Here is a 42,116-nt window from a genome sequence, read left to right as displayed (position 1 = left end):
AGGATATCGCGTAGGATTATTACTAAAACAACGGGGTACTAACAAATAAAACAAAACTTCTTTCAAACTAGTATTCAAAATGGGTTATTGCTAACCCATTTTAACGAAAGCAATTAGATGCTAACGATGTTTTCAGCTTGTGGACCTTTTTGACCTTGAGTAACAGTAAACTGTACACGTTGGCCTTCAGCTAGAGTTTTGAAACCGTCGCCAGAGATTGCGCTGAAATGTGCGAAAACGTCAGGACCAGATTCTTGCTCGATGAAACCAAAACCTTTTGCTTCGTTGAAAAATTTAACTGTACCAGTTGTAGTATTAGACATAATAGTATCCTAAGAATTAATAAAAGTGCGCCTTAAATTAGGCAATTTAACAGGAAGAAAACATACATTTAACTGAGGATAACGCGAAGGATTATTACTAAAACAACGTGGTACTTACAAATAAATAGGGTTTTCTGTCAACCCGATGCCAAGCAGGATAACAGTAAATTGAGCTATATACCAAGCCCTATTGTAAATTTATTTTAGAGTAAGTGCTTTATTAGTTTGTTTGTTTTTTAACTAACCAGTCATGATTAAGGTGATCTTTTTTGCGTCTGAATTTAAGTTAATTTTAATTTAATCAATGCTTTATGTTTGTATTAGCACGCGGTTCTAGAGTAGGTGAAATGCAAGTTTTAAGTGGTTAAAACATGACCTAATTACCTACTGATTTTTTTGATATATACCTTAAATAACTTGATTCATTAGCTCCAAATTACAAATCCAAGTATTAATAATGCAATCCAAAGTGTTTCAGCCACAATTAAAATAATGGGTTTCATACCTACTTCGGTTAGTTTTTCTGCCGTTTGCACACAATATTCTTGCGCTAATTTTAATAAATAGAAGCCTACTGGAAGAATGGTACTTAATTATTTCAATAGTAATTTATCTCGGAGATGCGTTATGTAATATGTAAGTCATTATGATGAATCATGCTGCGTTTACAGCAAAGCGGCTGATTAGTGGATAGAAAGCCATCAAGGTAAGGCTTGCTATCTTTAAAAAATATTTAAAGGTTGTGCGCTAAGATTGCTAATTAGTAGTTTAAGTACGTTTAACTAGTCGAGCTCAATTTGGTAATGATAGTGATCGCTACGGCATTTACTTAGGCGGTATTCAATACGCTTACCTTCTATTGATTCTGTAACGCGTGATACCAACAGTAGTGGGTCGCCGACTTTAATGGCAAGCATTTTTGCATCATCTATTGTAGCAAGTACGGCTTTAATACTGTCCTGGGTTTTGTGTACAGTCTGGTTAAATTTATTCTGATAGTAATGATAGAGAGTGTGCGGTATATCACTACTTTGATGTATATCAGGAAAGTAGCTTTGCGGTAGGTATATAGTTTCGCTCATGCAAAATTTGTTATCAAGAATACGTCTACGAACAAGCTTGGTAACTTTGTCTTTTTTATTGAGTTGCAAAGCCTTTATAGCTTCAGCAGGCGCTGAACAAAGCTCAACTGATAGCAGCTCCGCTTTTGGTGAGTCGTCACCTTTACCGTCGGCTTGTAACGGAAAAAACCTGAATAAGGCGTCTTGCGAGGTATGCTCTGATACAAACGTACCAACGCCTTGGCGACGAGTGACTATTTTATTGTCGGTTAACAAATTTAATGCTTTACGAACCGTACCTTGGCTCACGTTAAATTCTTCAGAAAGGCGAAATTCGCTTGGTAAAGCTTCGCCGGGCAACCAATGCCTTTTAACAATGAGTTGTTTAATACTATCAGCTACTTGTAAATAAAGTGGTTGAAAATCCAAGCTTGCGCCACTTAATTTGTGATCAAACATAGAGTTACTCATTGCTATTTACCATTAAATTTAATCCACCTGTAGTTATATCATAGGTGAAGCCTTTTACGCATATTTGCGTTACTCGATTAAACATGAGCTTCTGTGATTTCATACAGGAGCGTTACTTTGGAGTATCGTTTAAAGCACGTTTTTAATATTTAAATAATTCCCTCAATAATTCCCCTTAAAGCGCAGCGTTTAACACGTTGCGCTTTTTTTGTGACTTATTTTTGTAATAGTTTAGTCATTTTACTTTCATCAAAATTACCTTTATTAGTCACATCTGTTTTCTATAGTGCAGCGGTTGATCTTTTTTGTGTTTACACATTTCAAAAAATAACCACTAAACAATGGGAATTACGGATGAAAATTAAAAAAGTCGCTGCGGCAATCGCGCTAACATTTGCGTTTAGCGCAGTTAGCCATGCTGATGTACTACCGCAAAGCCAAAAAGACAGCAGCTGGTATAGCGCTGCGCAAACTAAACTAACAACAAAAACAGCACAAGCGCAGGCTACACAAGCCACTAAAGCTAAAAACGTCATTTTATTTGTGGGCGATGGTATGGGTATTTCTACTCTTACCGCCGCGCGTATTTTGCAAGGGCAGCGTAATAACCAATCTGGCGAAGAAGGTTATTTAAGCTTTGAAGAGTTCCCATACTCTGCACAAGTTAAAACGTATAACGTAGATGCCCAAACTCCCGACTCAGCAGGCACGATGACGGCTATTATTTCGGGTGTAAAAACCGATGTGGGCGTTATTGGTGTAGACGAAGATATTGAACGCGGCGTGTGTTCAACAGTGGCGGGTAACGAGCTAATTACCGCAACTGAATTGGCTGAAATTAAAGGGTTATCTACCGGTATTATTTCTACAGCACGTATTACTCATGCAACTCCTGCTGCCACATATGCTAAATCGGCTGACCGTAACTGGGAAGACGTATCAGATATGCCAGAAGATGCCGTAACGGGTGGCTGTGAAGACATTGCATCGCAACTGGTTAACTTTGAAAAAAACCTAGAAGCACGATTTGTAGGGACCGACGTAGACGGTCTTGATTTTGTAATGGGTGGCGGTCGTCGTCACTTTTTACCAAAAGACGAAACAGCTAACTCAACAGATGCAGTAAGCGCTATTGAAGGCGACCGTACTGACGAGCGCAACTTAGTAACTGAGTGGCAAACACAATACCCAGATGCTACGTACGTAATGGATCAAACAGGCTTTGATGCAATAGCAGACGACGCCACTAAAGTATTTGGTTTATTTAACGAATCCCACATGCAGTACGAAGCTGACCGCGCAAACGATGTAGCGGGCGAGCCTTCACTTACCGATATGACCACTAAAGCAATTGAAGTGCTTGGTAAAAACGATAATGGATTTTTCTTAACGGTTGAGTCGGGTCGAATTGACCACGCGCACCATGCGGGTAATGCATACAACGCGCTTAACGACACCATTGAGTTTGCTAAAGCCGTGCAAGCAGCTGTAGATAACACCAACCCAGAAGAAACCCTTATTTTAGTAACCGCCGATCACAGTCATGTATTTACTATTGCTGGCTACCCTAAGCGTGGTAATCCAATTTTAGGTCAAGTAGTTGCAGTAGCCGAAACAACACCAAGCTTAGCCGCCGACGATATGCCGTACACCACGGTCGGTTACGCAAATGGCTTAGGTTTTAGAAATCTAGGCGACGAGACTGATGCTGACGCAAGTTACACAAGTGCTGCTGTAGCAGGGCGTGTTGAGCTAAATGGCGTTGATACAACAACCCCAGGTTTTCACCAAGAAGCAACTGTACCAATGGGGTCAGAAACACACGCAGGTGAAGACATATCTTTACATGCAAAAGGTCCTGGTGCTCAGCTAGCACAGGGCGTAATTGAACAAAACGTTGTATTTCATTTAATTAATCAAGCTCTTGAACTAACTCAGCAATAATGGCGGCTAACATGAACAAATTAACAGTACTTTCTTTGGCAGTAATGGTCGCGCTAGCAGGTTGCTCGAGTGACGATAACAAAAATGAAAACAATATTATCGCAGTAGATAACGCTATTGCAGTGGGCTCTGAGCAGTGTATTAATGGCGGTGTAGAGACGCAAGTAGGCGCAGATACCAATAATAACGACGTGCTAGATAGCGATGAAGTTAACTCAACTAATTTAGTGTGTAATGCACCTGCAACGTCGTTAACAAGCGAGCAGTTAGCCTCACTCACTAGTAATACTTGGTTTAGTGAAGCACAAACAAAATTGGGTGCAGCACAAACAGCCAGTAGCAACATTGTTACAGAATCAGGCAAAGCGAAAAACGTTATTTTATTTGTTGGTGATGGTATGGGTATTTCTACCATAACCGCAGCACGTATTTTAGCGGGTCAGTTAGAAGGTGAAATGGGTGAAGAACACCAGTTAAGCTTTGAAACTATGCCTTTTTCGGGCTTTGTAAAAACATACAACGTAGATGCGCAAACGCCAGATTCGGCAGGAACTATGACTGCAATGGCATCGGGTGTTAAAACCGACGCAGGCGTTATTGGTATTGATGAAGCGGTTGAACGTGGTAATTGTGCATCAGGCAAAGGGCACGAACTTGTTACCTCGTTAGAGCTTGCTGAAATTGCAGGTAAAGCAACAGGGATTATTTCTACAGCGCGTATTACTCACGCAACACCAGCTGCAACGTATGCTAAATCGGCAGAGCGTAACTGGGAAGATATCTCTGATATGCCAGAAAGTGCTGCAACGTGTGAAGATATTGCATCGCAACTAGTTAACTTTGAAGCCAACCTAGAAGCACGCTTTAGTGGTGTTGATGTAGACGGTATTGACGTAGTAATGGGCGGCGGTCGTCGTCACTTTTTACCAAAAGATGCCGCGTTTAATTCAGCTGATGCAGTGAGTGCTGTTGAAGGTGATCGAACAGATAACCGCGACTTAACCGCAGAGTGGAAAACGCAATATCCAAATGGCACGTACGTAATGGATCAAACCGGTTTTGATGCAATAAGTGACGACGCCACTAAAGTGTTTGGCTTATTTAACGAATCCCACATGCAGTACGAAGCTGACCGCGCAAACGATGTAGCAGGCGAGCCTTCGCTTTCACAAATGACCGAAAAAGCAATAAACGTACTTGATAACAACGAGCAAGGTTTTTTCTTAACGGTTGAGTCGGGTCGAATTGACCACGCGCATCATGCGGGTAACGCTTATAACGCGTTAAACGACACTATTGAGCTTGCTAAAGCCGTTAAAGTGGCAATGGAAAACACCAACCCAGAAGAAACATTAATAGTTGTAACTGCCGATCACAGCCATGTATTTACCATTGCCGGTTATCCTAAACGCGGTAACCCAATTTTAGGTAAAGTAGTTGCAGTAGGCGCAACTGAGCCAAGCTTAGCTGCCGACGATATGCCTTATACAACGGTTGGTTACACCAATGGTGGTGGCTTTAGAAACCTAGGTAGCGAGACTGATGCCGATGCAGGTTATGCGTTTGCACCGGTTACAGGGCGTGTTGATTTAACAGATGTTGATACAACAACACCTGGTTTTCATCAAGAAGCACTGGTACCAATGGGCTCTGAAACACATGCCGGTGAAGACGTAGGCGTTTATGCAATGGGACCAGGTGCACACTTGGTAACAGGCACAAACGAGCAAAGCTTTTTATTCCATGTAATGGACTTTGCAGCTGACTTTGTAAAAACCGCAGACGAAAAACTAGCGCAATAAATATCGTCTAGTTATAAATTTAGTTAAATATATCTAAATAAAAAACCCCGCCTACTTTGCGGGGTTTTTGTCATTAAACTGACATTTATAATCGTTATGTTATTGCCATAAACTTGAAATATAAATAAGAGATAGCTAAATGAAAAAAGCGTTATTAATAATTGCCACGCTTGTGAGTACAAGTAGCTTTGCCTCGCAATGTGATATTGATGCTAAGCATTTAAAAGCGGATTATAAAATTACCAACAGCCATAAAGCGCAGCAAAATAGCGAGTCACTTACCCTTTGGCGAAACGATCAGCAAGTAGCGCATCAACGCCAAGTAATTACCGAGCTTTGGCAGCACTTAGCTAATAAGCAAATTCGCCCTATTCGTTACTTTAATGCACAGCAACGCGGTATTGAATATCAGCCATCTGAGGTGCGCGGCGTACAAAATTGGAGTGCTAAAAACCAGCTGGTGGATGCGCACTTAATAGAAAAAATGACGCTTTTAAACACCCAAGGCACAGGCTGCGATGAAGTAAAAAACTATACACTGAGCGAAAATGGCAACGACTTTAACCTTGCCTTTATTACGCAATCAAATTTAGTTAAAACTTTTAGCGTAACTAATAAAAAAGCCCAAACAAACACCGTGCTTAGCCTTAATAATGTAAACAGCAATAAAGCAGAAATAACCGCACAGTTTGCCAAATGGGATCGCTTTCAAACCACCGACTACGCCGACATTGGCGATAACGAAAACGACCCGTTTTTAGCAAAAATGATAAACCTTGGTTTTATAGAGCACAGCGCAACGGGGTTTTATAACCAGCAAGGTAAAGCTATTCAAGGCGGGCACCACCACTAGGTTTTTAAATGTTGTAGCTCATAGCTAAAAGAATGACAGGCAGTTATGAGCTACAAGCAAATATTCAGACGAGAGTTAAAGTCGCAATTACCAAAGTAATATTATTAAGTTATTTTCCTCCTACTTCCAAAATAGCCACCTGCCACATAATATTTATAATTGGCAATAAATTACACTATTTGATATTAATAGAAGTTCACACAATAGGGACATTTTGTGGAAGTAAGGAAATGTCCTCAGATAGAGCTGTTATGTAATCTACTAAATTAAACTTCAGCCTCCTAGGGACAAAATAAAATGTTACTCAAAGAAGTCATTACTATTAATTACAAAAGTGCCCAAAAAACGGCTCTTAAAGTTAAGTCTAATTCTCCAACCATGCTAATTGGAGAGAATGATTGTGGTAAAACCACATCACTGAATTCGATAAGGTTGTTACTAGAGCAGTCTTTTTCTGCATGTATTCCAAACGATAAAACTGAGAAAAACGATCTATCTCATACAGCCTTAACTAAAGACGAAATTAATGCCCACTTTCGCGAACTAGGTCTGCCGGAGCTATTTATACAAGGTGAAGACGACCAACAACAGTTCATCGTATGTCTTGGTAAGTTCCAAGTTGAAGACTTTGACAAAGATTCTGTCGATATATCTAATCACCTAAAGTGGATACTCGAATCAGCGAGGCTAAATGATGATCAGAGTAAATATTTTTATAAAGCAAGGGTAATAAACACCACAACGGGCACCTCTGATATATATTATTCTCATGAACACCCTACTCTGGAGAGTTTAGCTGGTATTTACAGCTCCACCCAAGCCCAAATTAATTCAGCGATGACAACTCATAACCCTGAGAGTGAGAACCTTATTAATGATAACGGTGAAGGGCGCCACACAATTTATGAGAAAATGCGCTCAATACTAAATACAGTTCCTAGTACGTATGAGTTTGTTAAGTTTAGCGATGACGCTAAGCAAAAAAAATGGAAGCAAGACTTACAGTCTGCCTTCCCTGAGTATGCTTATTTAAGTTGGGACGAATCACTCGAAGGTATAACTAAAGCTGCAAATGCCATCTTATCGAACTCTATCGAAGTTGAAGTTACCCGAGCCAAGAAGATTTCAGGCATACTCCGAACTCGAGCGCAAACAAAAATTAATCAAAAGCTTGAAGAGTTAGGTATTCATAATGAAGTCCCAAGCATTGAGAGTATCAGCGCCAGTGTGAACTTCGAATTAAAGAATCAGCTTACAGACCTGTTTGTAGGTAAAGACAGTTCAGAAGAAAGTGTTCATATTGACAATCAAGGCGAAGGTATAAAGCGACAAATTTGGTTCGCATTGCTTAGATTACAAGCGGTACAGGAAACCGCAACTAATAAAAGGTATGTTTGGTGTTTTGATGAACCTGAAACGCATTTACACCCAAGAGCTCAAAGAGAGTTTATCGACACTCTTCGTTTGTTAACTGAACAGCATTTTCAAATATTAGTCAGTACCCACAGTACGATTTTTGTTAATGCCTCAAAACTAGGGGACATAAATACTTTCAAAATTGAAAATAATTATACTCAAATAGGAGCAATATCAGAGATAAGAGACATCTTTGATACATTAGGTGTAATGAATAGTGATTTTCTATTCTTCAATAAGTTCCTTATTGTGGAAGGTAATACTGAACAAGCCTTAATTCCGTTGCTTTATTATAAATATACAGGTTGTACACTCCGCGAAAATAATATTCAGTTGATAAACTTAAAAGGGTGTACAAACGAAGCTATAGCCAATGAATTGTTAGATAGTTTAATTGATGGTTTTGCTAAACGAGATGATCTCTCGGTATATATCTTTGATGCTGATACCAACAAGCAGCAAGATGCACAAACATTTGTAGTAGGTAAGCAAGATCTAGAAGATTCTCTTCCTAGTATTCTATGGCCACTAATTGTGCGAGAGGTTTATGGTGAAGATATTGAAGTAACAGAGGAAGATGTAACAAGTATCATTGATGCTATTCCTATGGCACAACAAGGGCAAACCTTACAAGCCAATCAAAAGTTCGCACCGAAATTGCGGGATCTTATTCGTCAAAGGCTAAACGCAATAGGCTGCGCAGATAGAATTGACGAGTGGCCAAATAAAAGTTTTGATTGGGGTAAAATCATTGGTAATCATCTTGATGCACCTGAAATTCCAGAGCCAATTAAAAGTGCATTTGATGCTCTTGGTTAGACTGTTCATAAATCATTAATGGATGATTCCCAATTCATCGTATTTATTTAATATGAAGCTGATGAAAGATAGTTAATAAGTCCACTAAACTACTGGAAAAGTCTATTAAGTTTGGTAACTACCTAATTTTACTCAATATGAGCATCATCAGGCTTTTTAGGCCTATCAGCTAGCTCTGTTAGGCCGTCTTCGCAATCGCCGCTGTCGCAGGTATTTAAATCGCTTTGTGCTTGTTTATCTTGTTGTAGTACGTGTTTTAAATCTTCCATGCGTTGGCGCACTGCTACGCCGTAACTGGCGTCGTCGCCCCATAATGCAGCAAGTTGTACTACTGCAGCGCGGTCGTGGTCTCTAAACAGTTTACCTGCACGCTCGGCATCTTGTTTAGTGTTACCTAGTAACTCGAGTGCTTCTACGGCAAGGTTAATAGCTGAGTCGACTGTTTCGCGGTTAAACGCATCTACTTTTAAATTAAGTAACTGATACGCATGGCGACGGTCGATTGCGCGGGCAACAATTTTAAGTTGCGGGTAGTTTTTATGGGCGAGCTTAATTATCTCTATGGTTTTATCGGGGTCGTCTATTGCTACTACCAACATTTGTGCGGTGTGCGCGCCTGCGGCTTCAAGGAGTTCTTGGCGTGCGGCATCGCCATAAAATACGGTGTTACCAAAACGGCGCAGTAATTCTATTTGGCTAGGGCTGTGATCAAGTACGGTAATTTCGTAGCCTTGAGCGTGCAGTAAGCGCCCCATAATTTGGCCAAAACGTCCGTAGCCGGCAATAATTACGTGTTTAGCGGTACTTATTTGTTCTGGCTTATCAAACTCAGGCATAGCACTGCTGCTGCGTTTTTGTATTTGCTCATAAACCATAAGTAGTAACGGCGCTATTAGCATTGATACTGCAACAACTAAGGTAACAAGACTGGTTTGCTCGGGCGTTAAAATGCTTAAGGTGGTGGTTACGCTTAAAAGTACAAAGGCAAACTCACCCCCTTGGGCAAGCGCTAAGGCAAATAATAACTGCTGTTTACTGTTAATTTTAAAGGTAACGGCAAGGGCAAATAAAATGCAGGCTTTAACTACAATGAGTAAAACCACTAAGCCTATAACGGTACTAAACTCGTTAAATAGCAGTTCAAAGTTAATTGATGCGCCAACAGTTATAAAAAACAATCCTAAAAGTAAGCCTTTAAAGGGTTCTATATCGGCTTCTAATTCGTGTCTAAATTCGCTCTCGGCAAGTACAACGCCGGCTAAAAAAGTCCCCAGCGCAGGCGATAAACCAATACTTTGCATAACCAGTGCAATAGCGACTACTAAAAAGAGTGCAAAAATAGTAAATATTTCACGCATGTGGGTTTGGGCAATGTATCTAAATAACGGCGCCGATACATATTTACCGCCGGCAATAATAGCGGCAATAACCGCAACCGAAACACATACTTGTTGCCATACAGGCCAGCCTGCAATAATCGAATCGCTGATTTCTTTTGTGCTAGTTTGCGGGGCAAATGCAAGCAGTGGCAATAGGGCTAAAATAGGGATAATTGCGATGTCTTGAAACAGCAATACCGAAAATGCGTTTTGTCCGGCTTCTTGTTTTAGCCAGCCTTTTTCTTCAAGGCTTTGCAGCACAATAGCAGTAGAGGAGAGCGCGAGCATTAAACCAATGGCGAGTGCGGTTTGCCAATGCATGGCAAAAAACCAATAACAAAATGCAAATATAGCCGCTGCCGATAACACAACCTGTAAGCCGCCAAGTCCTAAAATAGAGTGGCGTAATGTCCATAAACGCGAAGGTTGTAGCTCAAGGCCCACTAAAAACAGCATCATTACTACGCCAAATTCAGCGAAGTGCATTACATCGGTTTGATCGCCCACAACACCCAGCGCATAAGGGCCAATGAGAATGCCGGCAATTAAATAACCTAACACAGAGCCAAGTCCGACTCGTTTTGCAATAGGGACAGCTACTATGGCTGCTGCTAAGTAAATTAAAGCTATTTCTAACACGCGTTTATCCTAAGTCATTCTATTTATGCTCAAGGTATTTGAGCATAAATAGAATGACTTAGGTTCTTATAAAATACAATAATTCATGTGGCTGAAAATACGTTATTTTTAGCTCATACTGTTAGTCAGCTACTTTTACTGAGCCGCTAATATTATCGATACTTACATCGCCCGAGCCTGACTCAGTAATAGTCAGCCCCTTTGCATGGTTAACGCGAATATCACCCGAACCGTCTTCAATTGTTACGTTTGAAGCAATATGCTCAATAAGCATGTCGCCAGAGTTATCATCAACATTAACTGCACCGCTTATATGGCTTATTACTATATCACCCGATCCATCTTCAACGTTTAGCGAACCGTTTATGTTGCTCACGTGCATTTCGCCAGACCCATCTTCAATAGTTGCATTGCCGCTTACGTTGTTTATATGAATACTGCCAGAGCCGTCGGTTAATTCTAAATTACCTGCGATGTTTTCAAAGTTTACTTCACCTGAGCCATCGTCAACAGTTAGGTTTTTAGCACCGCTTATAGTTAAATCTCCTGAGCCGTCTTTTACATCAATATTGCTTTGCATAGCATTTATAAAAATGTCGCCAGAGCCATTATCAATATCTAAATTTAGATTACTTGGCACAGTAACCACTAAATTAATACTTGGAGATTGGCCACTGTAAAAGCTAATACCATTACGGCTTTTATTTTGGGCAACAAGCTTTGCCTGTTTACCGTCTTGCTCGAGCGTTAGCTCGTATTCGTCTTCAATGTCGGCTGTGTAAATAGTGGCATCAACACTAATGCTGGTGGCCGTTTTTGAGCCTTTTATTTCAAGGCTACCTGCGCCGCTTAACACATTTAAATATTCAAGATTATTGCTTGGCAGTGATAGCTGTTGAGTTTGCTTTACTGAGGCAACGCTTGGCGATATGTGAAATACACAGCCACTTAATAATAAAATTCCGCCAATAAGTGAAAGTGGTTTTGCAATGTTTAATTGTGTTGATGAGCTCATGTTTAGTCCTTTGTATTTTTGTTTGTACTTTTTATATAAGAATAATAGAGCAAAAATGAGGCCGAAATGTAAGCTGTTGTTTTATATAGGGTGGTGGTTTTTTATGAAAGTTGAAATACTAATAAGTGGTTAAAATAACTAATTATTAATATAAAAGGATGCGCGATGCATCCTTTTATAATTGCTCTGCTTTTATTAGGGAACTAATTAAAAGCTGTAAGTAATATTACCGTATAAAAAACGCCCGTCTAATCCGTAAGGCGCATACGGTGTGTACGGGAATATTTGGCCAAAGTCAGAGTAACCAATGTTATCCACGGTGGCTTGTGGGTACTGATCGAACAAGTTGTTTGCACCAACGGCAAATTTCCAATATTCGTCTGGACGGTATGCCACTTCTAAGTCGGTGATCCATTTAGGGTCTAGGTATTCATCGCGATCAGCTGTAGTTGATATATCAGCGACTTCACCATAACGTGTGGCACGAAGCGTTGTTTGCCATTCGTTAAAGTTCCACACTGCTGATAGGTTCCATTTGCTATCTGGCGTGCCTTCCTCAAAGCGACCTACTTCACGACGCGCAAACACTACGTAGTCGTCACCTAGTGAGTTAAGCTGTGCTGGGTTGTCGTTTACGTGTGTTACTTCGGTATCGTTAAAGTTAGCTGCTACGTTTAAACGTAAATCACCTAAGTTGTCTAAATCTAGGTTATAAGTGGCAACTATATCTACACCTTGCGTGCGTGAGTCGATAGCGTTGGTAAAGTAACGTACGCTTTCGGTGTTTAGCTCACCGGCATTTTGTAGTATTTCAACTACTGCATCGCCTTCTAAATTTTCAGACAATACAATACGGTCATCAATATCAATACGGTACGCATCAATGGTTAAGCTAAAGCTGCCTTGAGTGTAAATAAAGCCTGCTGTAACGTTTACTGACTCTTCAGCATCTAATGGCTGAGCACCTAGTGCTTGTGCTGCTGCAGAATCGGTTGGGAATAGACCAACTTCAAATGGTTGGTTGTTTTCAAGTACGGTTGATATTTGGCGGTACGAGCTTTGCGCTAAAGATGGCGCACGGAAACCTGTGCTAATTGCACCACGCAGCGATAGGTTTTCAGTAATGCTGTAACGCGAAGCAAGCTTAGAAGTAAATGTGTCACCAAAGTCGCTGTAATCTTCATAACGACCCGCTAAAACGACGTTCCATTTTTCTGTTAAGTAGGTATCAAACTCAACAAATAAAGCGATGTTATGACGGCTTTCGTCAGTCGCACTTTCTGGTCCAAAACCAGCAAGTACTTGCGCGCCACCGGCTGCAATTGGGTTACCATCGCTATCAAGTGCGGTGATGTAAGATGCTTCTTCGCCTTCTTCTATTTTGTAGCTTTCGTGGCGATATTCAGTACCTACGGTAAAAAATACGTCATCAGGTAAGCCTAAATCGAGAGTGGTATTGGCTGTTGCGTTTACTAAAAACTGATCGTAAACCAATGCACCGTTGTCAAATTCGGTTGGGCTGTCGGCACCTAGTGATGTGTTAATACTATTTACAACACCGAAAAAAAAGTCGTTGCGGCCGTAGTTGGTACTTACATCCCATGTCCAGTCGTTAGTTTCGCCTTGTAAGCCCAGTGCAAATGAGTAGTCTTGTACGTCGGTTTCAATCTGCGGCAAAAAGCCATCTGGGTACACTTCTAAAACGTTACGGCTGTCTTTTGCTCGGCGGTAAAAACCACCTGAATTACCTTCACGCTTTGAGTAGCTACCAAATGAATAAAGGTTTAAGCCGTTATCTAAATCGTAACCCATGTTGTAAAACAACGCGTAATCTTCAAGGTCTGCTTTACCAAAGCGGTGGTTGTAACGATCGACAGTAAATTCACGTGGGTCTAGGCTGCCATCATCAAGGCGGCTGTATTGTTCGCGTGGGTCAAAGCCTGAGCGTTGAGTTGAGTCGTTATCACGGTACTCAATAGATACGTTTACAAAGCCGTTATCAGATAACGCAAAACCAGAGTTTGCGCTAACAGTGCGTGTTGCACCGTCGTTTACTTCTCTGTCGCCACCGGTATTAAAGGCTAAGTCGCCGTTTGCATCTGCATAGGTGCTTTCTAGTTGAGATACACCAGCCATTTGAGTATCGTATTTACCGTACGTTACGCTTACGCTACCGCCTTCTGAGGCATCTTTAAGTACAATGTTAATTACCCCAGCAATTGCATCAGAACCGTACTGTGCGGCTGCGCCATCACGTAGTACTTCAACACGCTTAATTGCAGAGGTTGGAATCATGTTCAAATCAACAGCTGTAGAGCCTCGGCCAACAACACCTGCTAAGTTTAATAGCGCACCAGCGTGGCGGCGCTTACCATTAATAAGTACTAATGTGTGATCGGGTGCTAATCCACGTAAAACAGCTGGTTTTGCATGGTCAGTACCATCACCCATAGTGGCACTTGGGTAGTTAAAGCTAGGTACTTGGTTTGCTAGTATTTGGCTTATTTCTAGCTGACCCGTACTTTGCATATCACCGCTGGTAATAATGTCTACGGGTACCGTACTTTCGGCAATACTGCGTAAGCTTCTGCGAGTACCGGTAACCGAAATTACTTCGATATTCTTTTCTGCTTGATTATCTTGCTCTGCGGCAACGGCCATAGAGTAAGGTGTGCTAAGTGCAGTAGTAACGGCCAAGCTAAGTGCTAGTTTATTTGCAGATAAACGCTTAAAAGTCATTAATTGTTCCCCAAGAGCTGCTAGTCGAAAAGGAGCGCATCATATAGAAGCGACTACCCTAGTGCAAAGATAAAAACTATCTAAGATATTCTAAGTTGTTAACACGTGAAGCTGGGGCGTGTTGCCTTGGTGATTGAATTTGCAGCAGTATGTTTGGCTTTTAGGCAAGGCAGAGCCTATGTAGTGTGGTTACTCCCCATAAATAGGCGATAACGCAGCATAAATGCCAAACATGCGCTGCCCTTTGGATTCTTTCTAGGAACGATTAACTCTTTGTTACTCAGTTTTTACTTAGCCCACTAGGTTACAAACCTCGCGCCGCGATTAAATCGCTCCTAAATTGAACAAATTTCAATCCACAAAGGCCAACACGCCCCAGTGTCTACGCGCGATATAGGCGTTTGGATCGTTGTAGTTGCAATCTTGTGTCGAATGGTTGCGAATTCAAGGGAATTTTAGATAAAAGTTAGTAAGACGTAAAAAGGCCAAGCAAATGCTTGGCCTTTCAATTTTTTAAATTTAGTGATTTAAATTATTCAGGGGCAACTTCAAGCGTTGTAAATAATGCATAACGTCCTGCATCTACGCCTTCTTCATTTACGGTAACCTTGTTAGAGGTTTCGATTAGGTATAGGCCTGGTTCTTTCCACGTAATTGTAAACATACCTTCTTTATCGGTCGTTACTTTTACTTCGCCACGGTCGTTACGGTAGCGTGTGTCGCCTTTTAAAATACTTACTTCAATGCCTTCACCAGCAGATTTACCATCTTGTAAAAGCTGAAACTTAGCGCTTTCACCTACAAATAAATCGTTTGGATGCGTTGGGCCACTAAGCTCTAAGCCTAAGCCTAACTGTGCAGGCTTTGAGGTGCCATTTCGGCTTACAAATGTATCTACCGTTGAAACAACCTTCGTTGTAGTTACATCTTTTGCATTGCTAGGTAACTTAGCGTCTGTTTTTTTACCAAATACGCGCTTGCGCTTACCTTCTTCGTTTTTATAGAAGGTCATGTACATTGGCTTTTGGGTCATTGCAATGTGGTAAGTGCCTTGCTCTGTTAAGTTTACCGCAGCTGAGCTTTTACGTTTTAAGTAATAAGCACGGATCGTTTCAGATACTGGCTCACCATTAGGCGCAAGTGCCATTAATAACGTATCGTCGTACTCGGCGCCTTTTTCTTTAGGTTTAAAGGCTTTGTCTGGTGCAAAAATTTCGTTTGAAATGCTTGCGTCAATCATTACGTAATGCGCTTTATCGCCTGATAAAGATGTATGCGAAGGTAGTAACCAACGTCCGTGTGCACTCGCTGAAGTTGACACTAAAGCAGATAAGCTCAATGCGCCGATTAATGTAGTTTTTAATAAATTAATTTTCATTGTATTTCCTTAAATTTAAATGATTAAGTAGCAGCTACTTAGTGCTTACAGTGACGAAACTTTGTGAAAACTCGTTTTTACCATCAATTGTAATTTTTCCCGACTTTGTTAAATCAAGCTCAACACGGGTGTAGTCTCTGCCGCCTTCTTCGCGTACAACTTCAATATTAAGTAAGTATTTACCTGGTTTTACTGGGTTACCGTCTAAATCATTACCTTGCCAATTTATAGTGTAAGTACCCGCGCGCTTTGTTGCGCCGCTAATGCCGTCAAAGTTGGCATCGCTTTTACCGGCTTTACGCCACCATTGGCGTAAGTCTTTAAACCATTCTGCTTTTTGTACCCAAAGTGCAAGCGTTGTAACGTGTTTGCGCTCTGGTGTTTCAAGCCAAACTGCAACGTATGGGCGGTGATACGGTTGTACTTCTAAGTCTGGAAGCGTTAATTCAACCTCTAGCTGTGGTGTTTGTGCATGCGCTGTTGTTTGAAAAAACGCAGCTACAAGCAGTAATGCGGCGCTTATAAATAATTTAAATTTAACCATTAAGACACTCCTTTTATTTGTGGAACCCAACATAAATAAATAACCAGTGGAGTTGCGACTCCTAGTAAGGTTATCCATATTCCTGCTAAGCGTTTTTTTCTATTTTGAAACAAAATAATCATGCCGGTGATGGCAAATAAAATCATTAGTACGGCAGATATATCAATCACCCAACTCCATACTTCACCACTGTGGCGGCCTTTATGTAAGTCGCCAATAAGGCTTAAAAAGCCTCCTGTTTGGTAATCTAGGTTTAACTCGCCGGTTGTAAAGTCGAGCTCTGCGTAGGCAAATCCTGCAGGCAGTGGGTAGTCGAGCATTACTAGCGCGTCTTCTTTTTCCCACTCAATGCTTTTTACTTTTGTAAGTGCATATTGCTCAGCTAAGTAAGCTTCTATTTCTGGGTAAAGCGTTGGCAGCGTATTTAGCTGTTCATTTGCTTTAGTAACTAGCTCTACTGGAATTGTTGCAGTTACTTGACCGTTATTTTTATCATTTTTAAGCCAATCAACGTGATTAAGCACAATGCCGCTAACGCAAAATAAAATAAGCAAAAAAAACAAAGCTGTAGAAATATAAATATGTAGAGCTCGGCTTGTACTATACAAAGCCCGCTTATTAATAAACGACATAAAAACAGTAAATAAATTAAATTTACAACATGATAATGATTTGCATTAGCTATTACAAATTTACTTACTTATCTTTACATAAAAACTTTAAAACAAAGGTGGTATGCAGGTAAAAAATGAATATTTAATGCTTAGGAGGGCTGGAGGGTCTTAAAATAAGGTAAATCATTACCGATACTTCTATTACTGCAACGAGATAAATAACCCAAATAGGGGCGGCTGAGTACAGTAAAAATATAAATCCAATTAACATGCCAATGGCGGCGTAGCATTTGGCTTTAACAGGCACTACTTTATGAGCTTGCCACTGCTGCAGAGTTACACCGTAACGAGGGTGGTTTAACAGCCATTGTTCAAGCGCGGGTGATGAGCGAGTAAAGCAGGTGAGCGCTAAAATAAAAAATATAGTGGTAGGCATGACCGGTAACACAATGCCAATAATACCCAAGGCTACAAGTATTAAGCCAAGCGCTTTAAACCATAAGTTTTTATAACAAATAAACACTGCTTTTATATTCACTTAGGCTCTTTTTAGGCGTGTTATGGTATCTCTAATTGTAGGCTAAATAGCTATTAATTCGAAGCTTAAAATCAATAAAAAAGGGCAAACTAAGTTTGCCCTTTTAAAAATAAATGCGGTTAACAGTTTAGAAGTAGTAACCAATATTTATGTTGAAGCGACGTTCTGTATCGCCATCACCAATAATTGTTCCGCCAATAAATGGCTGGTTACGTGCTTGAATAAAGTCGAAGTAACTAAAGAAACCACCTGCAGCAACACTCATACCTGTTACGTTCATCCATGTATCTGCGCTGTCGTCAGACTTGTCATAAATAATGCCGTAATCGTTGTAAAATTGAATGTCGGTAACTGGGCCCCAATCAAGCGAGTAATTATAAGCAACGTTAAAGTTAGTCATAGTTGCTTCGCTAGATACAGTATCGTAATAATTATATGCGCCAACAACAAAGCGGTCGTTACTGTCGTCTAGGTCGTAGTCGTATTCACCGTGTTGAAATTGGATATTCCAGTTGTTAATTGTGCTATCAACATGAAGTGCCCATGCACCGTAGTTACCTGCACGGTCGTTACCGTCATGTAAGCCACCACTTAATAGTGATACACCCACATCGGTAGTTACGTTTTTGCTGTGCTCAATTTGATACGTCGCACGCCCGGCAAACGTATTGTATTCACCAATATTGTTACCTTCAGTAATCCCAGCTTCAGAATCATAAGTACCACTTCCAACTATATCGTAAGAGTAACGCTTGCTTTTATCGGAACCACCGTCTACTCCACCTAGCTCATCATTTTTGAAAAAGCCTAGGTCTAGCTTCCAGTTATCTTTAAGTTTACGTTTTACTACTACACCTAAATCAAAGTCGTCTTCTAGGCCTACGTAATAGTTAGTACTGAAAAAGTAGCTGTGTGAGTTATATGGGCCATTACCAAAAGGCACGGGTGCAATACCTGCTTGTCCTTCCCAGCCATCTGCAAACTCGTAACCTAAGTAAGCATATTTAACAACGGTCATATAATCGTAAAAACGTACTTCACCGTTCAGTGAAATATCGTTAATTTCACCAGATACATTTATACGGAAAATATCAAAATCAAAATCGCCACCGCGATCTTGGGTATCTTCATCGTATGTGTTGGTGCTGTAATTAAAGCGTATTGCTCCACCAACTTTAATGCCTTCATCTTTTTTCTCAGGTTCAGCTGCGGCAACTTCAACTACTTTTTGATCAGATTTTTTACTGATGTTTGCAACTTGTTGTTCGTGCTGCTTATTAATTTGCTGTTGTTTTGTTTTTTCATCAGCTAACTTATTTTCAAGCAATTGCATTTGTTGCTTTAGCTGTTTAAGTTGGCTTTGTAGTGTGTCTAGATCATCAGACGCATAAGAAGTGCTTGTAACACCACCTAGGACTAGTGCTAGTGTTAATTTTGAGAGTTTAGTCATAATAGCCGCTCTGCTTGTGATTAAAAAATAAAAAATTCAAGACGTCAGAAAACGCCTTACGTTTAGAGTAAGTACAAAACTATGTGTTTTTTTTATTGTTTATTCTTTAGGAGCTTGAGTAAGTGCACCAACTTCTAGAAGGGGCGATGCATCTAATTTATCTGCATCCATCATCGCGGCTACACGCTGCATTGATGAGAGTAAAAGGCTCTGTTCCCACTCAGCAAGCGCAGAAAACTTTTCAATAAAGTGTTCTTGCAATGGCTGAGGTGCTTTATCAAGTAACTCTTTTCCTTTCTCGGTGAGGTATAAGCTCACTCTGCGTTTATCCATTTGACTGCGTACGCGTGTTACTAAGTTTCTGCTTTCTATTCTGTCGAGAATATTGGTGACCGTTGCTGGGCTTAAATTTACGTTTTGAGCAATACGGCTCGCCGTTATTCCATCGGTTTTTTTAACTTCTTGCATTATAAGCAATTGTGGGCCAGTTAAACCCGAAGTTTTATTTAGCTGCTTAGAATGTAAGTCAATCGCGCGGATCACTTTACGTAAAGAAACCAATAACTCGTCATATTTTTGCATTTGCTTATCTCATCGATGGGGCGGTAGTTTGCCGTAATCGCGAAATGTTACACATCAAATAAATTGAATTCAAACAATATATTGCACATTAGGCCGCTTTTGTTGGTTTTTAATAGTTAGAGCAGTAACTAATGTAAAATTATATTGTTTAAATTATAGTAAATTTTCTTAGCATCTTGTATGCATTAAGTTGCGCACAGTACGTATGTTGTGAATAATTGGCAAGTCTTATTGTATAGACTTTAGTATTATTCATTTACAGCTGTTATTACAAAGTAATTGTTTGTGAGTTTACTGTGTATGTATTAATCGGCAATGAACAAATTCAGCAATCAATATTTAATATCAATAGCGTATACTTTAAGCATGCATTATTGTTTCTGCACAAATATTAAAAATCTTTAGTATCAGTATTATAGGGGAAGGTATGAAATTATCGCCATCAGTTAGCATTGAGCAAAGCGAATCCGGTCTTGAGTTTATTAAAATAGCTAGCTCAAAGTGCGACGCAAAAATATTTTTGCAAGGTGGGCAAATTACCGAGTTTATCCCTAAAAATAATAAGCCACTTATTTGGGTTTCACAAGACGAAACTTATCAAGAAGGGGCAAGTATTCGAGGTGGTATTCCTATTTGTTGGCCGTGGTTTGGTACACACGCTAATGATGGCTGGCCTGCCCATGGTTTTGCTCGCACAAGCGTTTGGCAAGCTGATGAAGTACACGAATCTGATGAGCAAATTACAGTTAGTTTAAAGCTACCCATGAAGCTTGTTAATACAACGTATTGGCCACATCAGTCAGCATTAAAAGTTGAGTTTGTATTAAGCGATAAATTACAGGTTCGCTTAACTACCACTAACTTAGGAAGTGTGCCATTTAGCTTTACTCAAGCGCTGCATACCTATTTTCCTACATCAGACATTACAAATACCCATGTAGATGGTTTGCAAGGCGCGCAATATATTGAGTTTAGTGAAGGACCATTTGTACAAAATGATGTTGTAAGCTTTAATCGCGAAACCGATATGGTTTATACACAAGCAAATACAATGCAAACTATTAATACACCAGAAGGTGTTATTAATGTGAGCCGCGAAAACTCAAGTTCGTGTGTACTGTGGAACCCATGGATAGAAAAATCAAAACGCTTATCTAACTTTGCTGATGATGAATATAAAACAATGCTCTGCTTAGAGGCTGCTAATGTACTGACAGATAAAGTAACGCTTGAGCCAAAACAAAGTCACACCTTAATAACCACCATTAGTTGGTAAGCTAGCCATAATTAAAAGCAGGAATAGGGACAAATAGTGTTTAACAATCAACAAATAATGGATTTACCAAAGCATAGTGATATTAGCTTTAAGCCATTGGCTGATAGAGCCTTATTACATACACAGCTTAGCTCGCTTCTGTTTTATATACCGCTAATTGGAGCGCTTATTGCTGTTTGTTATTTTAATGAAGCCTTTGCTAATAATGCGCAAACGTATTTGCTAATTGGTATGCCTATTTTGGTTGCCGTATCTATGGCGTACAACATGATAAGTGTGAGGTTACGAGGTTTTGCAGTGCGAAATCATGACATTGCTTTTAAAAAAGGCGTTATTTGGCAACAAGTGACGGTATTACCTTTAGCGCGTGTACAGCATATGGAAATACACCAAGGGCCAATAGAGCGAAAACTTAGCCTTGCGAGTATTAAATTATTTAGCGCTGGCGGTGTAAGTGCCGATTTACAAATTAGTGGGCTAACCCATGATGATTGTAAAAATATGCGCCAATTTGTACAAAACTACCGCCAAGACGACGCAACTACTCAGGCAGCTTTAGTCGATGAGTAATACAACTATCGAAGATAAAGCGAGCCCTATTTACTGGCAGAAAGTATCGCCCTGGGCACTTTTATACTTTGTTGTGCACTTTAGTGTGCGCTTTGTAAAAGATGGCCTTTTAAACTTACTGCCTATGCTTGTCGTGTTTGTTACTCAAGTAGAAAATAAGTTGTTTTGGGCGCAGGTTGCAGGTGGGATTGCGCTAATTTCGTTGCTTATTTACTCATTTTTATATTATTTAAATTTTAAGTTTTGTATTAGTAGCGACAACGAAATATTGCTTAACAAAGGTGTATTTAAAAAAGAGCGACTTACGCTTAAATTTGGCCGTGTGCAAAACGTTAATATTGCCGAGCCGTTTTATTTTACCCCCGTAAACTTAGTTAATTGTATTTTTGATGCTGCTGGCAGTGTGTCACAAGAAGTTGTTTTACCTGGCGTCACTAAAGATTACGCACAGCAAATGCGTAAACAAATATTTGATTTTAAAGCGCAGCAACAAGAAGAAGCACAAAATACTGAACAAAGCGAAACAGACATTATCGAAAACAGCCTAAGCATTAGCAATAAAGAAATAGCTAAATTTGGTTTAATGTCGAATATGGCTATTTTAGCAATCGCTGCTTTGGCCCCTTTTATAAACTTGATTATCGATTTTTTAGAGAAGCAAATTATTGCGAAAGTAGAAGGCTTTTACCAACAAGAGCTTGGTATGCTGGCAAGTGCTGCTACCTTTGCAATGATCACCTTAATTATTTTGTTAGTTTTGGTGGCTGTGATGCTATCGGTGGCTATGTCGCTTATTCGTTTTTATAACTTTGAGCTTTATTTTAAAGGTCAAAAGTTTAAACGTATTGCTGGCTTGTTAGAGCGCCATCAGCTTTCGATGAGCATGGATAAAGTACAGTCTATTGTTATTAAGCAAAACCTAATGGGGCGATTACTAAAGCGATTTACCGTTGAGTGCTTGCAAGCAAGTAGCGGCGGAATAGCAGCCGGTGTTGCGGCTAAAAAAAATAAACAAACTTTAGTATTACCTGTATTAAATAGCGAACAAGTTGATAGTGTATGCCAATGGATTTACCCGTGGTTTAATAGTAAAAAACTCGCTTTTAAGCGCGCAGAGCGAGCGCTTTTGTATAAAAATCTAGGCTTTTATTCATTGTTACCCAGTGCATTAGTGTTTGGCTTTTGTTTTATTGCTGATATTAATACTTTGATAAGCCTTGGTGTTTTGGTGGTGTTTTCTGGCTTGGTAACTTTGTCGTATCAGCGTTATGGTTATTACATGCATGAGGATAATGGTCGATTTTACATGGTTGTACGCAAAGGTATGATTGGCGTTCATTACCGTGTTTTTGAGCTTTATAAAGCGCAAAGTGCGCGCAGTATAAGTACGTACTTAATGAGGAAATCAGGCTTAAAAAGCCTGTATATACAACTTGCTTCAGGGTTTGCATTTATGCCCTACATAAAGCAGCAAGATGCTGACTTTATAATTGATTTTACAATTAAGCAGATTGAGTCAGATACTCGCAGCTGGATGTAATACCTCCTCATTAAAAATAACGCCACCAGAGGTTGAAGATGTCATAGTAAAGCTAAATGGTAGACGAGTAAAAACTTACAGAGTAAGACATCAGCCAAATCAATGGCTGAGTATATGCAAACTTATTTACGTTAGGCGGATTAAGCATTAAAGAAAGTATGCGATGGCTTTATTACAAGCAACATCAACTCGACGACACCGTATAAGCACAAATTTACGACATAAAATACTAGGTGAGTTTAGCTTTGGGTGGGGTCTGCAGGTGTTGTAAATGACTTAACGTTTAACAGGGGACTGTCGTGATTAGAAGGTGGCAGTTTTGAAGATAGAATACGAGCTTGGCAAAGCTTTTATTGTTTACTTTACAATTATTAAATTAATGATGATTTAAGCTAAGTTACTTCTCCACCTGTAAGGACGGTAACTTAGCCTAAAACCCTGATTGCTCTATAATCAATCGCTTACAGTGCAATGTCTACTTAAACGATTTTTTTGTGATTGTTTTTTACGTTTTCGGCGAGTAAACCATAAGTAAAAACCAGTACCTGCTAGCCACACTGGGCTTAAACCAATTACGCACCACAGTATTTTACTTATTAGCCCTGCAAAGTAGCCAAAATGAAGCTTTCTAAAGCTATCAATTACCTGCCAGCCAACGCCTACTTCGCGAATATCCCAGTTAGCTATGTGCTCGCCTGTTAGCTTGTTATAGCTAACCGTATTGGCATACTCACTAGCAAGTGGGTTGGCGGTATCGACTTCGCCGAACAAGGTAATGTTTTCGTCAGGCTCGAGTGGCATAACTAAAAACGTGCCGTTAAAAGTGGGTATTTGTTTTTTGCTGTCATCAAGTATGTGTTGAAACGAAATATCGCTACTGTGTAGGTTTTTGGTTAGTACAAAGTGCTCTTCCTCTGCGTGTTCAATAACTTCGTGATACCACACCGCCCAGTTAAAGTAGCCACCTGTGATAGCTAAAAGAATAATGATGGGAGATCCTATAACCCCCGTCATTTTATGAATGTCGCTAAGTACAATTTGCAGTGTTGAACGCCAGCGCACACTAAATAGACGCTGCCAAAATTTACGATAAATAATAAGCCCAGTAATACCTAATACCAATAAAAACAGGGCAAAAAAGAAGCCTAGTACAGTGCCTGTTTGCCCTGGCAGGTTTTTAAAGTCGTTCAGTAAAAAAGTGTAATGTAGTTCTAAAAACCAATCGGTAAAATAATGGCTGGTACCAACAGGTTCAGACAAAATGTCACCCGTATACTGGTTTAAATGAAACTTATACCATTGCTCTGTGCCGCGTTTGACTAAGTAAACCCGATCAGCTGTATCATCGTTAAAAATCTCCCAACTACCTACTACATATTCAGGGTAAGCATGCTCTGTTTTGGCAATTAACGTGTCGATTGGCATGCGCTCTGGCAGTGCATTTACAACAAAGTGGCTGCTTGGCATAAGTAAGCCATCTATTTCACTTTTAAAAACTAATACGCTCCCTGTAATACTAATAACAATCAATGGAATGATAGCTATTAGAGCGATCCAACTGTGAATTTTAAAAAGAGTTTTTCTCATAGGTAGTTTTATATACAGCAGTTAATGACTTGCGCATGATAACAACTATCATTTTTATTTAACAGTTTGGCGGTGAGGCTTTCTATTAAACCGGTAAACCGTGAACTTAATTCTACGGTTTTTGTATACCTAGCTTGCCAGTACCTAAAACAAGAATGTCTTATTTAGTTGAGTTAAATTTACGCGGCTCTACAATGCCGCGCTCATAGTAAAAGCCTTTTAAAACAAATGTTTATTAAATGTTTTTATTTTCGTTTTTAATTAACATTTATGTAACGAGCGAGGTTGCTTTGCCGTATTATTTGCCTATATTGTCTTCATTTATTTTGGTTTTTAGTTTTTTACCATTACTAAACAAAATTCGAAAAAATCGTAGTGTCTCAGGTTTATCACTATTGATGATGACGTTTGGGTTAGCACAAAGCCTTTATTTTATAACCTACAATATTTATTTTGAGCGTTTTTATATTGCGTTACCATTTATTGTAACCGGTGCGTTAAGCGGACTTATTTTGTATTTTTTTGCACGTTATAACGCAGCTAAACGAGAACGGGTACAGTTGTTTACTATGCTAGGTTTTTCGTTACTGCCTTTTTCACTACTTTTGAATTCAAGCCTCGATACTGCAACGGTATTAAGCGCTTTAACGTATGTTGGCCTTGTGATGAGTTCGGTACGTGTTATGCCACAAACTTATAAAACATTGCGTACGGGTAATGTAAGTAATTTAAGCGCGCGCTACTTTAGCTTGCAGTTTATTGCTGGTATTTGCGGCTTAGTTGTTGAGCTTACAACAGCGGCTCCAAGCACGGCGCACTTACTTATGTTTATTATGCTGTTGCTTACCAATGCTGTGCAATTTGGTTGTATGCAATATTATAGAATGCGGCCTGTAATGGCTTAAAGCCAAAATAAAAGTGCTAATTTAGTTTAGGTATGGCAGTTTTAAGCTATTAATCATTACAAAGTTTAAACAATGCAATTAGCTATTCATCAAATTGATGCGTTTACGAATGAGTTATTCAAAGGTAACTATGCGGCAGTGATCCCACTAGAATCGTGGTTAAGTGACGATTTAATGCTAAAGATTGGCGCTGAGAATAACGTATCTGAAACTGCTTTTACCTGCCTGCAAGACGATGGAAGTTTTGTTATTCGCTGGTTTTCGCCCTTAATGGAAATCGACTTTTGTGGTCACGCCACACTTGCGGCTGCCTATGTTTTATGTGAAGAGCATAATATATCGCAAATTCGCTTTATTGCTGATGCGGTGGGCGAGCTAATCGTTAATAAAAACGCTGATGGCAGCTTTGCAATGACCTTTCCAAAACAAGCACCGGTTGAAGTGCAAAATGTGCCTCAGCAACTGCTTGATGGCCTGTCTATACAACCGAGTAAAGTGCTTAAAAATCGCCAAGCCTACTTTGTTATTTATGAAAACGCCGATCAAATACTTGAATTAAAAACTAGCTCAGAGCTTTTAAAAACGCTTTATCCACTTGATGTAGTGGCCACTGCTGCAAGTGCTGAATATGATTTTATATCTCGTTATTTTTGGCCTGCAAGCGGTGGCGACGAAGATTATGCAACAGGCTCTATTCATACTGGCTTGGCACCTTACTGGGCGCAGCAATTGGGTAAAACTACGTTAAGCGCTTATCAGGCTTCAAGCAGAGGCGGGTATTTACTATGTGAAGTGGGTGATACAACCGTCACCTTAACGGGGCATGCTGTAAGGTATTTAAAAGGCACTATTTATATTTAATTAGGAACTTTATATTTGACAAGGAACAAGGTTTAATTATTCATTTCAAAATCATACCAACGGCTTGTTTTTTATTATTATACTAGTCGTTTTCTTAAGCTACTTCCTTTATTTTATCTATTAATATACGCATTTGTAACAGTTGCTTACAAATGTCACCTTAATGTTTCATATGGCTCTGGTATTATGACGTTAATAGAATTTTGGGGATAATAGGATATGCAAACAAATTCACTTAGATGGGTTTTTCCATTTGTAGCACTAGTTGTTGGTGTTGTTGGCTTTATGGGAATAAATGCCATTGCACAAGAGCCAGAAAAAAAAGAAGTTATTGATACTCGTCCAACAGTGCAAGTTGAGCCAGTGGCTGCAAACGATCATCAAGTTATTATTAATAGCTACGGTGAAGTAAAGCCTCTTGAAAGTACACAGCTTTCGGCGCAGGTGTCGGGTGAAGTGTTAAGTTGGCATCCTAATTTTGTAGCCGGCGGCATCGTTGCTCGCGGTGAAACGTTATTCACTATCGAAAAAGACAACTACGAAGCAGCAGTACTTGTTGCAGAGGCAGAAATTGCTCGTGCACAAGCAGGCTTAATTGAAGAGCAGGCCCAAGCTCAAGTAGCCGCAGATGAAGCAAAGCGTTTTCCAAGTAAAGCGCGTACCGACTTATTTTTACGTAAGCCTCAAGTGTTAAGTGCGCAGGCATCTGTAAAGTCGGCGCAAGCTGCATTAAAACGTGCACAACGTGACTTAGATAATTGTGAAGTAACAGCCCCTTACGATGCATTGGTTATTAGCCGAAATGTAGGTGTTGGCCAATATGTCACTATGGGTTCGCAAGTTGCTGAACTAAATAATATTGAAACTGCTGAAGTGATTATTCCTATCGCAGGATTCGACAGCGTTTTTTTACCAGAGCGTATTAAAGGTATTACTGCAACGATTATTCAAAAAGGACTAAACAGCTTTACCCGTGAAGGCGTGATTGACCGCGACCTAGGGATTGTTGATAACGCTACGCGTATGAGTAGTTTAGTGGTGCGTATTGAAGACCCATACGGCTTAAAAACAAAACAGCCTATCATCAAGTTTGGTAGTTACGTACAGGTAAATTTTGCAGGAGCAATGCTTAATAACATTTACCGTTTACCGCAAGCTTTAGTAAATAACCAAACTGTGTGGGTAGTGAACGAGAACCAAGAGCTAGAGCCACGCAAAGTAACTGTTATTCGTGAAGAAGGTGAGTATTTTTACATTAGTGATGGTTTGCAAGCAGATGATAAGTTGGTGATTACTTTGCCAGAATATCCGCAAAAAGGCATGGCTGTAAAAATTGCGGGCCTTCAAAATACTAAAAATACAGAGGCACTTGAAAATGCTTCCACTGAAAAATTATAAAGGTAGGCTGAGTTATGAGTAACACTGAACTACCAAATACAGCGCCTAACGCTGAAAAACAAACCGGTATTATTGCTTACTTCGCTAATAACTCCGTTGCTGCCAACCTAATGATGATTTTTATTGTGGTGATGGGAATTATTAGCTTTCTAAATATCCAACGCCAAATGTTTCCTAATGTAGAGATTAACTACATTAATATTGAGGCTAATTACCCCGGTGCCTCTCCTCAGGAAATAGAAGAAAGCATACTTATAAAAATTGAAGAGTCGCTAAAAGATGTGACCGAAATTAAAAAAGGTGTGTACAGAGCATTTAGAAATGGCGGTAGAGCAAGTCTTGAAATTAATACTGATGTAGAGCTGACCGATATACTCGATAAAGTTAAATTACGGGTTGATGGTATAGCAACGTTCCCAGCCGGTATGGAACCGGTCACCATAAGTCAAGTTGAGTTTAGGCAAGATGTTATAGGTATGACGCTCGTTGCTGACTTACCGCTAACTGAGCTTAAGCCTATAGCAAACCAAATAGAAGATGAGTTACTACAGCTATCTAACGTGTCGTTAGTGGTAAACGATGTTCCTCTTGATGAAATAGCAATTGAAATCGAACCCGATACGCTGCGTCAATATAACCTAACCCTTAGTGATGTAATGAATGCAGTGCGTCGTTACTCAGCTAACTTTTCGGCGGGGCAGCTAAAAACAGACGCAGGTGTTATTTCTGTTCGCGTCGAAAATCAGTTTTACTCTGGTGAAGAATTTAGGAAAATACCGGTAAAAATAGGGGCTAATGGCGCTAAAGTGTTACTGCAAGATATTGCCGTGATTAAAGATCAGTTCACTGAAGGTGAGCGTTACTTTAAATTCAATGGTGAAAATGCAGTTTATATATCGGTAAAAGCGACCGAAGAGCAAAGTATTATCCCAGTTGCTGATTCAGTAAAAGCATTTATAGAATTAAAAAATAAAGAGCTACCGCTGGGGGTTCGTTTAGAGCCATTAATGGATATGACGTACTACTTAAATGCTCGCTTAGACATGATGGTTACAAACCTTATTCAGGGTGCTGTTTTGGTTGCAATTATGCTGTCAATCTTTTTACGCTTTAAGTTGGCATTATGGGTAATGATTGGCTTACCAGTGTGCTTTTTGGGCGCAATGATGATGATGCCACTGTTTGGTGTAACCATTAATATTTTATCACTTTTTGCTTTTATTATGGTGCTAGGGATTGTGGTGGACGACGCCATTGTCATAGGCGAAAGTGCCTACACCGAAATAGAGAAAAAAGGCGGCGGTGTTGTTAATGTGGTTAATGGCGCAAAACGCGTAGCAACCCCCGCAACTTTTGGTGTACTAACTACCATTGCAGTATTTGCTCCATTTACGTTATCTACAGGTCCAGAAAGTGCCTTCTTTTATGGTATAGCTGTGGTGGTAATGCTGTGTTTGGTATTTAGTTTGATTGAATCAAAGTTGATATTGCCTGCCCATATTGCCCACACTCATTTTTCACCAATAAAAGAGGGGGGCTGGCGAGATCGGTTTAATACGCGATTTTTTGGTTTTGTAAATGGCCCATATAAGCGCTTTGTTGTACGTTGTGTTGAATGGCGTTGGTCAGTATTATTTTCATTTATCGCCCTATTGATCGTAACCTTTGCTTTGATCTCATCAAATCAAGTTCGTACTGGGTTTATGCCAAAAATCCCGCATGACTACCCACAAATAAATCTAGAAATGAATGACAATGTATCAGACATACAAACAATAAATGCTATTCGCGAAATAGAGGCGATGGTGATTGCGATTGATGAAGATACCGAGCGCAAATATGGTCAAAAGCTCATAAGAGATATTTTAGTCTATAACCAAGGGCGCACCGAAGCCCAAGTGCTTGTACCTCTTGTTGATGAAAGTGTACGGCCTTATAACGCATTTGAATTATCACGCCGTTGGCGCGAAGCCATGCCTGATATTGCCGGTGTTAAATCATTAACCATTTATGATGATGTAAATGGAGGGGGAAGTGACGGCGAATTTGGTTATTTATTATATGGCTCAGATATTGATACATTGAATGATGCTGGTCGTCGCTTTATAGAATTGCTGCAACAGCAAGAAGGTTTGTTTGATATTAGCTCAACAATAGACCCTGCAAGTAAAGAAGTGCAAATGAGCCTAAAACCGGTCGCTTACGACTTAGGTTTAGACTTAGCTTCTATTGCAAATCAAGTGGGTGCTAGTTTTTATGGTGGTGAGGCTCAACGTGTTATTCGCCGAGGCGAGGAAGTACGTGTAATGGTGCGTTACCCTAAACTGACTCGAGAGGCATTTTCGTCACTTAAGCATGCGGTTGTTACTACCCCGCAGGGCCGTGAAGTACTGCTTGGTGATGTAGTTGAACTTACTGAAACACCAGGTATTAGTTATATCCGCCGTGAAGGGGGCTATCGTACTGTGTATGTTTATGGAAACATAGATGAAGAAGTGATCGAGCCAAACGAAGTTGTAGATCAAATTAAAGAAGAGCTACTACCACAACTTAAAGAAGAATATCCAAGTGTTAAGTCAGAACTTGGTGGCGCCATTGAAGAGCAACAAGATCAGGCTAATCAGCAGAAGATGTTTTTCTTCGGCGGTATGATTTTGGTGTATATTTTATTAGCCGTACCCCTCAAGAGTTATGCGCAACCACTTATTGTTATGTCGGTGATTCCATTTAGCTTAACGGGAGCAATATGGGGGCATTACTGGTTTGGTTTGGATATAACTTTAATGTCTGGCTTTGGTATTATTGCAGCAGCAGGGGTGGTTATAAACGACTCACTCGTTATGACCGATTATGTGAATCAAGCCCGTAAAACAGGTGTTAGTATTAAAAATGCTGTAATAGATGCCGGTTGTGCTCGATTCAGACCTATATTACTTACTTCAATTACTACATTTGCAGGTGTATTGCCCATTATGTTTGAAACAAGCCTGCAGGCTAAGTTTGTAATACCTATGGCGGTAGCGCTTGGTTTTGCAGTGATGTTTGCAACATTAATAACACTTATATTAGTGCCATGCTTGTACATTATATTAAGTGATATTGGTAAGGTGTTTACACGCATTTTGGGTGGGATTAGGACTGTATTTAAACGTCGCCCGCAGAAGGTTTCGCTCAATAAATAACATACGGGCCTAAATGCCGGGTACAAAAAAGCACTGAATGATTAACCGTTCAGTGCTTTTTATCATTTGTTGTTACTACATCAAGTATTAAAACAACAATAATTAATCTTTAAATTGCTTATGGCAATCTTTACAGCCTTTAGCCCATGCACCAAAAGCTTTACCAATTACGGCCTTATCGCCTGATTGAGCCGCTACTGCTAACTCATCTGCGTATTGTTGAAATGCAGTTGCTTTTTTCATAAAAGTATCGTTTTCAGACCAAACAGCAGCAAGTGCAGCTGTTTCGCCTTTATCTGTCCCTTCGTAAAACGCTTCCCATGGCATTTTTGAAAGTGCAGCAGCGTTGTTAGCACGCATTTTAAATTGCTCTGCGTCAAAAGGTACTTTACCTTTTAGCATTGCGCCCATGTCACCAATTTGCACTGAAATCATTGAAAACGCAGCTTGGCGGTATTCAATCGCGTCACTTGGTTCTTTAAATGCAGAATTTGCCGATACGCTAAGTGCACATGTAGCTAATGCTATACCTGCTAATATTTTTTTAAATTTCATAGTTTGCCCCTGTTGAGTATTATTCCTAATTTAATATCTTGTATGTAACGTCATTTTTATTCAAGCGAATACGATGGATTTAATGAAAAGTTAATCATTAATGCCTATATCGGCAAATATCATGCCTCGTCGCATGCTGCGGGTTGCTAAAAACACTTCACCTAATAACGAAATAAATGCACAAATGAGTAACGCCATGGCAGCTACAAAACAACAAGCAATGGTCACGCTTAAGTTAATTGATTGAATGTGCGACAAGAATAAAAACATGACCACAGCACATACAAGTAAGGCACTTAATACACTTAAACTAAAAGCAATATGTATAAAACGCGATCTTTTTAATAAAGCGCGCAGTTCTGTTGCTAGCGACTTATTAAAATCGTCATCTGTATTTACTTTTAATCTTCGCTCCAATAAGCGCGCTCTGTCGGTAATTCGTGCTAAGCGATTCGATAAAACACCTAAAGTTGCTGCTATACCTGTGATTAAAAATACGGGAGCAACGGCCGTTTGAATTACTTTTGCCATAGTTAAAATGTTAATTACTTCGCTATTCATATTTTTCTCAAAAGGGTTAATGTGTTTACACTCATTTACAAAGCAAAAATAAATAATACCTATTAAAAATCAATTACTTACAATCTTACGTAACCTTTTCATACATAAGTTGTAATTTGTTTGTAATCAAGGTGTTGCTCAGGATGGGTGTAAAGTTTTATATTCTAAATACAGACCAATTACGATTGGTAATAAGTACAATAATATAAAACTCACCTCAGGGGAAATAATGTCAAATATAATAATGAGAAAAACAGCTATATCGACTGCTATTGGTTTAGCTATGATGTCATACGGTGTAGCTGCAGCACCTGATTTTTCTAAAGGGTATGCACCTGAAACTTCAAGTGTTAAAACTTACTCTCAAGATAAAACAATATCTAGAAAAGCGCGTTATATTATTCAACTTGAAGATGAACCATTAGCGACTTACAGAGGTGGTATTGTAGGGCTAGAAGCAACTTCAGCAGTTATAACTGGAGATAGTAAAGTTAAGCTATCTTCTGCACCCGCTTTAAAATACAGCAGCTACCTAAAAGCAAAGCAAAAAAGCGTAGCGCAAGTTGCAGCGTCTGTAAGTGGTGGTTCAGTATCTCATTCGTTTAGTACGCTATTTAACGGTATTGTTGTTGAAGGTGAGGAAGGTCAGCGTGGAGCGCTTGCTAAGCTTTCAGGCGTTAAAAAAGTATTTTTAGATACTGAATATCATACCTTAATGGATGCATCTATCGATGTGATCAAAGGTGTAGAAGCATGGCAGGCTTTAGGCGGCCAATCTGAAGCAGGTAAGGGCGTTAAAGTTGCTATTATTGACTCTGGTATTCGTCCAGAAAACCCCATGTTTTCAGATGTTGGTTTTGCAGCAGCAGAGTTTAGTGAAGAAGAAGCTGCTTACATTGCTGAAAACCCAGATTTCTGTCGTGTAGACGGCGGCGAAGCTGATTTTTGTAATAACAAATTAATTGTAGCGCGTGCTTTTGGCCCAACCCCTAGTGATGTGCACCCAGATGAATACATTGGATCTCCTTTAGGTTATGACGGCCACGGTACTCACGTAGCTGGTACTGCAGTTGGTAATCCTATTGAAATTACGTATCAAGATAACAACGTGTCTATCTCAGGTGTAGCTCCTGCTGCGCAGTTAATGGCTTATAAAGCGCTTTGGCATACAGCTGATGGTCGTGGTAGCGGTACAACTGTTGCACTAATGTCTGCATTAGAAGCAGCCATTAATGATGGTGCTGATGTTATTAATAACTCTTGGGGCGGCGGCGCAGGTGGTAACCCTTCTACTAGTGCCTATAGCGATTTATTCACAGCTGCGGAAGAGGCAGGTGTGGTAGTTGTTACTGCCGCTGGTAATGACGGTAATGGTGCCCAGACAATTGGTTGTCCAAGTTGTATCGAATCGGGTCTAACTGTAGCTAATACACAAACTGGTCGTTTTTTCTCACAGTCGATTGAGGTTGCCGGTGAGACCTTCATGAGTATTGAAGGTAGTAATGGTTTATTAACAGACCCTACTTCATTACCTATTATTTCTGCGCAAGTGATTGCTCCAGATAACTTTGAAGGGTGTGAAGAGTTTGCTGAAGACGTATCATTTGCTGACTCTGTAGCATTAATCTCTCGTGGTAGCTGTGCATTTTCAGCCAAAGCTGCAAATGCTGAAAAAGCAGGAGCTAAAGCTGTTATTATCCACAATAATACCCCTGGCGGAGCTATGGGTATGGCTATGGATGATGCGACTATTCCAGCATCATCAATTAGCCAAGAAGATGGGTTAGGTTTAGTTGAGTTATTAACTGAGGCTGAAGAGTCTGTCATTGCATTATTAGATCCAAGTGTTAAGCGCACAATTCAAGAGAAATTTACAGATGCAGTGAACTCCTCAAGCTCTCGTGGTCCTAACGGCGAACCTAGCTTCTTAAAACCTGATATTGCAGCTCCTGGTACAGATATTTTATCAGCATATTCTCCTGATGAAGGCGATGGTATTACTTTTAATGCGATTACTGGTACAAGTATGGCAAGCCCACATGTAGCTGGTGCTGCTGCGCTTATGAAACAGGCACACCCTGAATGGAATGCAATTCAAATTAAAACAGCTTTAATGAGCTCGTCAAAAATGGATGGCTTACATAAAGAAGACCTAGTAACGAAAGCTGATGCATTTGATGTGGGCGCGGGACGTTTAGATATGCCTAGTGCGTTAGATGCATCCCTTACATTTGGTCATGGTTCATATGCTGATCCAAGTTGTTTAAGTGTATGTAGCTTTACTAATACAGTTGAGAACATGACTGACGTGGCAGGAGAGTGGACGGCTAAGATAGTAACAGATATGGAAGGTGCTGAAATTACAGTGACTCCAAGTACTATTATGCTTGAAGCAAATGGTTCTGTTTCTACAAGTACTGACAGTGCAGGAATAAAAGCTAACGTAGCTGAATTTAACTTAGATATTGATTCTACATTTAATAGTGTGAAAGGTTGGAACTTTGGCCATGTAGTATGGACTCACACTGAAACAGGACAAGTTGCGCATTTACCATTTGCTATTTACGATAATGAAGCCACAAATAGTAGCGTATTTAGCGCAACAGTTGATGCAGACTCACTAAATTCTTCTACGCCAGCAAAGATTGGTGTGCAATTTAATAATACTTTGTTTACTGATGAGTTATCAGTAAATGTGAAGCTTGATGAAAATGCTGAACTCCTCAAAGGTGCTCCGCCTGTAGTTGAAGTAACAAATGGCGCTGGTGCAGTAACTTTAAGTGAAGACAACAAGGAGCTAACTTGGACAGGTACACTTGGTCCAAAAGAGTTTGGCATTAACAGCAGTGACCTCTTAGGCACGCTCTCTCTTGCAGACGAAGGTTTTGACCCACAATCTTGCCCTGATGGATGTGATGAGATAACGATTACCGTAGAAGCAGATTTTATTTTTGATGGTAAAGAGTACTCAGCATTTACAATCTCAGATAACGGCTTTATTGCTGTTGGCGCTGATGTAAATACATCTGGATCTTTTGCCCCTCAAGCTATGCCTAATGCAAGTGCACCAAGCGGTGTAATTGCTCCATTATGGGCTGATTTTGATTTGGCGGGTGGAACTGGTGGCGGCGATATATATGTAGCTAAATTTGAAAGTGGCTATGTTGTTGTTGAATGGCATGACGTTGAACTTTATGGAAGCACTTCTGGTGATAAGTACACTTTCCAAGTTATTTTAAAAGAAGGTACTGATGAAGTTCGCATAAACTACATTGATGTTCCAACTTTACCTTCACCTTACTCTGCAGGTGTCGAGTCTGCAGATGGTAATGTAGGTGCAATGATAGATACAGTTCCAACAGGAGCAGGTATTGGTAGTGGTTATCTAGTTGATCAGATTAAAGGCGGAACTGTTGATATTCAGTATCAAGCTTTTGCAAAAGATCGTAGCCATTACACTACTGCAGACTCAGTGGAAGTTGACGAAGAGCAAACAATTAATATTAACGTATTAGCTAACGATATGGCTGAATCTCGCTTTGTATTCGACGCGGTCGCTTCATCGGCAACAGAAAATGCGGAGTTCTCCGCGCATAAAGGTGTGAGAGTTAAGGGTAGTCTTGTAGCATCGACTGTTGAGGTTGTATCTGCACCTGCAAATGGTTCAACAACAGTTAAGGAAGATGGCACTATTGATTATACACCAAATACCCAGTTTTCTGGCGAAGATAGCTTTACATATACAGTACGTGAAGCGTCAGGTACCACCGCTGAAGAGACAACAGTATCAATAGTTGTTAATGATACAATTGCTGACCCTCAGCCAGTTACGCCAGAGCCTGAGAGCAATGGATCGTCTGGTTCACTTGCATGGTTAACGTTACTAGTAGCGCCGTTTGCATTTATGCGTCGTCGTAAACAAAAGTAATTTTATAACTTAATAGTTATATAAGGGAGTCTCGGCTCCCTTTTTACATTGCTTCACAAACTAAACAACTACAAACTCTAATTTATAGGTATATTTAACTACTTAATAAAAAATAAAAATATAACAAGGACTTTGACTGATGAAACGCAACCCATTCGCACTCGCAGCACTATCACTCGCTATTTTAAGTGGCTGTAATCAAGCCCCTGAAGAAACCAAAAAAAGTAATACACAAGTTAAAACGGTTCAAGTAGTCCAAGCTGTTGCCCCTATTGCTAAAAAAGTACCGCATGAAATGACTATTCATGGTGATACACGCATTGATGATTACTATTGGCTACGTGATGACGAGCGTAAAGCACCAGAGGTAATTAACTATTTAGAAGCTGAAAATACATACACTGATGCAATGCTTGCACATACTAAAACGCTGCAAAGTGAGTTGTTTGAAGAGCTAAAAGGGCGTATTCAAAAAGACGATGATTCGGTCCCAGTTAAAAACGGTGATTATTTTTACTCAACACAAACACGTGGCGATAACGAGTACACTACTTACTTACGCAGCAGCGATTTTGCAGGTACCGATCAGCAAGTTATTTTAGATGTAAATGAGCTTGCGAAAGGCCATGATTATTATGCAGTAAGTGGCTTAAATGTAAGCCCGAATGGCAATTTAATGGCTTATGGCGAAGATACTGTTAGCCGTCGTATTTATAGTATAAAAATAAAAGATTTAACAACCGGTAAATTACTCGAAGACACGCTCGAGGGCACTAACGGTGGCATTGTGTGGGCAAACGATAATAGAACGGTTTACTACATTAAAAAAGATTTACAAACTTTATTAGGTTACCAAGTTTATCGTCATACATTAGGCACACCACAAGCTGATGACGAGCTAATTTACGAAGAAACTGATACCAGTTACTACATGGGTATGAGTAAAAGCAAAGATGAGTCAGAGATTTATATTTGGCACAGCAGCACGGCTGCATCAGGCGTATCTGTATTAAGTGCTGATGATACTAAGGCAATGCCTAAACGCTTAATTGAGCGCGAAGCAGGGCTTGAATATGATATTTCGAAGCTAGGGAATACTTACTACATTGTAACTAACTTAAATGCTGTAAATTTTCAGCTGATGAAAGTTGATATTGATAAAGCAGGCGACAAGGCTAATTGGCAAAGTGTGATCCCTGCGCGCGATGATATTAAACTCGAAGGCATTGATTTATTTAATAACTACTTAGTTTACCAAGAACGTGAAATGGGCCAATCAAAGTTGATTGCGCGTGATTTAAAAACAGGTAAAGAGTTACCACTGAGCTTTAACGATAGCGCTTATACAATTGGTACTTATGGCAATAACGATATAGATAGCAGCACGTTACGTGTTTACTACACAAGCATGACCACTCCAAGCTCATCGTACGATGTAGATTTAGCGACTGGCGATAAAACGCTTCTTAAGCAACAGGTTGTGTTAGGTGATTTTGATGCTGACAATTACGCGTCAGAGCGTATTTTTGTAACAGCACGTGATGGCATAAAAGTACCGGTAAGCTTAGTTTACCGTAAAGATGCGTTTAAAAAAGATGGCACTAACCCGCTACTGCAATATGGTTACGGTTCTTATGGCGCTACCATGGATCCAACGTTCTCAAGCTCACGTTTGAGCTTGTTAGACCGTGGCTTTGTATTTGCAATTGCCCATGTACGTGGATCGCAAATGCTAGGTCGTCCTTGGTACGAAGACGGCAAACTACTAACTAAAAAGAATACATTTAACGACTTTGTTGACGTAACTAAAGCACTGGTTTCTCAAAAGTATGGCGCAAAAGATGAAATATTTGCGTTAGGCGGCAGTGCTGGTGGCTTATTAATGGGCGCAGTAGCAAACCAAGCGCCTGAGCTTTATAAAGGCATGGTTGCTGCGGTACCGTTTGTAGATGTAGTAACAACGATGCTTGATGCGAGCATTCCGCTTACAACAAATGAATACGGCGAATGGGGTAATCCGAACGAAAAAGCGTATTACGATTACATGCTGTCTTACTCGCCATACGACCAAGTAACTAAGCAAGCATATCCTAATATGCTAGTTACGACTGGTTTGCACGATTCACAAGTTCAATACTTTGAGCCTGCAAAATGGGTTGCTAAGCTGCGTGACTATAAAACTGATGACAATAAGTTACTGTTTAAAATAGATATGGAAGCAGGGCACGGCGGCGCATCGGGTCGCTTTAAACGCTTAGAAGATACCGCGCTAAACTATGCATTTATGCTTGATTTAGCGGGTATTAAAAAGTAATTAATTTATATATTTAAAATAAACAAAAAAATGTAAGGTGCTTTTTAAGAAAGCACCTTTTTTTGTGGCAAGTTAAAGCTAAACATAGTGCCTTTACCAATTTCACTTTGTACGTAAATTTCGCTATCCATCAGTTTTAATAACCCTCTGCAAATAGCCAATCCTAAACCACCTTGCTGGCGCCCTTCCTTATTAGAATTACTTGCTTGGTAGTGCGGATCAAAAATAGCATTCAGCTCATCTTCTTTTATGCCTACGCCCGTGTCTGATACATGCACAAATAGTTGATTATCGTCACTGCGTTTTACATGTACTGCAATGCTGCCGCCGCGAGGGGTATGCCTAATTGCATTATCAATTAAGTTACTTAACACGCGCTCTAATTTAGCTATATCGGCAACCACAGGAAAATCACAAATCGCAGGTTCTACCGACAAACTAATGCCTTTTTTATCAACGGCTAAACTAAATTTTGCCATGCAATCGTAAATGAGTTCACCTAAATTAAAGGTTTCTTTATTTATACTTATTTCGCCATTTTCTAAGTGAGCAAGTTCAAATATTTGTTCTATGAGTAGCTTTAATTGCCCACAATTATTAAGCGATACCTGTAAGTATTCTTGTTGCTCTTGTTTACTTAGCTGCTCGCCCGACTGATTTAATACTTCTAAAAACCCCTGCAGTGAAGCAAGTGGTGTACGTAGGTCGTGCGATAAGTGAGTTAGTAACTCTTTGCGTTGTTTATCGCCTTGTTCAAGCGCTTTAAACTGCTCGTTAATACGCGTTAGCATGGCTTGAATACTTCGCCCTAAACTATGCACTTCGTTACTTTTTTGCGTTGAATAGTTACTTAGCTTGGTGTCGGTAAGGCTGTAGTTAGCGGCTTCAATATTACTAACATCGCGTGCTAATCGCTGAATTGGGTTGGTAAAAAAACGTAGTAAAATGAGCATCGCAATAAATAAAAATGCGAGTGCAGAGCCAAGCCATAAAGCAGCTAGCCATAACTTATCATTATTTTTTACAGTGCTTAGTGAGGTATCGTAAGCCTCACCACCAATAATTACATATAAATAACCTTGTAGCTTATCTTGATTAAATACTGGCGCGGCTGAAAATATTTTTTGTTGCTCTTTATTACGAGGATTATCACCATAAATAGGTGCAGCGCTTGGGTTGTTAATCAACTCTTTTAAAGGCGTTAAACTAATATGCGTACGTTTAACTTTCCCTGGCTTTGCTGAGTAAGTAAGAATTTTTCCGGTTTCGTCTACAAAATAAAATTCAAACGCAGGGCCTAATAACATCAAGGTATGAAAGAGGTTTTCAAGCGCTTTATAATCGTAAACACCTTCTTTTATTAATGGGTTATCTTGTACTAAATGTTCCGCTAACGCTAAGTGCAGATTTTGTTCGGCGTGGTGTTTTGAAGTCAGTTCTAATTGCTTGCTCCAGCCGTAAACTAGGGCGCAAATAAAACAAAAAATCACGACTAGCGATATAGCTAATTTTTGATACAAAGATAATTTCATAATAGGTGTCTTAATTGAGTTGGCTAGGGTTTAGTTTGTAACCAACACCCCAAACTGTTTCGATAATAGGCGCTTGTTGGTGTTCTTCTAGCTTGGCACGTAAGCGGTTTATATGTGAATTAACCGTATGCTCGTAACCACTGTGTTGGTAACCCCATACTTTATCGAGTAACTGCTGGCGACTAAAAACATGATTAGGATGGCGTGCAAAGTAAACGAGTAAATCAAATTCGGTGGCGGTAAGGTTAAGGGCTTGCTTGCCTAAATACACTTGGTGCGAGCTAAATTCTATATTGAGTGAGCCTACATTTAGTGTTTGTTCGCTATCAACGGGGGAGTTGTCGTTATTTTGGCCAGCGAGTAGTTGTGCTCTGTGGCGTAATTGGGTTTTTACTCTGGCTTGTAATTCGCGTGCAAAAAAGGGTTTACAAATATAATCATCGGCGCCCATTTCAAGGCCAATAACTCTGTCCATATCGCTACTAAGCGCGGTGAGTAAAATTACGGAGGTAGTTGGGTAATGCTCTTTTATTTTTCGGCATAAGCTCAAACCATCCATTTGGGGTAAGTTTATATCGAGTAAAATAAGTCCGTAGGGATGCTTAGCTATTTTTTTTAAGGCAAGTTCTGCGCTCACAACATGATCAACATGTAAGTTAAGCGACGTTAGCTGCGTGGTAATTAACTTACCTATTTCTCTGTCATCTTCTACTACTAATATTTTTTCGTGACGCATGTATTACCTCGTAAAAAGGGGGGCATCCGTGCTCCCTTACTTCCCCATTACAAGCTGGAACGTTACTGCGTGCGCGTAATTACTATTTTCGATACTGGGTTATCAAACTTATGTTCAACACCAAGTGCTGATGTAGATAATCCATCTTGATTTGAAACAATGCCTGGATGCATCGTTATTATATCGGCTGTATCGTCACGTATTTCGTTAAACCCTTCACCGCTAGCGGCAGGACCTGGCACAGTTTCAGCTGTTTCTGTATTCGCTTCAGTACCTGCATCATAAGCAACAGTGGTACGCATTAGCGAGTCACCAACTTCTAATGAAGATACATCTACAAGACTAAGACCGGTAAAAGCATCATTTGTATTCCCAAGCATTGCAGCAAATGACAAATTAAGGGTTTCCAGTGATTCAGTCGAAATAGTTACCGTGGTTGTTTCGCCTGGACCAATACCAGCTTCGGCAGAAACCGCTTCTAACGCGTTTTCAAACAATAGGTATTCATCATTCGCACCGCTTTCAGCAAGCATTTCTAAACCAACAGAAGGTGTGGTACCGAATGTCCAAGGTGCTTCATCTTCAAAAGCAATGACAGAGAGCGGTGATAAAGGCTGCCCAGCAGTTAAATTACTAAAAGTAATAGTAAACTCGCTAATTACAGGCTCTACAACAATTGGTTCAACAACGACCGGCTCTTCTATTATTGAATCGTCATTATCGTTATCGCTACACGCTGCAAGCGTGGTTGCAAGTGCAAGCACTAGTAGACTTTTTTTGAGGTTGTTAGTAGATGACATAATCATGCTCCTACTTAACTGTAACTGTTAATTGAGCTACTGGGTTTAACCATCTGTGTACCGTATTGCTTAAATCGCTATTACCGGCTTCTAAATCGTCATCGCCTAAGCTACCTGGGTGAATATGGATGCTTGTATTTGTATCACTACTTAATATACCTGTACCGCCAGTGCCAGCGTCGCCACCTGGAGCTGCTGGAATGCCTGGAGTACCTGGTGCGCCAGACCCTTCAACTACAAGCTCATTGTTTTGTTCAGTGCCTGCATCGTAAGCATTTAAATTAATTGTGTAAGTACCCGCTTCTGTTGGGATTTTCCAACTGTTTAAGCCTACAAAGCCATCATTAGTTGGTAGCATCATTGCAGTTAAAGATAGGTACTCGTTACCGTCAGTAGTTGTCAGTGTTGCCGTTGTAGATGCTGCTGGTGCAAGTAAGCCCTCAGCTGGATTTGCAGCCATATCACTGCCTGCAGCAGTTGCTTGTGCAACTAGCTCTGCAATATTGCCGCCTTCAGCCATTGTTTGTAATGCTGTAGATGCTTGCGTTGCTACTTCAAATAGTGTGTCTTCGCTGTTGTGTGCTGTAATTAACAGTGGAGTGAAGTGAATACCCTTGGTTAGGTTAGTAACTTTTAGGTCTAATTCTGCGGCCATAGTCGATTGGCTAGCTGCCGCTAAAAGAATTGCAATTGTTAATGTAGAAGTTTTCATTATTATTCCTGTAAGTGATGATTCGAGTTAAGTATTGAATAATCGTCTCCAGAAACTCTCACAAACTTATCACTTTTTTATCACAAGATTTT

31 protein-coding genes are annotated in these 42,116 nt (G+C 40.0%); 13 read left to right on the top strand and 18 right to left on the bottom strand.

Annotated elements, in window-relative coordinates; all coding sequences use genetic code 11:
* Positions 1–113: 113 nt before the first annotated feature.
* Positions 114–323, bottom strand: a complete 210-nt coding sequence (locus tag GQR54_RS12315) for a cold-shock protein (RefSeq protein WP_006792548.1) — start codon at positions 321–323, stop codon at positions 114–116.
* A 782-nt stretch (positions 324–1,105) separates the two neighbouring features.
* Entirely contained in the window at positions 1,106–1,855 is a 750-nt protein-coding gene (locus GQR54_RS12310) for a GntR family transcriptional regulator (protein ID WP_166377943.1), read from the bottom strand.
* A gap of 354 nt (positions 1,856–2,209) precedes the next feature.
* Here GQR54_RS12310 and GQR54_RS12305 point away from each other — a divergent pair, with 354 nt between their 5' ends.
* The 4 genes from GQR54_RS12305 (at position 2,210) to GQR54_RS12290 (ending at position 8,689) form a co-directional block, all read left to right on the top strand.
* Positions 2,210–3,799 carry an alkaline phosphatase gene (locus GQR54_RS12305; RefSeq protein ID WP_166377941.1) on the top strand — a complete coding sequence of 530 codons (1,590 nt, stop codon included), beginning with the start codon at positions 2,210–2,212 and terminating at the stop codon, positions 3,797–3,799.
* A gap of 11 nt (positions 3,800–3,810) precedes the next feature.
* Positions 3,811–5,601: an alkaline phosphatase gene (locus tag GQR54_RS12300; RefSeq protein ID WP_024592651.1), complete on the top strand. Its 1,791-nt coding sequence runs from the start codon at positions 3,811–3,813 to the stop codon at positions 5,599–5,601.
* A gap of 139 nt (positions 5,602–5,740) precedes the next feature.
* Positions 5,741–6,454: a hypothetical protein gene (locus tag GQR54_RS12295; RefSeq protein WP_166377939.1), complete on the top strand. Its 714-nt coding sequence runs from the start codon at positions 5,741–5,743 to the stop codon at positions 6,452–6,454.
* A gap of 297 nt (positions 6,455–6,751) precedes the next feature.
* A complete protein-coding gene (locus tag GQR54_RS12290; protein ID WP_166377937.1) occupies positions 6,752–8,689 on the top strand; it encodes an AAA family ATPase in 1,938 nt (645 codons plus the stop codon).
* A gap of 128 nt (positions 8,690–8,817) precedes the next feature.
* Here the strand turns inward: GQR54_RS12290 and GQR54_RS12285 are convergent, their stop codons facing one another.
* The 9 genes from GQR54_RS12285 to GQR54_RS12245 all read right to left on the bottom strand — a co-directional run bounded on the left by GQR54_RS12285 (position 8,818) and on the right by GQR54_RS12245 (position 19,567).
* Entirely contained in the window at positions 8,818–10,707 is a 1,890-nt protein-coding gene (locus tag GQR54_RS12285; protein ID WP_166377935.1) for a monovalent cation:proton antiporter-2 (CPA2) family protein, read from the bottom strand.
* Positions 10,708–10,828: 121 nt separating this feature from the next.
* Positions 10,829–11,722, bottom strand: a complete 894-nt coding sequence (locus GQR54_RS12280) for a DUF4097 domain-containing protein (protein WP_166377933.1) — start codon at positions 11,720–11,722, stop codon at positions 10,829–10,831.
* 207 nt (positions 11,723–11,929) lie between these two features.
* Complete coding sequence (locus GQR54_RS12275) at positions 11,930–14,461, bottom strand: TonB-dependent receptor (protein ID WP_166377931.1); 2,532 nt, start codon at positions 14,459–14,461, stop codon at positions 11,930–11,932.
* A gap of 532 nt (positions 14,462–14,993) precedes the next feature.
* Complete coding sequence (locus GQR54_RS12270) at positions 14,994–15,839, bottom strand: DUF4198 domain-containing protein (protein WP_166377929.1); 846 nt, start codon at positions 15,837–15,839, stop codon at positions 14,994–14,996.
* Between the two features lie 34 nt (positions 15,840–15,873).
* The gene (locus tag GQR54_RS12265; protein ID WP_010554527.1) at positions 15,874–16,383 is read right to left on the bottom strand and encodes a DUF2271 domain-containing protein; all 510 of its coding nucleotides are present in this window, start codon (positions 16,381–16,383) and stop codon (positions 15,874–15,876) included.
* Positions 16,383–17,015 carry a PepSY-associated TM helix domain-containing protein gene (locus GQR54_RS12260; protein WP_101163838.1) on the bottom strand — a complete coding sequence of 211 codons (633 nt, stop codon included), beginning with the start codon at positions 17,013–17,015 and terminating at the stop codon, positions 16,383–16,385. Before GQR54_RS12260 ends, GQR54_RS12265 begins: the two co-directional genes overlap by 1 nt.
* Positions 17,016–17,139: 124 nt before the next feature.
* Positions 17,140–17,535 carry a YbaN family protein gene (locus GQR54_RS12255; RefSeq protein ID WP_007580453.1) on the bottom strand — a complete coding sequence of 132 codons (396 nt, stop codon included), beginning with the start codon at positions 17,533–17,535 and terminating at the stop codon, positions 17,140–17,142.
* 127 nt (positions 17,536–17,662) lie between these two features.
* Positions 17,663–18,985, bottom strand: coding sequence for a carbohydrate porin (locus GQR54_RS12250; protein ID WP_166377927.1), 1,323 nt, complete (start codon positions 18,983–18,985; stop codon positions 17,663–17,665).
* A 99-nt stretch (positions 18,986–19,084) separates the two neighbouring features.
* Positions 19,085–19,567 carry a MarR family transcriptional regulator gene (locus GQR54_RS12245; RefSeq protein ID WP_010554531.1) on the bottom strand — a complete coding sequence of 161 codons (483 nt, stop codon included), beginning with the start codon at positions 19,565–19,567 and terminating at the stop codon, positions 19,085–19,087.
* Positions 19,568–19,994: 427 nt separating this feature from the next.
* Between GQR54_RS12245 and GQR54_RS12240 the strand changes: the two genes are divergently transcribed.
* From GQR54_RS12240 to GQR54_RS12230, 3 genes are read left to right on the top strand one after another with little or no spacing between them, the layout of a single operon-like run.
* Positions 19,995–20,843 carry a D-hexose-6-phosphate mutarotase gene (locus GQR54_RS12240; RefSeq protein WP_166377925.1) on the top strand — a complete coding sequence of 283 codons (849 nt, stop codon included), beginning with the start codon at positions 19,995–19,997 and terminating at the stop codon, positions 20,841–20,843.
* Positions 20,844–20,879: 36 nt separating this feature from the next.
* Positions 20,880–21,413, top strand: a complete 534-nt coding sequence (locus GQR54_RS12235) for a PH domain-containing protein (RefSeq protein WP_166377923.1) — start codon at positions 20,880–20,882, stop codon at positions 21,411–21,413.
* On the top strand, positions 21,406–22,953 hold the full coding sequence (locus GQR54_RS12230) for a PH domain-containing protein (protein WP_166377921.1): 1,548 nt from the start codon (positions 21,406–21,408) through the stop codon (positions 22,951–22,953). The genes GQR54_RS12235 and GQR54_RS12230 overlap by 8 nt, the downstream gene beginning before the upstream one ends.
* Before the next feature lie 453 nt (positions 22,954–23,406).
* On the opposite strand, the gene GQR54_RS12225 is transcribed toward GQR54_RS12230, so the two are convergent.
* On the bottom strand, positions 23,407–24,540 hold the full coding sequence (locus GQR54_RS12225; protein ID WP_166377919.1) for a PepSY-associated TM helix domain-containing protein: 1,134 nt from the start codon (positions 24,538–24,540) through the stop codon (positions 23,407–23,409).
* A 290-nt stretch (positions 24,541–24,830) separates the two neighbouring features.
* Here GQR54_RS12225 and GQR54_RS12220 point away from each other — a divergent pair, with 290 nt between their 5' ends.
* From GQR54_RS12220 to GQR54_RS12205, 4 genes are all read left to right on the top strand, one after another.
* On the top strand, positions 24,831–25,445 hold the full coding sequence (locus GQR54_RS12220) for a PQ-loop repeat-containing protein (RefSeq protein ID WP_166377947.1): 615 nt from the start codon (positions 24,831–24,833) through the stop codon (positions 25,443–25,445).
* A gap of 72 nt (positions 25,446–25,517) precedes the next feature.
* Complete coding sequence (locus GQR54_RS12215) at positions 25,518–26,306, top strand: PhzF family phenazine biosynthesis protein (RefSeq protein WP_166377917.1); 789 nt, start codon at positions 25,518–25,520, stop codon at positions 26,304–26,306.
* Positions 26,307–26,525: 219 nt separating this feature from the next.
* The gene (locus GQR54_RS12210) at positions 26,526–27,704 is read left to right on the top strand and encodes an efflux RND transporter periplasmic adaptor subunit (RefSeq protein ID WP_166377915.1); all 1,179 of its coding nucleotides are present in this window, start codon (positions 26,526–26,528) and stop codon (positions 27,702–27,704) included.
* 14 nt (positions 27,705–27,718) lie between these two features.
* The gene (locus GQR54_RS12205; RefSeq protein ID WP_166377913.1) at positions 27,719–30,886 is read left to right on the top strand and encodes an efflux RND transporter permease subunit; all 3,168 of its coding nucleotides are present in this window, start codon (positions 27,719–27,721) and stop codon (positions 30,884–30,886) included.
* 102 nt (positions 30,887–30,988) lie between these two features.
* Here the strand turns inward: GQR54_RS12205 and GQR54_RS12200 are convergent, their stop codons facing one another.
* Together GQR54_RS12200 and GQR54_RS12195 are read right to left on the bottom strand one after the other, a co-directional pair.
* A complete protein-coding gene (locus GQR54_RS12200; RefSeq protein ID WP_166377910.1) occupies positions 30,989–31,441 on the bottom strand; it encodes a cytochrome c in 453 nt (150 codons plus the stop codon).
* Between the two features lie 90 nt (positions 31,442–31,531).
* Positions 31,532–32,002 (bottom strand): DUF2721 domain-containing protein, encoded by a 471-nt coding sequence (locus GQR54_RS12195; protein ID WP_165729344.1) that lies wholly within the window; start codon positions 32,000–32,002, stop codon positions 31,532–31,534.
* Between the two features lie 229 nt (positions 32,003–32,231).
* Here GQR54_RS12195 and GQR54_RS12190 point away from each other — a divergent pair, with 229 nt between their 5' ends.
* Positions 32,232–35,930 carry a S8 family serine peptidase gene (locus GQR54_RS12190; protein ID WP_166377908.1) on the top strand — a complete coding sequence of 1,233 codons (3,699 nt, stop codon included), beginning with the start codon at positions 32,232–32,234 and terminating at the stop codon, positions 35,928–35,930.
* A 139-nt stretch (positions 35,931–36,069) separates the two neighbouring features.
* Complete coding sequence (locus GQR54_RS12185; RefSeq protein ID WP_166377906.1) at positions 36,070–38,244, top strand: S9 family peptidase; 2,175 nt, start codon at positions 36,070–36,072, stop codon at positions 38,242–38,244.
* A 44-nt stretch (positions 38,245–38,288) separates the two neighbouring features.
* On the opposite strand, the gene GQR54_RS12180 is transcribed toward GQR54_RS12185, so the two are convergent.
* The 4 genes from GQR54_RS12180 to GQR54_RS12165 all read right to left on the bottom strand — a co-directional run bounded on the left by GQR54_RS12180 (position 38,289) and on the right by GQR54_RS12165 (position 42,024).
* Positions 38,289–39,776 carry a HAMP domain-containing sensor histidine kinase gene (locus GQR54_RS12180; protein ID WP_166377904.1) on the bottom strand — a complete coding sequence of 496 codons (1,488 nt, stop codon included), beginning with the start codon at positions 39,774–39,776 and terminating at the stop codon, positions 38,289–38,291.
* A 10-nt stretch (positions 39,777–39,786) separates the two neighbouring features.
* Positions 39,787–40,512 (bottom strand): response regulator transcription factor, encoded by a 726-nt coding sequence (locus tag GQR54_RS12175; protein ID WP_166377902.1) that lies wholly within the window; start codon positions 40,510–40,512, stop codon positions 39,787–39,789.
* Between the two features lie 62 nt (positions 40,513–40,574).
* Entirely contained in the window at positions 40,575–41,312 is a 738-nt protein-coding gene (locus GQR54_RS12170; protein WP_166377900.1) for a spondin domain-containing protein, read from the bottom strand.
* 10 nt (positions 41,313–41,322) lie between these two features.
* Positions 41,323–42,024: a spondin domain-containing protein gene (locus GQR54_RS12165; RefSeq protein ID WP_166377899.1), complete on the bottom strand. Its 702-nt coding sequence runs from the start codon at positions 42,022–42,024 to the stop codon at positions 41,323–41,325.
* Positions 42,025–42,116 lie beyond the last annotated feature (92 nt).

This window comes from Pseudoalteromonas sp. Z9A4 (assembly GCF_011378845.1).
In the GTDB taxonomy this organism is placed as follows: domain Bacteria; phylum Pseudomonadota; class Gammaproteobacteria; order Enterobacterales; family Alteromonadaceae; genus Pseudoalteromonas; species Pseudoalteromonas arctica.
Note: the sequence above shows the minus strand (reverse complement) of the source record. Positions and strands in the feature narration are given on the sequence as shown.

Bases quoted from the DNA above. Each gene is read 5' to 3' on its own strand.
- GQR54_RS12315 (WP_006792548.1), bottom strand. From the start codon at position 323: ATGTCTAATACTACAACTGGTACAGTTAAATTTTTCAACGAAGCAAAA.
- GQR54_RS12310 (WP_166377943.1), bottom strand. From the start codon at position 1,855: ATGAGTAACTCTATGTTTGATCACAAATTAAGTGGCGCAAGCTTGGAT.
- GQR54_RS12305 (WP_166377941.1), top strand. From the start codon at position 2,210: ATGAAAATTAAAAAAGTCGCTGCGGCAATCGCGCTAACATTTGCGTTT.
- GQR54_RS12300 (WP_024592651.1), top strand. From the start codon at position 3,811: ATGAACAAATTAACAGTACTTTCTTTGGCAGTAATGGTCGCGCTAGCA.
- GQR54_RS12295 (WP_166377939.1), top strand. From the start codon at position 5,741: ATGAAAAAAGCGTTATTAATAATTGCCACGCTTGTGAGTACAAGTAGC.
- GQR54_RS12290 (WP_166377937.1), top strand. From the start codon at position 6,752: ATGTTACTCAAAGAAGTCATTACTATTAATTACAAAAGTGCCCAAAAA.
- GQR54_RS12280 (WP_166377933.1), bottom strand. From the start codon at position 11,722: ATGAGCTCATCAACACAATTAAACATTGCAAAACCACTTTCACTTATT.
- GQR54_RS12275 (WP_166377931.1), bottom strand. From the start codon at position 14,461: ATGACTTTTAAGCGTTTATCTGCAAATAAACTAGCACTTAGCTTGGCC.
- GQR54_RS12270 (WP_166377929.1), bottom strand. From the start codon at position 15,839: ATGAAAATTAATTTATTAAAAACTACATTAATCGGCGCATTGAGCTTA.
- GQR54_RS12265 (WP_010554527.1), bottom strand. From the start codon at position 16,383: ATGGTTAAATTTAAATTATTTATAAGCGCCGCATTACTGCTTGTAGCT.
- GQR54_RS12260 (WP_101163838.1), bottom strand. From the start codon at position 17,015: ATGTCGTTTATTAATAAGCGGGCTTTGTATAGTACAAGCCGAGCTCTA.
- GQR54_RS12250 (WP_166377927.1), bottom strand. From the start codon at position 18,985: ATGACTAAACTCTCAAAATTAACACTAGCACTAGTCCTAGGTGGTGTT.
- GQR54_RS12245 (WP_010554531.1), bottom strand. From the start codon at position 19,567: ATGCAAAAATATGACGAGTTATTGGTTTCTTTACGTAAAGTGATCCGC.
- GQR54_RS12240 (WP_166377925.1), top strand. From the start codon at position 19,995: ATGAAATTATCGCCATCAGTTAGCATTGAGCAAAGCGAATCCGGTCTT.
- GQR54_RS12230 (WP_166377921.1), top strand. From the start codon at position 21,406: ATGAGTAATACAACTATCGAAGATAAAGCGAGCCCTATTTACTGGCAG.
- GQR54_RS12225 (WP_166377919.1), bottom strand. From the start codon at position 24,540: ATGAGAAAAACTCTTTTTAAAATTCACAGTTGGATCGCTCTAATAGCT.
- GQR54_RS12215 (WP_166377917.1), top strand. From the start codon at position 25,518: ATGCAATTAGCTATTCATCAAATTGATGCGTTTACGAATGAGTTATTC.
- GQR54_RS12210 (WP_166377915.1), top strand. From the start codon at position 26,526: ATGCAAACAAATTCACTTAGATGGGTTTTTCCATTTGTAGCACTAGTT.
- GQR54_RS12205 (WP_166377913.1), top strand. From the start codon at position 27,719: ATGAGTAACACTGAACTACCAAATACAGCGCCTAACGCTGAAAAACAA.
- GQR54_RS12200 (WP_166377910.1), bottom strand. From the start codon at position 31,441: ATGAAATTTAAAAAAATATTAGCAGGTATAGCATTAGCTACATGTGCA.
- GQR54_RS12195 (WP_165729344.1), bottom strand. From the start codon at position 32,002: ATGAATAGCGAAGTAATTAACATTTTAACTATGGCAAAAGTAATTCAA.
- GQR54_RS12190 (WP_166377908.1), top strand. From the start codon at position 32,232: ATGTCAAATATAATAATGAGAAAAACAGCTATATCGACTGCTATTGGT.
- GQR54_RS12185 (WP_166377906.1), top strand. From the start codon at position 36,070: ATGAAACGCAACCCATTCGCACTCGCAGCACTATCACTCGCTATTTTA.
- GQR54_RS12180 (WP_166377904.1), bottom strand. From the start codon at position 39,776: ATGAAATTATCTTTGTATCAAAAATTAGCTATATCGCTAGTCGTGATT.
- GQR54_RS12175 (WP_166377902.1), bottom strand. From the start codon at position 40,512: ATGCGTCACGAAAAAATATTAGTAGTAGAAGATGACAGAGAAATAGGT.
- GQR54_RS12170 (WP_166377900.1), bottom strand. From the start codon at position 41,312: ATGTCATCTACTAACAACCTCAAAAAAAGTCTACTAGTGCTTGCACTT.
- GQR54_RS12165 (WP_166377899.1), bottom strand. From the start codon at position 42,024: ATGAAAACTTCTACATTAACAATTGCAATTCTTTTAGCGGCAGCTAGC.